This window comes from Flagellimonas marina (genome assembly GCF_042651185.1).
GTDB lineage: Bacteria > Bacteroidota > Bacteroidia > Flavobacteriales > Flavobacteriaceae > Flagellimonas > Flagellimonas marina.
Map to the genome: position 1 here is coordinate 115344 of NZ_JBHSCL010000013.1, position 57305 is coordinate 172648.

At 41.2% G+C, this 57305-nt stretch carries 59 protein-coding genes (2 of these 59 cut by a window edge); 35 read left to right on the plus strand and 24 right to left on the minus strand.

The window, feature by feature from the left end; genetic code table 11:
* The 5 genes from trpC to ACFOWS_RS18650 form a co-directional block, all read left to right on the plus strand.
* Nucleotides 1-217: the 3' portion of an indole-3-glycerol phosphate synthase TrpC gene (trpC, locus tag ACFOWS_RS18630; RefSeq protein WP_379767974.1), read on the plus strand. It extends 569 nt beyond the left edge of the window; only the last 217 of its 786 coding nucleotides appear in the window; its start codon lies beyond the left edge, outside the window; the stop codon is at nucleotides 215-217.
* 118 nt (nucleotides 218-335) lie between these two features.
* Nucleotides 336-1031, plus strand: coding sequence for a phosphoribosylanthranilate isomerase (locus ACFOWS_RS18635; RefSeq protein WP_379767977.1), 696 nt, complete (start codon nucleotides 336-338; stop codon nucleotides 1029-1031).
* Nucleotides 1032-1099: 68 nt separating this feature from the next.
* The gene (trpB, locus tag ACFOWS_RS18640) at nucleotides 1100-2281 is read left to right on the plus strand and encodes a tryptophan synthase subunit beta (protein ID WP_379767980.1); all 1182 of its coding nucleotides are present in this window, start codon (nucleotides 1100-1102) and stop codon (nucleotides 2279-2281) included.
* A 94-nt stretch (nucleotides 2282-2375) separates the two neighbouring features.
* Nucleotides 2376-3137, plus strand: a complete 762-nt coding sequence (gene trpA / locus ACFOWS_RS18645; protein WP_379767982.1) for a tryptophan synthase subunit alpha — start codon at nucleotides 2376-2378, stop codon at nucleotides 3135-3137.
* A gap of 29 nt (nucleotides 3138-3166) precedes the next feature.
* Nucleotides 3167-4663, plus strand: a complete 1497-nt coding sequence (locus tag ACFOWS_RS18650; protein ID WP_379767985.1) for a M20/M25/M40 family metallo-hydrolase — start codon at nucleotides 3167-3169, stop codon at nucleotides 4661-4663.
* On the opposite strand, the gene ACFOWS_RS18655 is transcribed toward ACFOWS_RS18650, so the two are convergent.
* From ACFOWS_RS18655 to ACFOWS_RS18675, 5 genes are all read right to left on the minus strand, one after another.
* Nucleotides 4660-5379, minus strand: a complete 720-nt coding sequence (locus ACFOWS_RS18655; RefSeq protein ID WP_379767988.1) for a uracil-DNA glycosylase family protein — start codon at nucleotides 5377-5379, stop codon at nucleotides 4660-4662. The two genes, ACFOWS_RS18650 and ACFOWS_RS18655, sit on opposite strands and share 4 nt — an antisense overlap.
* 111 nt (nucleotides 5380-5490) lie before the next feature.
* Nucleotides 5491-8037, minus strand: a complete 2547-nt coding sequence (locus tag ACFOWS_RS18660) for a phosphoenolpyruvate carboxylase (RefSeq protein WP_379767991.1) — start codon at nucleotides 8035-8037, stop codon at nucleotides 5491-5493.
* A 174-nt stretch (nucleotides 8038-8211) separates the two neighbouring features.
* Nucleotides 8212-8973 carry a peroxide stress protein YaaA gene (gene yaaA / locus ACFOWS_RS18665; RefSeq protein ID WP_379767994.1) on the minus strand — a complete coding sequence of 254 codons (762 nt, stop codon included), beginning with the start codon at nucleotides 8971-8973 and terminating at the stop codon, nucleotides 8212-8214.
* 269 nt (nucleotides 8974-9242) lie between these two features.
* On the minus strand, nucleotides 9243-10274 hold the full coding sequence (locus ACFOWS_RS18670; RefSeq protein WP_379767997.1) for an RluA family pseudouridine synthase: 1032 nt from the start codon (nucleotides 10272-10274) through the stop codon (nucleotides 9243-9245).
* Nucleotides 10274-10864, minus strand: a complete 591-nt coding sequence (locus ACFOWS_RS18675) for a PASTA domain-containing protein (RefSeq protein WP_366584432.1) — start codon at nucleotides 10862-10864, stop codon at nucleotides 10274-10276. Before ACFOWS_RS18675 ends, ACFOWS_RS18670 begins: the two co-directional genes overlap by 1 nt.
* Nucleotides 10865-10941: 77 nt before the next feature.
* Between ACFOWS_RS18675 and ACFOWS_RS18680 the strand changes: the two genes are divergently transcribed.
* The 5 genes from ACFOWS_RS18680 to ACFOWS_RS18700 all read left to right on the plus strand — a co-directional run bounded on the left by ACFOWS_RS18680 (nucleotide 10942) and on the right by ACFOWS_RS18700 (nucleotide 16692).
* Nucleotides 10942-11916 carry a D-alanine--D-alanine ligase gene (locus ACFOWS_RS18680; RefSeq protein WP_379768000.1) on the plus strand — a complete coding sequence of 325 codons (975 nt, stop codon included), beginning with the start codon at nucleotides 10942-10944 and terminating at the stop codon, nucleotides 11914-11916.
* Nucleotides 11917-11949: 33 nt separating this feature from the next.
* Nucleotides 11950-12408: a pantetheine-phosphate adenylyltransferase gene (gene coaD, locus ACFOWS_RS18685; protein ID WP_379768003.1), complete on the plus strand. Its 459-nt coding sequence runs from the start codon at nucleotides 11950-11952 to the stop codon at nucleotides 12406-12408.
* A 202-nt stretch (nucleotides 12409-12610) separates the two neighbouring features.
* Complete coding sequence (locus ACFOWS_RS18690; protein ID WP_379768006.1) at nucleotides 12611-14455, plus strand: PAS domain-containing sensor histidine kinase; 1845 nt, start codon at nucleotides 12611-12613, stop codon at nucleotides 14453-14455.
* Nucleotides 14439-14852, plus strand: coding sequence for a response regulator (locus tag ACFOWS_RS18695; protein ID WP_379768009.1), 414 nt, complete (start codon nucleotides 14439-14441; stop codon nucleotides 14850-14852). The genes ACFOWS_RS18690 and ACFOWS_RS18695 overlap by 17 nt, the downstream gene beginning before the upstream one ends.
* A gap of 172 nt (nucleotides 14853-15024) precedes the next feature.
* The gene (locus ACFOWS_RS18700) at nucleotides 15025-16692 is read left to right on the plus strand and encodes a M14 family metallopeptidase (RefSeq protein WP_379768128.1); all 1668 of its coding nucleotides are present in this window, start codon (nucleotides 15025-15027) and stop codon (nucleotides 16690-16692) included.
* On the opposite strand, the gene ACFOWS_RS18705 is transcribed toward ACFOWS_RS18700, so the two are convergent.
* A complete protein-coding gene (locus ACFOWS_RS18705; RefSeq protein ID WP_379768012.1) occupies nucleotides 16682-17287 on the minus strand; it encodes an NUDIX hydrolase in 606 nt (201 codons plus the stop codon). The two genes, ACFOWS_RS18700 and ACFOWS_RS18705, sit on opposite strands and share 11 nt — an antisense overlap.
* A 7-nt stretch (nucleotides 17288-17294) precedes the next feature.
* On the opposite strand from ACFOWS_RS18705, the gene pyrE reads away from it, so the two are divergent.
* Together pyrE and ACFOWS_RS18715 are read left to right on the plus strand one after the other, a co-directional pair.
* Entirely contained in the window at nucleotides 17295-17933 is a 639-nt protein-coding gene (gene pyrE / locus ACFOWS_RS18710) for an orotate phosphoribosyltransferase (protein WP_366584444.1), read from the plus strand.
* 10 nt (nucleotides 17934-17943) lie between these two features.
* On the plus strand, nucleotides 17944-18342 hold the full coding sequence (locus tag ACFOWS_RS18715) for an SRPBCC family protein (protein WP_379768015.1): 399 nt from the start codon (nucleotides 17944-17946) through the stop codon (nucleotides 18340-18342).
* Here the strand turns inward: ACFOWS_RS18715 and ACFOWS_RS18720 are convergent.
* A complete protein-coding gene (locus ACFOWS_RS18720; protein WP_379768018.1) occupies nucleotides 18336-19079 on the minus strand; it encodes a biotin--[acetyl-CoA-carboxylase] ligase in 744 nt (247 codons plus the stop codon). The genes ACFOWS_RS18715 and ACFOWS_RS18720 overlap by 7 nt on opposite strands.
* Before the next feature lie 82 nt (nucleotides 19080-19161).
* On the opposite strand from ACFOWS_RS18720, the gene rsfS reads away from it, so the two are divergent.
* Genes rsfS through ACFOWS_RS18750 form a run of 6 tightly spaced genes read left to right on the plus strand, consistent with a single transcriptional unit; the run spans nucleotide 19162 to nucleotide 23896 of the window.
* A complete protein-coding gene (rsfS, locus tag ACFOWS_RS18725) occupies nucleotides 19162-19539 on the plus strand; it encodes a ribosome silencing factor (RefSeq protein ID WP_366584450.1) in 378 nt (125 codons plus the stop codon).
* A 6-nt stretch (nucleotides 19540-19545) separates the two neighbouring features.
* Complete coding sequence (gene ftsH / locus ACFOWS_RS18730) at nucleotides 19546-21504, plus strand: ATP-dependent zinc metalloprotease FtsH (RefSeq protein WP_379768022.1); 1959 nt, start codon at nucleotides 19546-19548, stop codon at nucleotides 21502-21504.
* A 58-nt stretch (nucleotides 21505-21562) separates the two neighbouring features.
* On the plus strand, nucleotides 21563-22171 hold the full coding sequence (locus ACFOWS_RS18735; RefSeq protein WP_379768025.1) for an LUD domain-containing protein: 609 nt from the start codon (nucleotides 21563-21565) through the stop codon (nucleotides 22169-22171).
* A gap of 4 nt (nucleotides 22172-22175) precedes the next feature.
* On the plus strand, nucleotides 22176-22979 hold the full coding sequence (locus ACFOWS_RS18740; protein WP_366584456.1) for a phosphatidate cytidylyltransferase: 804 nt from the start codon (nucleotides 22176-22178) through the stop codon (nucleotides 22977-22979).
* A complete protein-coding gene (locus ACFOWS_RS18745) occupies nucleotides 22969-23640 on the plus strand; it encodes a phosphatidylserine decarboxylase family protein (protein ID WP_379768029.1) in 672 nt (223 codons plus the stop codon). Before ACFOWS_RS18740 ends, ACFOWS_RS18745 begins: the two co-directional genes overlap by 11 nt.
* Complete coding sequence (locus tag ACFOWS_RS18750; RefSeq protein WP_366585226.1) at nucleotides 23630-23896, plus strand: acyl-CoA-binding protein; 267 nt, start codon at nucleotides 23630-23632, stop codon at nucleotides 23894-23896. The genes ACFOWS_RS18745 and ACFOWS_RS18750 overlap by 11 nt, the downstream gene beginning before the upstream one ends.
* Here ACFOWS_RS18750 and ACFOWS_RS18755 read toward each other — a convergent pair.
* Both ACFOWS_RS18755 and ACFOWS_RS18760 read right to left on the minus strand, forming a co-directional pair.
* Nucleotides 23893-25161 (minus strand): sterol desaturase family protein, encoded by a 1269-nt coding sequence (locus ACFOWS_RS18755; RefSeq protein ID WP_379768032.1) that lies wholly within the window; start codon nucleotides 25159-25161, stop codon nucleotides 23893-23895. The genes ACFOWS_RS18750 and ACFOWS_RS18755 overlap by 4 nt on opposite strands.
* A gap of 87 nt (nucleotides 25162-25248) precedes the next feature.
* Nucleotides 25249-27873, minus strand: a complete 2625-nt coding sequence (locus tag ACFOWS_RS18760) for a valine--tRNA ligase (RefSeq protein WP_379768035.1) — start codon at nucleotides 27871-27873, stop codon at nucleotides 25249-25251.
* A 198-nt stretch (nucleotides 27874-28071) separates the two neighbouring features.
* Here ACFOWS_RS18760 and ACFOWS_RS18765 point away from each other — a divergent pair, with 198 nt between their 5' ends.
* Nucleotides 28072-28458: a DUF1573 domain-containing protein gene (locus ACFOWS_RS18765; RefSeq protein WP_379768038.1), complete on the plus strand. Its 387-nt coding sequence runs from the start codon at nucleotides 28072-28074 to the stop codon at nucleotides 28456-28458.
* A gap of 55 nt (nucleotides 28459-28513) precedes the next feature.
* On the opposite strand, the gene ACFOWS_RS18770 is transcribed toward ACFOWS_RS18765, so the two are convergent.
* Nucleotides 28514-29857 carry an aspartyl protease family protein gene (locus ACFOWS_RS18770; RefSeq protein WP_379768041.1) on the minus strand — a complete coding sequence of 448 codons (1344 nt, stop codon included), beginning with the start codon at nucleotides 29855-29857 and terminating at the stop codon, nucleotides 28514-28516.
* Between the two features lie 150 nt (nucleotides 29858-30007).
* Here ACFOWS_RS18770 and ACFOWS_RS18775 point away from each other — a divergent pair, with 150 nt between their 5' ends.
* The 9 genes from ACFOWS_RS18775 (at nucleotide 30008) to ACFOWS_RS18815 (ending at nucleotide 38815) form a co-directional block, all read left to right on the plus strand.
* Nucleotides 30008-31204, plus strand: coding sequence for a pyridoxal phosphate-dependent aminotransferase (locus ACFOWS_RS18775; protein WP_379768044.1), 1197 nt, complete (start codon nucleotides 30008-30010; stop codon nucleotides 31202-31204).
* Nucleotides 31201-32217, plus strand: coding sequence for a UDP-N-acetylmuramate dehydrogenase (murB, locus tag ACFOWS_RS18780; protein WP_379768047.1), 1017 nt, complete (start codon nucleotides 31201-31203; stop codon nucleotides 32215-32217). The genes ACFOWS_RS18775 and murB overlap by 4 nt, the downstream gene beginning before the upstream one ends.
* Before the next feature lie 199 nt (nucleotides 32218-32416).
* Nucleotides 32417-32983, plus strand: coding sequence for an RNA polymerase sigma factor (locus ACFOWS_RS18785; RefSeq protein WP_366584472.1), 567 nt, complete (start codon nucleotides 32417-32419; stop codon nucleotides 32981-32983).
* The gene (locus tag ACFOWS_RS18790; protein WP_366584474.1) at nucleotides 32980-33738 is read left to right on the plus strand and encodes an anti-sigma factor; all 759 of its coding nucleotides are present in this window, start codon (nucleotides 32980-32982) and stop codon (nucleotides 33736-33738) included. Before ACFOWS_RS18785 ends, ACFOWS_RS18790 begins: the two co-directional genes overlap by 4 nt.
* A gap of 75 nt (nucleotides 33739-33813) precedes the next feature.
* Nucleotides 33814-34023, plus strand: coding sequence for a membrane or secreted protein (locus tag ACFOWS_RS18795; RefSeq protein ID WP_366584476.1), 210 nt, complete (start codon nucleotides 33814-33816; stop codon nucleotides 34021-34023).
* Between the two features lie 36 nt (nucleotides 34024-34059).
* Entirely contained in the window at nucleotides 34060-34620 is a 561-nt protein-coding gene (locus tag ACFOWS_RS18800; RefSeq protein WP_379768051.1) for an RNA polymerase sigma factor, read from the plus strand.
* Nucleotides 34621-34682: 62 nt separating this feature from the next.
* Complete coding sequence (gene lipA, locus ACFOWS_RS18805) at nucleotides 34683-35558, plus strand: lipoyl synthase (protein WP_379768054.1); 876 nt, start codon at nucleotides 34683-34685, stop codon at nucleotides 35556-35558.
* 21 nt (nucleotides 35559-35579) lie between these two features.
* Complete coding sequence (gap, locus tag ACFOWS_RS18810) at nucleotides 35580-36590, plus strand: type I glyceraldehyde-3-phosphate dehydrogenase (RefSeq protein ID WP_379768057.1); 1011 nt, start codon at nucleotides 35580-35582, stop codon at nucleotides 36588-36590.
* Nucleotides 36591-36643: 53 nt separating this feature from the next.
* Nucleotides 36644-38815, plus strand: a complete 2172-nt coding sequence (locus tag ACFOWS_RS18815) for a response regulator (protein ID WP_449267396.1) — start codon at nucleotides 36644-36646, stop codon at nucleotides 38813-38815.
* Here ACFOWS_RS18815 and lpxK read toward each other — a convergent pair.
* Nucleotides 38812-39807 carry a tetraacyldisaccharide 4'-kinase gene (gene lpxK, locus ACFOWS_RS18820; RefSeq protein ID WP_379768063.1) on the minus strand — a complete coding sequence of 332 codons (996 nt, stop codon included), beginning with the start codon at nucleotides 39805-39807 and terminating at the stop codon, nucleotides 38812-38814. The two genes, ACFOWS_RS18815 and lpxK, sit on opposite strands and share 4 nt — an antisense overlap.
* Nucleotides 39808-39854: 47 nt before the next feature.
* On the opposite strand from lpxK, the gene ACFOWS_RS18825 reads away from it, so the two are divergent.
* Nucleotides 39855-40949, plus strand: a complete 1095-nt coding sequence (locus tag ACFOWS_RS18825; protein ID WP_379768066.1) for a Nif3-like dinuclear metal center hexameric protein — start codon at nucleotides 39855-39857, stop codon at nucleotides 40947-40949.
* Between the two features lie 5 nt (nucleotides 40950-40954).
* Nucleotides 40955-41734 (plus strand): zinc ribbon domain-containing protein, encoded by a 780-nt coding sequence (locus tag ACFOWS_RS18830; RefSeq protein WP_366584490.1) that lies wholly within the window; start codon nucleotides 40955-40957, stop codon nucleotides 41732-41734.
* Between the two features lie 306 nt (nucleotides 41735-42040).
* Here ACFOWS_RS18830 and ACFOWS_RS18835 read toward each other — a convergent pair whose 3' ends face one another.
* Complete coding sequence (locus ACFOWS_RS18835; protein ID WP_379768070.1) at nucleotides 42041-43390, minus strand: FAD-dependent oxidoreductase; 1350 nt, start codon at nucleotides 43388-43390, stop codon at nucleotides 42041-42043.
* A 140-nt stretch (nucleotides 43391-43530) separates the two neighbouring features.
* On the opposite strand from ACFOWS_RS18835, the gene ACFOWS_RS18840 reads away from it, so the two are divergent.
* Nucleotides 43531-43680, plus strand: a complete 150-nt coding sequence (locus tag ACFOWS_RS18840; protein ID WP_379768073.1) for a DUF2256 domain-containing protein — start codon at nucleotides 43531-43533, stop codon at nucleotides 43678-43680.
* Nucleotides 43670-44968, plus strand: a complete 1299-nt coding sequence (locus tag ACFOWS_RS18845) for a DASH family cryptochrome (protein WP_379768076.1) — start codon at nucleotides 43670-43672, stop codon at nucleotides 44966-44968. Before ACFOWS_RS18840 ends, ACFOWS_RS18845 begins: the two co-directional genes overlap by 11 nt.
* Before the next feature lie 208 nt (nucleotides 44969-45176).
* Here ACFOWS_RS18845 and ACFOWS_RS18850 read toward each other — a convergent pair whose 3' ends face one another.
* From ACFOWS_RS18850 to ACFOWS_RS18865, 4 genes are all read right to left on the minus strand, one after another.
* Nucleotides 45177-45725, minus strand: coding sequence for a ClpP family protease (locus ACFOWS_RS18850; RefSeq protein ID WP_366584494.1), 549 nt, complete (start codon nucleotides 45723-45725; stop codon nucleotides 45177-45179).
* 82 nt (nucleotides 45726-45807) lie between these two features.
* Nucleotides 45808-46635, minus strand: a complete 828-nt coding sequence (locus ACFOWS_RS18855) for a mechanosensitive ion channel family protein (protein WP_379768079.1) — start codon at nucleotides 46633-46635, stop codon at nucleotides 45808-45810.
* 24 nt (nucleotides 46636-46659) lie between these two features.
* Nucleotides 46660-46848: a hypothetical protein gene (locus ACFOWS_RS18860; RefSeq protein ID WP_379768082.1), complete on the minus strand. Its 189-nt coding sequence runs from the start codon at nucleotides 46846-46848 to the stop codon at nucleotides 46660-46662.
* The gene (locus ACFOWS_RS18865) at nucleotides 46849-47421 is read right to left on the minus strand and encodes an RNA polymerase sigma factor (protein WP_379768085.1); all 573 of its coding nucleotides are present in this window, start codon (nucleotides 47419-47421) and stop codon (nucleotides 46849-46851) included.
* Nucleotides 47422-47561: 140 nt separating this feature from the next.
* On the opposite strand from ACFOWS_RS18865, the gene ACFOWS_RS18870 reads away from it, so the two are divergent.
* On the plus strand, nucleotides 47562-48245 hold the full coding sequence (locus ACFOWS_RS18870; RefSeq protein ID WP_379768088.1) for a hypothetical protein: 684 nt from the start codon (nucleotides 47562-47564) through the stop codon (nucleotides 48243-48245).
* Between the two features lie 6 nt (nucleotides 48246-48251).
* Here the strand turns inward: ACFOWS_RS18870 and ACFOWS_RS18875 are convergent, their stop codons facing one another.
* From ACFOWS_RS18875 to ACFOWS_RS18885, 3 genes are read right to left on the minus strand one after another with little or no spacing between them, the layout of a single operon-like run.
* Nucleotides 48252-49400, minus strand: coding sequence for an MFS transporter (locus tag ACFOWS_RS18875; RefSeq protein ID WP_379768091.1), 1149 nt, complete (start codon nucleotides 49398-49400; stop codon nucleotides 48252-48254).
* Between the two features lie 28 nt (nucleotides 49401-49428).
* Nucleotides 49429-50697 carry a kynureninase gene (gene kynU / locus ACFOWS_RS18880; protein WP_379768094.1) on the minus strand — a complete coding sequence of 423 codons (1269 nt, stop codon included), beginning with the start codon at nucleotides 50695-50697 and terminating at the stop codon, nucleotides 49429-49431.
* Nucleotides 50698-50754: 57 nt separating this feature from the next.
* Entirely contained in the window at nucleotides 50755-51219 is a 465-nt protein-coding gene (locus tag ACFOWS_RS18885) for a GNAT family N-acetyltransferase (protein ID WP_379768097.1), read from the minus strand.
* Between the two features lie 196 nt (nucleotides 51220-51415).
* Between ACFOWS_RS18885 and ACFOWS_RS18890 the strand changes: the two genes are divergently transcribed.
* The gene (locus ACFOWS_RS18890; RefSeq protein WP_379768100.1) at nucleotides 51416-51769 is read left to right on the plus strand and encodes a hypothetical protein; all 354 of its coding nucleotides are present in this window, start codon (nucleotides 51416-51418) and stop codon (nucleotides 51767-51769) included.
* 15 nt (nucleotides 51770-51784) lie between these two features.
* Complete coding sequence (locus tag ACFOWS_RS18895; RefSeq protein WP_379768103.1) at nucleotides 51785-52426, plus strand: O-methyltransferase; 642 nt, start codon at nucleotides 51785-51787, stop codon at nucleotides 52424-52426.
* Here ACFOWS_RS18895 and ACFOWS_RS18900 read toward each other — a convergent pair.
* The 5 genes from ACFOWS_RS18900 to ACFOWS_RS18920 all read right to left on the minus strand — a co-directional run.
* Nucleotides 52392-52964: a phosphatase PAP2 family protein gene (locus tag ACFOWS_RS18900; RefSeq protein WP_379768106.1), complete on the minus strand. Its 573-nt coding sequence runs from the start codon at nucleotides 52962-52964 to the stop codon at nucleotides 52392-52394. The genes ACFOWS_RS18895 and ACFOWS_RS18900 overlap by 35 nt on opposite strands.
* 3 nt (nucleotides 52965-52967) lie before the next feature.
* Nucleotides 52968-53246, minus strand: a complete 279-nt coding sequence (locus ACFOWS_RS18905) for a Sec-independent protein translocase subunit TatA/TatB (RefSeq protein ID WP_366584526.1) — start codon at nucleotides 53244-53246, stop codon at nucleotides 52968-52970.
* Between the two features lie 83 nt (nucleotides 53247-53329).
* The gene (locus ACFOWS_RS18910; protein ID WP_379768109.1) at nucleotides 53330-55645 is read right to left on the minus strand and encodes a M1 family metallopeptidase; all 2316 of its coding nucleotides are present in this window, start codon (nucleotides 55643-55645) and stop codon (nucleotides 53330-53332) included.
* 60 nt (nucleotides 55646-55705) lie between these two features.
* Nucleotides 55706-56224 (minus strand): DUF6702 family protein, encoded by a 519-nt coding sequence (locus ACFOWS_RS18915; RefSeq protein WP_379768112.1) that lies wholly within the window; start codon nucleotides 56222-56224, stop codon nucleotides 55706-55708.
* Nucleotides 56225-56506: 282 nt separating this feature from the next.
* Nucleotides 56507-57305, minus strand: the 3' portion of a protein-coding gene (locus ACFOWS_RS18920; protein ID WP_379768115.1) for a hypothetical protein. Its footprint extends 11 nt past the window's final position; only the last 799 of its 810 coding nucleotides appear in the window; the start codon falls outside the window, past its right edge — the gene reads right to left on this strand; the stop codon is at nucleotides 56507-56509.

The window sequence follows — 57305 nt, forward strand, 5'->3', positions numbered from 1 at the left end:
AAAAACCTTTGAGGTGAACTTGGAAACCAGCAAATCCCTTTCAGAGCAGATTCCAGATGATTTTGTAAAGGTTTCTGAGAGTGGCATTAGTTCCATTGAGGCGATACAAGAACTCAAACCCTACGGGTATCAAGGTTTTTTGATTGGCGAGAATTTTATGAAGACGGATGATCCTGGAAAGAATGCGAAAGAATTTATTAATGAATTAAAAAAATAATGTCATTTCGAACTGTCAGATTGAGCGCAGTCGAAATCAAAGTGAGAAATCTAATATGAGATTCCTCAATCGTCCCGAAAAATTTCGGGACTCATTTCGGAATGACAAAAAGAGAAATATGAAACTGAAGATCTGCGGTATGCACCATAATCCCACCGACGTTGCCCAATTGCAACCCGATTATTTGGGCTTTATTTTTTGGGAACCTTCCTCGCGTTATTTTAAGGGAGTCATGCCCCAATTGCCCAAATCCATTAAAAAAGTGGGGGTGTTTGTGGATGCTACCGTGGAAGAGGTGTTGGAAAAAGTGGCGCAGTATCATTTGGATACGGTGCAACTGCATGGAAAGGAAAGTCCTGAATATTGCCTTGAATTAAAGGAAAACTTTCTGTCATTTCGAGCGCAGTCGAGAAAAAAGAAAGTTGTTCCCCTTGATGGGGTCTCGACTACGCTCGACCTGACAAATTTGGAAATCATCAAAGTATTTTCCATAAAGGACGATTTTGATTTTTCCGTTTTAAAGGACTATGAAAATGTTTGCGATTTCTTCCTTTTTGACACCAAAGGAAAACTCCCTGGAGGGAATGGCTACACCTTCGATTGGAGCATTTTGGAAAACTATGCATCCACCAAACCCTTCTTTTTAAGTGGCGGTATTGGCTTGGAATCCCTTGAAAAATTGAAAGAATTTATAAAAAGTCCAGCATCAAAATACTGTTATGCCATTGATGTGAACAGTAGATTTGAGACCGAGCCTGGACTAAAAAACATAAAACAGTTGAAAGTGTTTCAAGAATCACTTTCTGAATTTTAATCAAATAAAAACAACCAATTGCCCAAAAAAGGTAATTGAGAATTGATAACTGATAATTGTAAATTGATATGAGCTATCACGCTGATGAAAAAGGCTATTATGGTGAGTTTGGTGGGGCATTTATTCCAGAAATGCTTTATCCCAACTGTGAGGAGCTTAGGCAGAACTACATCCGAATCATGGCGGAGCCTTCTTTTCAAGAAGAGTTTCATCAATTGTTGAAGGATTATGTAGGCCGACCTACCCCACTCTACTTTGCCCAACGGCTTTCTGAAAAATACAACACCAAAATCTATCTGAAACGAGAAGATTTGTGTCATACCGGGGCCCATAAGGTCAATAACACCATCGGACAGATTTTGATGGCGAAAAAGCTGGGGAAACACCGAATTATAGCTGAGACGGGGGCAGGTCAACATGGAGTGGCCACCGCAACCGTTTGTGCCCTCATGGGCATTGAATGTGTGGTCTACATGGGTGAAATTGACATCGCCCGCCAAGCGCCCAATGTAGCCCGGATGAAAATGTTGGGTGCCGAAGTACGGCCTGCTAAATCTGGAAGTAGAACTTTGAAAGATGCCACCAACGAGGCCATTCGTGATTGGATCAATAATCCTGTGGACACTCATTATATTATTGGTTCCGTGGTTGGACCGCACCCGTATCCCGATATGGTAGCGCGATTTCAATCGGTGATTTCAGAAGAAATCAAGTCCCAACTTCTTGAAAAAGAAGGTCGGGAAAACCCAGATTATGTAGTAGCCTGTGTTGGAGGAGGAAGTAATGCCGCGGGAGCTTACTATCACTTTTTGGATACTCCCGAAGTGGGAATTATTGCTGTTGAAGCGGCAGGAAAAGGAATTCATACGGGAGAAAGTGCTGCCACTTCAGTTTTGGGTAAAGTGGGAATTATCCACGGCAGCAAAACCTTATTGATGCAGACTCAAGATGGACAGATTACGGAGCCGTATTCCATTTCCGCTGGGTTGGATTATCCCGGGGTTGGCCCATTGCACGCACATTTATACAAATCTGGAAGAGGAGAATTCATTTCCATTACCGATGACGATGCTATGACTGCTGGGTTAGGCCTGTGTCAGTTGGAGGGAATTATACCCGCTATTGAATCATCGCATGCCTTAGCCATTTTTGAGGATAGAAAGTTTAATGAAGAGGATGTGGTTGTAGTGAACCTATCCGGTCGGGGCGATAAGGATTTACAGAATTACATTGACTATTTTAAATTATAAATGTCCCCTTGAGGGGACTTTAGGGGTGTTTTTACAATCCCATATCTAACAATAAAAAGATTCCGAAACAAGTTCGGAATGACGATACTGAGATATGAACAGAATCAAACAAAAACTACAAGAGGATGGAAAACTCCTCTCTATATATTTTACTGCCGGGTATCCCCAATTAAACGATACAGTGAAAATTATTCAAGATTTGGAAAAAAGTGGGGTTGACTTCATTGAAGTCGGCCTCCCCTTTAGCGACCCACTTGCGGACGGCCCTACCATTCAGGAAAGTTCTACAGCTGCCCTAAAAAATGGCATGCATACCGAACTGCTTTTTGAACAATTAAAGGACATTCGGAAGACCGTTTCCATTCCCTTAATCTTGATGGGCTATTTTAATCCTGTGCTTCAATATGGCGTTGAGAAATTTTGTCAAAAATGTCAGGAAATCGGTATTGATGGACTTATTCTTCCAGATTTGCCTCTGGATGTGTATCAAGGTGAATACGAATCTATCTTTAAGAAATATGGTCTCATCAATGTATTTTTGATTACTCCACAGACTTCCGAAAATCGTATCAGGACTATTGATGCCGCTTCGGAAGGCTTTATTTACATGGTGAGTTCCGCAAGTACGACGGGAACCAAAGAAGGTTTCGGAGATGAACAAGCGGCCTATTTTGAACGTATTGCAGCCATGAATCTCAATAATCCCCAGATTGTTGGCTTTGGCATTAGCAATGCGCAAACATTTCAGCAGGCCACTGAAAAAGCAAAAGGAGCCATCATTGGTTCAGCATTCATTAAACACCTAACTCAAAATGGTGTTAATGGTATTGGCGATTTTGTGAATCAAATTCGTTAATTTTCAGACTCAAAAACTGAACTCAAACGATGAGAAAAATTGTCTTTTTAATATCCCTGCTGGTGGCCATTTCGGTATCAGCACAAGATGACATGGCCATTAAGTCGCAAGTTGCCGCAGCCATAACAGAATTAAGGGAATTTATTGCCATACCCAATGATGCCCTTAATGCCGATGACATTGATGACAATGTCCTATGGTTGAAACGAAAGTTTGGGGAACGTGGGTTTAACACGGCCATTCTGGAAACGGAAAACATGCCACTCTTTTTTGCGGCACTTCCAGTTGATGATGCCAAACCAACCCTACTGCTCTATATGCATTTTGATGGTCAGTCCGTGGATCCTTCTAAATGGGACCAGCCCAATCCGTATGAAGTGGTATTGAAAGCTCCAGAAGGTGATGGCTTTAAAACTATTTCTTTTGATGAACTCAATGATGACATCAATTATGATTGGCGTTTATTCGGTCGTTCCACTTCAGATGATAAATCACCGATAATTATGCTGCTGAATACCATTGACCTTTTGAAAAAAGAAGGGAAAGAAATTCCATTCAATGTAAAGGTCATTTTGGATGGCGAGGAGGAAAAAAGTAGTAAACCGTTGCCCAAAGCGGTAAAGCAGTACCGTGAGCTGTTGGAGGCCGACTTTTTGGTCATCGCCGATGGCCCTGTACATCCTTCTGGCGACCCAACCGTTGTTTATGGTTGCAGGGGAATCACAACCTTGACCCTTACCACTTACGGACCCGTAAAGCCACAACACAGTGGACATTACGGCAATTATGCACCCAATCCAGGTTTTCAATTGGCCCAATTGCTTGCCAGCATGAAAGATTCCGATGGCAAAGTAACTATTCCAGGGTATTATGATGGCATTTCCATTAATGATACTACCAAAGATGTTTTAAAAAGCGTTCCTGATAGTGATGCCGAGATTTCAGATAAACTTCAGTTTAAATCTGCCGAAAAAGTGGGTGGGTTTTATCAGGAAGCGTTGCAATATCCTTCCCTGAACATTCGTGGTTTGGGTTCTGGCTGGATAGGTGACAAAGCCCGGACCATTGTTCCTGAAAGCGCCACAGCGGAATTGGACCTTCGCTTGGTGGTTGAAACCGATGGCAATCGACTTAAAAAATTGGTGAAAGACCATATTACCAAACAAGGGTATACCCTATTTGACCATGTGCCTTCCAAAGAGGAACGCATGGCTCATGATAAAGTGGTAACCGTCACCGAGGGGAGCGTTACCGATGCCTTCCGAACTGATTTGGATAATCCCTACGGGCAGTTTTTGGTGAATACACTGCAGAGCAGTTTTGGAAAAGATGTGATTCAAATCCGAACTACTGGAGGTACTGTACCCATTGCCCCTTTTATCAATGAATTGAAGATTCCTGCTTTTATTGTTCCCATGGTGAATCCTGATAATAATCAGCATAGCCCAAACGAAAATCTTAGAATTGGACAGTTAGCTTATGGAATCAAAGCGTTTTATGGGATGTTGACTTCTGAACTGAACTAAAAAAACTCCCGATATTGCATTACCCTGAAATCAACCGTATTGAAATCAGGGTTTTTTCTTTTAAGGTCTTTGTACAGTTGTAAGCTTCCTACGGCACGGTTGGCCGCACCCGAGGGAGCTGTTAGAGAAACGGTTTTGATGGTTCTCGACTGCCTTCCCATCCGGCTGGCGGGCGCTTGAACTGACATATCATTTGATTTCAGCGGTAATTCAAACTCATGTATTCTTGGCACCTCATCTGATATCACTTTCAATTTCAAATTGCGCTGTTTCAATTGCCTTCTGAAAAAATACTCGGGTCCATTTTTACTGTTCCCGCCAGTGAACAACAACGTATTTATGTTTGGATAGTCTTGAAGATAACCCACTAAATCCCTGAGCACCACATTCTGCATTCCCAAATCCGAAGCATCAATCTTTTTACGCTCGGCACTGTGCACAATATCACAAACTCCTATTTTTTGCTTTCGCAAAAAGTGCTCTCGTTGAGCTATTGCTTCAGCTGTATTCTCAAATTTCAGTTTTAAATCAAAAATACGGTCTAAAATGGGCCACAGCATACCATTACAACTTCCATAACAGAAATCCACATCTTCAGCTTTCAACTCACCCGTGGTGAACCGAGGTGGAGGTAACGTACCCACAATTAGTTTTGTGGCCTCTGGAAATAAGAAGGGCTCGTAGGGATGTGTATGCTGAAATGGTTTTGAATTCAAAGTCAAAAACTGAAGATTTTAAAATTTGAAGTCATTGCCAAAATTAGATGCTACAATCCTTGTGCGACCCTGAAACAAGTTCAGGGTGACGTGTAACTCACAATAATTTTTCTATGCCGAGTTTCTGCTGGCATTGATATTTCCGTAAAGGGAACGGGTCACTATTTTCTCATACAAATCCTTGAATTCTGAATTCTGCGTAATGTGGTACAACGCATTTTGCTGAATGACCAACAACGGTAACACAATCTTTTCCCTGATTTTTACAGATTCGCGGGAAACTGCTTCATCCTCCATAAGTATCTTTAACCCTGAAATCTGCAAGAGCATCTTTTTGGAGAGTTCAAATTCATCATGCAAAATATTCCAAAATTCCCCAAACTCAGGATCCTCTTTCATGTAGCTGGTGAGATTAAAATTGGTTTTGGCCAAGGACATCATACTATTGAGCATCAATGCTTTTAAAAATGGCACCTCTCTGTACAGTTTTTTCACTTCATTGAGCCTGCCCTCATCCTTCAATTTCTGAAGCGCGGTTCCCAAACCAAAATATCCAGGTACGTTTTGCTTCAACTGGCTCCAAGAACCCACAAAGGATATTGCCCTTAAATCGGACAGGGTCAGTTGTGCTTTATTGCCGCGCTTACCTGGTCGACTTCCTATATTGGCCTTTGTGTAATATTTTAGGGTACTCCTATTTTCCAAGTAAGGAATAAATTTCTCGTGTTGTTTTAGGGCATCGTACTTATCAAAACTGAGTTCTGAAAGTTCTTCCATCAACTTGCGCTGGGCTCCTGAAATAACCAATTCCTTTCCAAAGATATTATTACTCAACCCAGCGGTGAGCAACTGTTCCGAGTTGTGCATGAACTGCTCTTTAGTACCGTAGGTACTGGTAATGGTCTGCCCTTGGATGGTCAACTGAATCTCATGGTTGGCCACATCTTTGGTCTGGGCCGCATAGAACCTATGGGTCTTACCTCCTCCTCTTGCTGGCGGTCCTCCTCTACCGTCAAAGAAAATGGCTTTGATTCCATTTTTCTTGCACACTTTGCTCAAGGTTTCCTTGGTTTTGAGAATGGACCAGTTAGCTTTTAGGTAACCTCCGTCCTTGGTACCATCCGAAAAGCCCAACATGATGGTATGGGTCTCATTTCTTCGTTCCAAATGCTTCCGATACGAAGGAATATCAAACAGCGTTTGCATTACTTCTTCTGAAACGTCCATACCCTTCATGGTCTCAAACAACGGAACAATGTCGAAGGTGATGTCCTTTTCATCCCATCCACACCATCTAAACAATCCAAAAACAAACAAAACGGAAAAAATATCCTCAGAGTTACTGATGATATATCGGTTGCAACCATCCTCACCATTCTTTTCCTGAATCTCGCCCAATTGCTTAATGTTGGTAATGGTATCCTTCACAATATCATCCTCAAAATCATCCGCATTTAATGTTATATTTTCTTTCAACAACCATTTGATGAGTTCTTTTTCCTTAAGCTCGGAGATACTTTCTGTAATAGCCCCTTTTTGCTTCAATATGGTTTCCACAACCAATAAGTGCTTGCTATGGTCTTGGCGTATATCCAAAGTGGCAAAATGGGTCTTAAAAATATGAACCTTGTCAATGAACTTATCCAATTCATCCAAATAGAGCTCGTGATAGTTGGTCACCAGCTTTTCTCTCACATCCCGTAAATGCTCAACAATCTCCTCATAGGAAATTGGTGCTTTGGGGTCAAACATGGCATTGTACAGTTTACCGCTCAACGCATTAAGGCCACCTTGCATACCCTTGAAAGTCAATTTCTTGCGAAGACCCTTCAATTCATTGTAATAGCATTTCATCAAGGTCAACCTCAATTCATCAGCCACTTGTTTGGTAATTTCCGATGTGACGAATGGGTTTCCATCGCGATCCCCTCCAGGCCAAAAGCCTAATTTCATGAGGTTATAGTTCTCAAAATCAGCATCCCTAATATTGCTTTTTACATACTGATATAATTCCCCAACTGCATCGTAGTAGGTATTCCGTAGAATGTAAATAATGTTTTTTGCCTCATCCAACGGCGTTGGCTTCTTTGCATTGATCAATGATGTAAGTCCCAATTGCTGAAGCGTAACATCAATGTCGTAAATCCTGTCTTCGTCAATAAGTGAACGTAACTCGGATATAATGTCCAATACAGCTGGAGTGTAAAATTGTGTTGGGTGGGCCGTTAAAACAATTCTGGCACTAAAGGTTGACAACTTTTTAGAAACCTTGTCCCAGTTTTTGGTTCGGTTTACCAACTCAAAATAATCCTTGATGGTCAATGAGCTGCTATATTTCTGAAGTTTTGGAAAAGCAGAGTCCTCAACACTATCATAAAGCACTACTTGGCGCTCCACGTATTGAATAATCCGAAACATAAAATCCAGACGCTCCCTTTCATCTTGAATGTTCACAAAATTGGAAAAGAAGACCTCCAAGATCTCTTTTGGCTCTTTACCTTCCTTAAGACCTTTTTCACATTGATCAAGCAAGAGTGGGATAAGCATACCCACATTCTCAATGTTCTTGTAGGGCAAACTTAAAAATAAGCTGTTGTATATATTGAACTTATTGGTTACCGATTTTTTAAACTCTTCTAATCGTCTGGACTGCTGCATGGGTTTCGGTGTTATATTTTTTTAGATTGAACATCCAAAGATCGGCAGAAAAGCCTAATCTGAGGATTAAATTTGGTTGTATCACAATTTAAGACAAGTGTTCCACAAACCTAACACCTTGTCTTGTTTTTTAAAAGAAGTTTCCCCTAAATCTCGGAGAGAAAATTGCAGAAATTACCGAATGAACACGGGTTGATTTTCCTTTAGGGTATGTTCAGCACTAAACACATATCCGTCATAATCAAACCCTTTAATGTCGTCTAAGCTCTTGGCATTGCTGTCCAAAATGTACCGTACCATGGAACCCCGAGCCTTTTTGGCAAAAAAACTGATTATTTTGAGCTTGTCGTTCTTCCAATCCTTAAAAATTGGTGTTATGACGGGAACTTTGAGTTTTTTTTCATCTATGGCCCCAAAATATTCGTTGCTTGCCAAGTTGACGAACAATTCGTCGTCTTCCAGTTCATCATTTAAATGATCTGTAATTGGTTTTTGCCAAAACTCGTACAAGTTCTTTTTTCGCCCCACTTTTAATTGGGTACCCATTTCTAAACGGTAGGGTTGAATTAAATCCAAGGGCCTTAAAATACCATATAGACCTGAGAGAATGCGAAGGGTGTCCTGTAAATCGCCCAGCTTCTTTTCTGGAATAGTATAGGCATCCAGTCCTTGGTACACATCTCCGTTAAAGGCATATACCGCTGGTCTGGCATTGTCTGTGGTAAATGGCAATGAAAACTGTTGGTTCCGCTCCCAATTCAGCTCGGCCAAATTATCTGAAATGGACATCAACTTGGACAACGCTTTAGGCTTTTTCTTTTTTAGGATGCCATTCAATTTTTCAGATTGTTCCAAAAATTGAGGCTGGGTATATTGAGATGTAGGCAAAGTGGTTTCAAAATCGAGCGACTTGGCCGGTGATACTACAATTTTCATTAGAAACTAATTTTTAGTAAAAATAGCGAGGTTTTTGGTATTGTGCCATGATATGCCAAAGGTGTTTTCAATCTTAAGATTGAAGGAAACTATGATTCGTTGTGTTTGGCGTAGTTCAGCCAGTTTTCAAAGGAAAAATTATCCGTCTGCCGGCAAAGGCAGGTATTGAGAACCAGACTTCTAGTCCAAAACCGATTCTCGATACAAAATTCCTTTAGAATTTCACTCGAATTGACGGTTTGTGGTTCAAAGCTAGAATTTTGGATAATTTACGATGATTCGTTGTGTTTGGCGTATCCACGCCATTTTTCGATACAATTGACCATATCTTCGGGCAGTTCAGAATCAAAACGCATAAACTCGCCTGTCACTGGGTGCTCAAAGCCCAAGGTCTTGGCATGCAGGGCCTGCCTGGGCAAAATTTTGAAGGCATTTTCCACAAACTGTTTGTATTTGGTAAAGGTGGTGCCCTTTAAAATCTTGTCACCCCCATAACGCTCATCATTGAACAAGGTGTGGCCAATATACTTCATGTGCACTCGAATCTGATGGGTTCGTCCGGTTTCCAATCGGCATGAAACCAAGGTCACATAACCCAACCGTTCCAAAACCTTGAAGTGGGTCACGGCCTCTTTTCCTTCCTCACCATCCGGAAAGACCATCATCTGTAATCGATTTTTGGGATTTCGAGCAATATGGCCTTCCACGGAGCCCTCATCTTCCTCCACATTGCCCCAGACCAGAGCGACATATTCGCGCTCACTGCTTTTTTCAAAAAACTGCTGGGCCAAGTGGGTCATGGCCGTTTCGGTTTTGGCAATCACCAAAAGTCCGGAAGTGTCTTTGTCTATTCGATGCACCAAACCGGGTCGCTCCGAGCTATTGTTGGGTAAGTTGTCAAAGTGATAGACAAGGGCATTAATTAAAGTGCCTGAGTAGTTTCCGTGACCGGGATGCACCACCATGCCTGCAGGTTTGTTCACCACCAAGAGAGCGTCATCCTCATACACAATGTTCAATGGAATATTCTCTGGGGTGAGCAAAAACTCATAGGGCGGATGCTCAAACAACACCTTTACCTCATCTCCTGCCTTTACCTTGTAATTTTGTTTTACGATGGACCCGTTCACCCAAATATGACCTTCCTTGGCTGCTTGCTGAATTTTATTCCGGGTGGCATTTTCAATGAAGTTCATCAAAAATTTATCTACCCGCAAAGGCTCTTGCCCTTTTGAGGCTACAAATTTATAGTGCTCAAAAAGTTCATCTTGGGATAGTTCTTGATTTTCAGAATCGTCCATTACTCTTGGGAATCAGCCTGTACGCGTGCACTGCCGGGAATGGTTCCGTTACCACAGATAAGCTCAACTTTTGAAGTTTTGGGCAATTTATCCCCAGGCTTAATGTATTTACCCTTGTGCTTCATATTGTAGACCATATCCTTTCCAAGTTCATCAATATAGGTCACTCGTTCTACCTCTAAACCAACGGCCCGCAACATGGAGGCTGCATTACGCTGGGTCACTTGGATGATATCTGGCACACTTACTTTTTTATAGCCCGATGGGTTCACCGTAAAATAAATTTTTCGGTTGGACTTCACCTTGCTTCCGGCATGGGGATTTTGTTCTAAAATTGAGAATCTGGGATAATCTGGATTGTAGTTGGATGAATCCAACACCTGATACCGAAGTCCAGCTTCTTCCACTGCTGTTCGCATTTCAGATACGGACATTTTAGAGAAATCCGGGACCTCAACAAATTCGCCATGGTTGGTGGTACTCTTTAACCATTGCAGGGCAATAAGGACCAACACCACAACAGCCACAACAGCCAACCCTAGCTGAATGAAGAATGTCTTGCTCTTTAAAAAATTCAAAAATTGCTTCATGCGAAATCCCTTATGTGGGCAAATATAGGAAAGCCCGTCCTTTTTTCTTTATTTTGACTGAGCGATTCGATAAGTCAATGAAAAAAAACATTGCCATTGTAATGGGCGGTTATTCCAGTGAGCATGGAATTTCCTTAAAGAGCGGTAACGTGGTTTATCGTTATTTGGATAGTGAAAAATACAATCCTTACCGTATTGTCATCACCAAGGACAAATGGGTTTATCTCAACGATTCGGATGAGGAATTTCCTGTGGAAAAGTCAGATTTCAGTCTAGTACTCCAAGGCACAAAAGTCAGTTTTGACTGTATTTTTAATGCCATTCATGGAACCCCGGGAGAAGATGGTCTCCTACAGGCCTATTTTGAATTGCTGGGCATCCCGCAAACCTCATGTAACCATTACGAAGCCGCACTTACCTTCAACAAGAGGGATTTACTGAGCACGCTTAAACCATTTGGGGTTAAATGTGCAGCGTCCTATTATTTGGATAAGGGCGATGCCATAGATGAGGATGCCATAGTGAAAAAGGTGGGGCTTCCTTGTTTTGTTAAGGCCAACAGGGCAGGCAGCAGCTATGGAATCTCCAAAGTCTATGAAAAGGAAGAGCTAAACAATGCTTTGGACAACGCTTTTTCAGAAGATGACGAAGTAATCATTGAATCATTTTTGGATGGTATTGAAGTTTCTGTGGGGGTTATCACTTATAAAAATCAAATTACAGTACTGCCAATCACAGAGATTGTTTCTGAAAATGATTTTTTTGATTTTGAGGCCAAATATCAAGGAAAATCACAGGAAATAACCCCTGCCCGAATCTCCACAAAACAAGAAGACAATGTTAGGTACTGGGCAGAATACATATACAAAACCTTGGGCTTGAAAGGATATTCCAGAAGCGAGTTTATTTTTATTGATGAAACCCCGTATTTATTGGAAGTCAATACCACACCAGGACTTACCGAGGAAAGCATACTTCCCAAACAAGCCAAGGAAGCGGGAATATCTTTGAAAGAATTATTTACCAGTGCCATTGTAGAGGCGTTACGGTAGAAAATCAGTATTTTTAGACAAACTTTGCCATCCATGAGACGTGCCATCTTCCCTGGTTCCTTTGACCCGCTAACCTTAGGACACTATGACATCATAAAAAGGGGCATAACGCTTTTTGATGAATTGGTTATCGCCATCGGAATCAATGCCGACAAGAAATACATGTTTTCTTTGGAAGAGCGCACCAAGTTCATAAAAGAGGCTTTCAAGGATGAACCCAAAATTAAAGTGGTTACCTATGAAGGTCTAACCGTAGATTTTTGTAAAAAAATTGGGGCTGATTTTATTTTACGGGGGCTTCGCAACCCTGCGGATTTTGAATTTGAAAAAGCCATAGCACATACCAACAGAAAGCTCTCAGAAATTGAGACGGTCTTTTTGTTGACCTCCTCGGGCAAATCCTACATCAGTTCTTCCATTGTTAGGGATGTCATTAGAAATGGGGGTGATTACACAGGTTTGGTACCTGATACCGTCATTGTAAAATCCTAATTTCTCCCTCTTTTTCTGCAACACTTCCCATAACGTTGGTAGTTAAATCTGTTGCCCTTATAAAAATCAAACCTTGACATTTATCAATAAAACAACATTTTTGAGCCTTTTCACAACAATTAATAAGTAGGAAAAATCAATACGTTTACATTGGTCAGAAATTTCTTAATTTTAAGAAAGTTTTCCTAATAACCCCCGTGTTTTGAAAGCAGTTGAGAGTATTGCCCAACATTACTTACTGAAACAACTTCCTACGGCAACTGCACTTGTAGGTACCAATGGCATTCTTGTTGATGCTTCGGATTCTTGGCTGCATACCTTTGGTCTTTGTCCAAAAGCTGACATCGGCATTCGTATTCATGATATTTTTAAAGACTTTAATCAAGAGTGTGGAAAAAGTTTAAAAGAGTGTCTTGGCAAAAGCATTACCCAAACATGTAGATTCAGTAAAGGGGAGGGTTCTTCTGAACTGTGGTATGAAAATACCTTTACCCCATGGTACGACGAAAAAGAAAATTTAGTCGGTTCCATTATTCAGACCCAAAACATTACGGAAGAGATTCAAAAGGGGAATGAACTGGACAGGGTAAGTAACCTACTAAAGACAACATCTGAAGTAGCAAAAGTAGGTTTTTGGGAATACGACTTAGCCTCAGAGCAACTCTTTTGGTGCGAAGAGACCAAAAAGATTCATAAAGTACCCTCTTCATACTCGCCCAAGGTAAGCGAAGCCATTACATTTTACAAGCAAGGATATAGCAGGAACAAGATATCCATGCTGTTTCATAAATCACTTGAAGAAGGCGTCTCTTTTAACGAGAAACTGACCATAATTACAGCCACCGGGGAAGAAAGATGGATAAAAGCCGCGGGTAAGCCTATTGAAAAAAACGGGAAGATTGCAAAGCTTTTTGGCACCTTTCAAGATATCCATGACCAGGTTTTAACTGAAATGCAGACCCGGGAGAGTCAACAACTTTTGACCACACTTATTGACAATATTCCAATGAACGTATTCATCAAGGATACAGATTCCAGAAAAATTTTGGTCAATAAAGCTGAATGCGAGTACTTAGAAAAAAGCCAAGAAGAGCTGATTGGAACAACAGATTTTGATCTCTACACCGAGGAGAGTGCCAGAATCTCGCGGGATGAGGATTTGGAAGTGATGCGGTCACAAAAACCCATGCTGGGAAGAGAAACGTTATGTATCCGAAAAAATGGGGAAACCACTCATTTTTTGACTTCAAAAATACCACTACTTGATTTGGAAGGTAAGGTAAATGGAATCATTGGGATCAGCATGGATATTTCCGGACTAAAAAAGAAAGAGGATCAATTAAGAAACCTTATCAATGTTACATCGCTACAAAACAAGAAATTGATCAACTTTGCGCATATTGTTTCCCATAACCTTAGATCCCACTCTGCCAACTTCTCAATGCTATTGGAATTTTTGGTAAAAGAAGAGGATGAAGCCGAAAAAGAGCGCATAACCACCATGCTTTGTGGTGCTTCAAACGATCTTATGGAGACTTTGGAGAACCTCAACCAAATAATTGACATCAACACGAATGTTAATTTGGAGAAAAAACCGATGAACCTGCATGAAAGTGTAACACGGGTTGAAAAAAATCTTTCTGCCCTATTGGGTCAAAGTGAAGCGGAAATCCATAACAACGTGCCAAAAGATATATTGGTTCAGAGTGTTCCAGCTTATTTGGATAGTATTATACTCAATCTGATAACAAACGCGGTTAAATACAAAAATCCCAGCAGAAAACCGGTCATCACCACAAATGCATGCAAACAAGACAAGACGGTCATCTTCAGTTTCACGGACAACGGACTGGGAATTGACCTAGAAAGATATGGGGAGAAAATATTTGGGATGTACAAAACGTTCCACAACAATAAAGAGGCTCGCGGACTTGGTCTTTATATTATTAAGAACCAAATAGAGGCCATGGGCGGAAGTATAACAGTTAATAGTGAAGTAGGTAAAGGTACTACATTCAATGTGTATTTTAATGAAGAAAGTGAATAGCATATTTATTGTGGATGATGATCCCATAACGGTTTTTGGTATACGAAAAATGTTGAAACCCGTTGCCATTTGTGAAGATGTTCAAATTTTCCAAAATGGGAAGGAAGCATTGGACTCCATCATTCAACGAATGCAAGGAGGAGGGGATATTCCAGAGGTAATATTTTTGGACATAAACATGCCCATTATGGATGGATGGGATTTTTTGGATGAGGTAATGAAATTGAATCTATCGGAAAAAATCATTATCAACATGATCACGTCTTCCATAGATCCATTGGATTATCAAAAATGGAATGATGCAAAGGCCAAATGCCTGCATATTCTCAATTTCAAGAACAAACCTATATTTAAAATAGACCCCTCAGATTTGGATTGCATCGACCTTGCTTCCTGATCATAATATTCCGTATTTTTAAGCTTTTAACCGAATTTTTTCAATTCTAAAGAGCTATACTATTTTGGTACGCTACGTCTTTATCCCCCTTGTGTTACTGCTGGTATCCTGTGAGACGAAAACAGAGGACCAAGTAGCATCCTACCAAACGTTCTACGAAACCTCGAACGGTATGGAAACCGCTACGTATGAAGAGACTATTGCATTCTACATAAGGCTGGCCCGCGACTTTCCCGAAATCAACATCCACACCATCGGTAAAACAGACAGTGGTTATCCCCTTCACATGGTCACTTTTAATCCAGATGGCGATTTCAATTTTGAAAATGTCAGAAAGGAAAAATCCATTATCCTTATCAATAATGGCATCCATCCCGGTGAAAGTGACGGCATTGATGCAACCATGCTGCTCTATCGGGATTTGGCTACAGAAAAATTGCAACCCCCAGAGAAAACCATATTGGTCACCATACCCATTTATAATATAGGTGGGGCACTCAATAGAAACTCAAACACCCGGGCCAACCAGAACGGACCATTGGAATATGGGTTTAGGGGTAACGCCCAAAACTATGATCTTAACCGGGATTTCATTAAAATGGATACCAAGAATGCCAAAAGCTTCGCTGAAATATTCCATTTGGTAAAACCCGATGTCTTTATCGATAACCATGTGAGCAACGGTGCCGATTATCAGTATACGTTGACCCATTTGTTCACCCAGCACAATAAATTGGGAGGTAAATTGGGAGAATTTCTACACAAAGAGTTTATGCCCGATCTAGAAAATGCACTTGCTGAAAAAGATTGGGATATTACCCCATACGTCAATGTGTTCAATGTTCCGCCAGAACTTGGGTTCAGTCAATTTATGGACCACCCCAGGTATTCAACCGGGTACACTGCACTTTGGAACACCTTGGGCCTTATGGTTGAGACCCATATGCTAAAACCTTACAAACAGCGAGTTGAAGGCACATACGCCCTTATGGAAAGTCTGATTGATGTAGTGGAAAAAGAGCATGACACCATTAAATCCCTTCGAAGGAAAACAATCGAGGCCAACCCAAACCGTTCGGAATATTACTTTAATTGGACAGTGGACACTACACAAACCACCATTCTCAATTTTAAAGGATTTGAAGCCGACCGCCTGCAAAGTGAGGTCACTGGATTACCTCGATTAAAATATGACCGCGACAGACCTTTCACCAAAGAAACTGTATACCGAAATTATTTTTATCCCGCGGATACGATTACAGTTCCTGCCGCCTATATCCTAAAACAAGGTTGGCAAAAGGTAATTGAACGCTTGGATACCAACAAAATCAATTATTTTAAATTGGAAAAGGATACCACGCTGACCATTGAGGCTTATAAAATTGCTGATTTCGAAACCAGGGATATGCCATACGAGGGACATTATCTTCACTATAACACCCAAGTGAAGAAGTATTCCAAGAAAGTTCGTTTTAGAGCCGGAGATATAGTGTTGCCAACCGCACAGAGAGGTATCCGGTATATTTTGGAAACCTTGGAACCGCAAGGTGTAGATTCGTTCTTCAACTGGAATTTTTTTGATACCGTACTTCAACAAAAGGAAGGATTTTCACCCTATGTTTTTGAAGACGTTGCTTTGGAAATGCTGGAGAAAGATTCCGTGTTGCGGCAAAACTTTCTGTTCAAAAAAGAATTTGAACAAGATTTCGCTGAAAATTGGTATGCCCAATTGGATTGGATTTTTCATCAATCCAAATATTTGGAGGATGCCTATATGAACTATCCAGTATACAGAATTGCCAAAAACAGCGAAGCCGCCAATATTTTGACTAAGCCATAGGTTTAGGGTTGTCCTCAAACAATATCTTTATATTGTGATAGGAGTTTTCCAGGGCCTTTGCTGCTTTTTTGGGGCCTTTCCATTTTACCTTTACGATACCTTCTGATTTATCGCCCACCAGTTTCCCTTTATATGAAGTGGACATGGCAAACCAGTGCACCTCTTTCAGCTGGTATTCCCCAGCCCTTTTAAAAATATGGTAGGTGGTCCGTAGAAACTTATCAATAACGAGGTCCTTCACCCCGGTCTCCTCTTCCACCTCACGTAAAGCGGCATTCTCAATAGTTTCGCCCTTGTCCACCTTGCCTTTGGGCAAATCCCATTTCCCATTTCTAAAGATGAATAGAACCTTCCCTTTTGGATTGGTCACAAAACCACCTCCGGCTGCCACCACGGGAATCTTATGCCTAAACATCTTCATTAACTTTAGAATATCTGGATGGTAGATGTAAGCCTTCTTCAGCTTTCCCTTTGCCAGCGACTCTATGACTTTTATGATGGAATCCTCTTCCAGTGAAAAGAGATTTCCATTGGAATTTTTTGGGCGCTCGTTTGTTAAAATCAGTGGGGACTCATTAACAAAAACTTCATACATTTGCGCAATGGTTTTAGATAAGGGAATTGCTAAAAAAACAGCAGAACTGCTTTTACAAATTAATGCAATTAAGTTGGAACCCGAAAATCCATTTACGTGGGCTTCGGGTTGGAAATCCCCAATTTATTGCGACAACAGGATCATGCTATCGTATCCTGAAATCCGAAATTTTGTTCGTGAAGAGATGGCCAAACAGGTGGAAAACCTATACGGCAAACCTGATGTCATCGCAGGAGTGGCCACTGGGGCCATTGGTATCGGTATTTTGGTGGCTGAAGCCCTTGGGTTACCATTTATTTATGTGAGACCAGAACCCAAATCCCATGGAAGACAGAACCAGATTGAAGGCAATTTGGCATCGGGCCAAACTGTTGTGGTCATTGAAGACCTTATCAGCACTGGAAAAAGCAGCCTCAATGCCGTACGGGCGTTAAAAGAAAGTGGTGCCAACGTAAAAGGTATGCTGGCCATTTTCACCTATGGTTTTCCTGTGGCAACCACAAACTTTGAGAAAGAAGAAGTGGAACTCCATACCCTTTCAGATTATGAGCACCTTATTGAACAGGCTTCTGAAACCCACTATGTCAAAGAATCACAATTAAAAACCCTTTTGCAGTGGAAATCCAATCCACAGCAATGGAAATAATCCTTCAAACATGCACATTGAAGTCCCTAAAAAGAAAGTAGCTAAAAGCGACAAGGAAGTTTTTGAGTTTCTTACCGACATCAAGAACTTTAAGACCCTTATGCCTGCCAATATTGACAAATTTGAAGTTTTGGACGAAAAGACCTTCAAGTTTGCCCTAAAGGGCATGCCCGAAATTACGTTGCGGCTAAAAGAGCAAACTCCACATGAAAAGGTAATCCTTGGAGCTGCAAGTGATAAGCTTCCATTTACCTTAACAGGCGATATTACCGCATTGAGCGATAATGAAAGTGAGGTGGCACTTAGTTTTGAAGGCGAGTTCAATGCCATGATGGCCATGATGATAAAAACTCCTATTACCAATTTCATGGAAACATTGTCATCAAACATGGATAAAATAGGTCAGTAAAGCAGAGTCACCTCTTTTAAATCGAATTCCTTGAAGATATGATCCTCGAGTTCCAAAACTAGCTTGCCAGAACCGGATATTCTTCGGATGAATCCCATGAACATTTCGCCATTGACATCTGTAAAGGTGGATGGCTTGTCTTTTCGGAACAAAAGACGTTCATAGGAAGGCAATAATTGGGTGACGGTTTTTTGTTCAATACCTTGAAAACGATGTTCCATTCGTTCCAAAATTTTGTGAAGAAGGTCATCCAATTCAAAAATACGCCCACTTACCGAGCTCAATGAACCCGCTTTGTCCAAATTTTTAAAGGAAGTTTGGTTTACATTCAATCCAATTCCTATGATGGAATGCTGCACCAACTGTCCCTTCATTATGCTTTCTATTAATATGCCACATATTTTCTGTGAACCTGACATTATGTCGTTGGGCCATTTTACACTGACATTGGGTATGGCAAATTCCGCGAGCACATCACAAACAGCCAAGGAAACACAAATGTTCAAATTGAACTGATGTGCGGCCTGAAGCGCGTCAAATCTTTTTAATATACTGAATGTCAAATTTTTACCCCCTTCGGTTTGCCAAGAAGACCCCATTTGCCCCCTACCCTTCAACTGATTTTTAGCCACAACCACCGTATGGTCCAAAGCATTTTTGGACCGCAAAAGACCCTTTAAATACAGATTTGTGGAGTCCGTGGCATCAAGTTTGATTATTCGTGGTAGCTCTCCCAATGTGGTACGCCTTTATGATATGTTAAATACTAAGGCTAAGAAAGCAAAAAAAACATAACTTTGTAAAAACTAAAATTTTTGAATGCAGAAAACGAAAGCAAGCGCAGATGAACTGATTGCCTTAATTTTGAATGGGATTGAAGACGTTAAAGGAGTTGACATAAATCTACTTGATCTTAGGGAAATCGAAAATACAGTCTGCGACTACTTTATAATCTGCAATGGTACTTCCAATACGCATGTAAACGCAATTGTCTCCTCCATTCAAAAGACCGTGAGCAAGGCCATACATGATAAGCCTTGGCACATTGAAGGTTCTGAGAACGCAGAATGGGTCTTAATGGATTATGTAAATGTTGTAGTACATGTATTTCAAAAACACATCAGGGAATTCTACGACATTGAGGGACTTTGGGGAGATGCCAAAGTAACCCTAGTGGAGAGCAGCTACAATTCTTAAAAAACAATGGCAAAAGAAAACAATCCAAATAACGCTCCTAAGAAACCTCGTTTTAGTTCGTGGTGGATTTACGGTGTGGTCATCGCTTTGATTATTGGCTTCCAATTTTTTGGAGGCAGTACATTCACGAATACTGAAAAAACCACAACTTCCGAACTTCAAGAGTTTTTACGAAATGGTGACATTGATAAAATCGTCATCATTACCAATACACGTCAGGCGAAGGTTTTTTTAACCGAAGAGGGCTTAAAAAAGGATGTGCACAAAGGTGTTGCCGAAAAGCCGCTTTTTCCGAGCACAGGTCTAGTACCACAATATGTTCTGGATTATGGCGACCTTCAGATATTTCAGAATGAAATCACCGAGATAAAGAAAGAGAACAATTTAGATACCATCATTGAATTCGATACAGAATCCAATGTGTTGGGTGAGCTATTGCTCTCCCTGCTGCCATTCGCCTTGATCATCGGTATTTGGATTTACCTGATGCGAAGAATGTCCGGCGGTGCTGGAGGAGGGGCTGGTGGTCAGATTTTCAACATCGGAAAATCCAAAGCAAAGCTTTTCGACGAAAAAACAGATACCAGAACTTCTTTCAAGGATGTAGCCGGATTAGAAGGTGCCAAGGAAGAAGTCCAAGAAATTGTGGAATTTCTTAAGAATCCCGATAAGTACACTTCATTGGGTGGTAAAATTCCAAAAGGCGCCTTATTGGTAGGTCCTCCTGGAACCGGTAAGACCTTATTGGCCAAAGCCGTTGCCGGTGAAGCCAAGGTTCCCTTTTTCTCATTGTCTGGTTCTGATTTTGTGGAAATGTTCGTTGGTGTAGGTGCATCACGGGTACGGGATTTGTTCAAACAGGCCAAGGATAAATCGCCAGCCATTATTTTTATTGATGAAATTGACGCCATTGGACGAGCCAGAGGAAAGAACAACTTTACCGGCTCCAATGATGAACGTGAAAATACACTCAACCAATTGTTGACCGAAATGGACGGTTTCGGAACCAATACCAACGTTATTGTATTGGCCGCTACCAACCGTGCCGATGTATTGGACAAGGCCTTAATGCGTGCCGGACGATTTGACCGTCAAATCTACGTGGACCTCCCTGACCTTAACGAAAGAAAAGAAATTTTTGAAGTACACCTTCGCCCCATCAAAACTGCTGAAACCCTTGATTTGGACTTTTTGGCCAAACAAACCCCTGGTTTTTCTGGTGCCGATATTGCCAACGTTTGCAACGAAGCTGCCTTAATCGCCGCCCGAAAGGAGAAAAAAGCGGTCACCAAGCAAGATTTCTTGGATGCTGTGGATAGAATTGTGGGTGGACTGGAAAAGAAAAACAAAATCATCACTCCAGAGGAGAAAAAGACCATTGCCTACCACGAGGCAGGTCACGCCACCGTAAGTTGGATGCTGGAACATGCCGCACCCTTGGTGAAAGTCACCATTGTGCCACGCGGACAATCTTTAGGGGCCGCATGGTACCTTCCAGAAGAGCGGTTGATTGTTCGACCTGAGCAAATGCTGGACGAAATGTGCGCTACGATGGGTGGCCGTGCCGCTGAGAAGGTCATGTTCGACAAAATCTCCACCGGAGCCTTGAGCGACTTGGAAAAAGTAACCAAACAAGCTCGTGCCATGGTCACTATATATGGCCTTAATGATGAATTGGGGAACATTACCTATTATGATTCCTCCGGGCAGAACGAGTATGGTTTCACCAAGCCTTATAGTGAGGAAACCGCACAAAAAATCGACTTGGAAATTTCCAAGATGATTGAGGAGCAGTACCAACGTGCCATTAAATTATTGGCCGACAATAAAGACAAACTCACTGAGCTCGCTGACAGACTCTTGGAAAAAGAAGTTATCTTTAAGGACGATTTGGAAAAGATTTTTGGCAAGAGGCCCTTCGAGAAAGAAGAATTGAAAGAAGAAGAAGAAGAAACAGCAAAATAAAATTCAAGTTCAGTTAGACGTATAAATTGATATTGAAAAAAAGCACTTGATACCATAAATGGGAGTTTTTAATAAGCTTTTTGGAGGAGGAAAAAAGGTTTCTAAGGAAACTTTGGAAACCCGTGGAGAGCATATGCCTGATTTAAAAATTCCCGTGGATGAAAAATTTACCATCTACTTTAAAAAAAATGGTGGCAAGTTCATTTACTGCGAGGATTTTGCTGAAGTTTCCGATGCGTTGAAAAGCATTATTTCTGAGAACAATTGGCAAAGCCATCTTTTTTACTCCCTGAATCCACAGTTGGAGACTCGTTTTGCTTCAGAAAAAATTGAATTCACGGACAATCGGCAAGAGAGTGATATTTTCTTCACCACTTGCGAGCACTTGGTGGCCCACAATGGTTCCATTTTGGTGTGTTCCAACCAAATCAAGGAAAAAAAACTGGATGAACTCCCCTCAAACCTTATTGTCTTTGCCACTACAAGCCAATTGGTGGATTCCATTAGCGAGGCCTTGAAAATAATCAAGGAGCGCTATCAAAAAAATATTCCCAACAACATTACCACGCTAAAGCACTTCCAACCTACCCCGGAAAACAAAGATGATTTCCTTTCCTACGGCAGTGCATCAAAAAATGTATATCTTTTACTGTTAGAAGACTATTGATAACATGAAAGAAATTCTTAGGCGCTCCATTACAGGGGTCATCTACGTGGTGCTTCTTTTGGGGTCGGTTTTTTTAAGCTCGGACGCTTTCGATTTTCTGTTTATGGTATTTGGGCTAGCCTGTCTTTATGAGTTCAAGAGAATTGTGCGCCTAAAGGGATATTACATTTTCATCGCCTATTTGGCACTATGGTGGGCCTTCATCTATTTGGTTCAGGACAAAACAGCGGTGACCTTATTAATGCTGCTCACCATAACGGTAGATTTGGCCTTGCTCATGTTCCTCTTTTCCAAAAAGCACAAAAAATTTTCAGATTTTCAAAAGTTTGTAATTGCAGTCCTATATATTGGCGGGGGTTGCATATTTCTAACCATGATTCCTTATAAAGATGATGATTTCGCCCAATTTCTTATCATGGGCATCTTTATACTGATTTGGGTAAATGATACATTTGCATATCTGGTGGGAAGGACATTGGGCCGAACAAAATTATATCCTGCAGTTTCTCCAAAAAAAACCATTGAAGGTTCTTTGGGAGGTCTTATTTTTGCATTGATAACCGCGTACATCATGTCTTGGTACGAAACCAGATTATCGCTAATGGAATGGATGGGTTTGGCTACCGTAATCGTAATTTCCGGCAGTTTGGGAGACTTACTGGAATCCAAATTCAAGCGGATGGCGGGTGTAAAAGACAGTGGGGCAATTTTGCCCGGACATGGTGGGGTTTGGGACCGATTGGATAGCTTGGTATTTGCAGCCCCATTTGCCTATTTAGTACTTAATATATTCTCATATGTTTCATAAAGAAGGACAAAAAATAATCATCTTCACTTTTTTTGTGGTAGTAGCTGCCATCTTGGCCGCACAGTTCTATATTGAGGTGGAATGGGTGCGGTTTTCGGTGCAGATAGCTGCTTTTATCCTTCTTGTGGCCATACTACAGTTTTTCAGAAACCCCAAAAGACTGGTCACGCCGAATTTTGATGAAATTCTGGCTCCAGTGGACGGAAAAGTGGTCGTTATTGAAGAAGTGGACGAACCTGAATATTTTCAGGATAGACGCAAGCAGGTTTCCATTTTCATGTCGCCCGTGAATGTCCATGTTACCCGATATCCTGCTAGTGGAACGGTAACCTATTCCAAATACCATCCAGGAAAATACTTGGTGGCTTGGCACCCCAAATCAAGCACGGACAATGAACGTACCACTATTGTTCTGCACACCCCTAAATTTGGTGAAATAGGCTATCGACAAATTGCAGGGGCCATGGCCCGGCGCATTGTAAATTATGCCGAAGAAGGAGAACAAGTGACCCAAGGCCAAGATGCCGGGTTCATTAAATTTGGCTCTAGGGTGGATTTACTATTGCCCCTAAACTGTAATATTACGGTAAAACTGGGACAAAAGGTAACTGGCGCCCGAACCTGTATCGCTTCGTATAGAAAAGATGATGATGACCAATGATGAAGATCTAAATAATCGATTTAATGATGCGGTGGCCTTTGTAAATGGGTATACCGAACCGCTTCCTGCCGATCTTTTGCTAAAATTGTACGCCTACTTTAAGATTGCCAATAAAAATTATGATAATCCAGGCAGTAGAACTCCATTGATCAATGCGTTTAAAGCAAATGCTTTGTTCCAAGCAAAAAATATAAGCATAAAAGAAGCCATGGAAAAATATATTGAGCTTGTCGATTCTGAGGTGCGCAATCTTTAGGACACCAGTTTGGGCGCCACATAGGATTTCTCAAAATATGTAAAGTAGATACCACCAAAAATAGTGATGACAAAGTAGAATGCCACAAAATAGTTGCCTGTTGACCAGTAGGCATGGAGTCCAAACCAGTCGTTTGTCATAAAAATCACGAGTAAACCCGCGAGTCCCCTTAAAACTTCTATCCAAACGGCATACTTGGCCCTATCCATCAATGTGGTGAATCCGTAAACACCACAAAACACAAATGCTCCAAAAAGAAGAAGGCCATCAAAACCAATATCCGAATAATTGTAGAACATGAACAGCATCATTGCTGTGGTAACAATCAATTGAAAAATGGAATACCCTTTTAGTGCATTGGAAGCATCGGGTTTATATTTTCTGAAGTTATAGACATCTTCAATAATCTGTACTGGATATTTTTCTTTCACATCGGATGGTCGCCAACCCGTGGGCATAAACCAAATCCTAAACTTATCCCAATAATTGTTGGTGCGCCAAGCATCCTGTATCAACCGCCATATATGTTGAAAATTGATAACAATCGGATTCCAAGTCTGAGCGGGTTTCAGTACGCCGTATTGCGGAGGCACCTCATCCAATTCTTCTTGAAAGGTGCCAAACATTCGATCCCAAATACAAAGAATCTGACCTAGGTTTTTATCGATATATTCCGCATTGATGGCGTGGTGCACCCGATGTTGTGATGGGGTTACAATAACATATTCCAGCCACCCCATCTTACCAATATGTTGGGTGTGGTACCAAAACTGGGCAAACAAATGAATCGGGGCCAAAACAGCGATCACTTCATGGGGAACACCCAATAGTGCGGCGGGAATCAATAAAAGTGCAAAATACCCCAAGAGGTTGGAAACAGGCTGCCTCAAGGCACAAGCTAGATTAAATTCCTCACTGCTATGGTGAATGACATGTTGGTTCCAAAAAAAGTTGATATGGTGACTCAGGCGGTGGTTCCAGTACCCTGCGAAATCCAAAACCACAAAGGCAATAACCCAGACCAACCAAGTCGCCTTAATCTCTGTAAGGGCCAAATGTTCCAATAAAAATGGATAGGATACCAAAATTATCCCAAGACCCAACGAATCCTTGACCACATTGGTAAGCCCAGAGCTGAGGCTGCTTACAGTGTCCATGACATTATGCTTTTGGTTCTTTACAAAATGGCCGTAGCCTATTTCAAACAGAACCAAACCCAGAAAAAATGGGGTGGCGTACAACAAAGCGGTGGCGTAGGTTTCCATATTCCTAAATATATGAAAAAGAAGAATATACCAACCATCCCCAATTGATAAAACGCATGGATAAAACAATGGAAGGCTCACCAGAGTTTACCGCAAACTTTCCAAGCTCTTTTCCAAGGTCTCTATTTTTGCTTCGGCGTCTGCCGCCTTTTTGCGCTCTATGGCCACTACTTGCTCTGGTGCATTGTTCACAAATCGCTCGTTGCTCAATTTCTTCTGGACTGATTGTAAAAAGCCTTTGGTATAGTTGAGTTCCTCGGTGATCTTTTGAATTTCAGCATCAACATCAATGGCTCCGCCCATGGGGATAAAGTACTCGTTACTTTTCACTCGAAAGGTTAAAGCGCCGTCTAAACTTGAATCTACCGTTTCCAATGTTGAAAGGTTGGCCAATTTTAGGATGATGGCGTTCATCTGTCCGCTCACTTTTTCGGTATTTAACATAAAGAGTTCCAAAGCTTCTTTCTGTGGAATGTTCTTTTCCTTTCGAATGGTACGCACTCCTGAAATCACTTCACTGGCAAATTCAAAATTAGAAATCAAAGATTTGTCCGCATGCCCCACTTCGGGCCATTTGGCCACAATCAATGCATTCTCTGGCGTTCGCTCTGCGATATGCTGCCAAACCTCCTCAGTCAAGAACGGCATAAAAGGATGCAATAATTTCAAGTTTTCCTCAAAAAGATGGATGACCGCATCAAAAGTGGTCTTGTCGATAGGTTGTTGGTAGACAGGTTTTACAATTTCCAGCAACCATGAACAGAAATCGTCCCAAACCAATTTGTAAATGGCCATTAGGGCATCTGAAATTCGGTATTTTGAAAAATGGTCTTCAATCTCGGCCAAAGTCTGGTTCAACTTGGAGGTATACCACTCAATTCCAATTTTCGAAGCTTCGGGTTGTTCTATTTCATCAACCTCCCAACCCTTTATCAATCGAAAGGCATTCCAAATTTTGTTGGCAAAGTTGGCGCCTTGCTGACAAAGGGTTTCATCGAACATGATATCGTTCCCTGCAGATGAACTCAATAAGAGTCCCACACGGACGCCATCGGCTCCAAAATCCTCAATAAGTTTAAGGGCATCTGGGGAATTTCCCAATTGCTTGGACATTTTTCTTCGCTGTTTATCGCGAACAAGTCCTGTGAAATAGACATTCTCAAAAGGTCTTTTGCCTCGGTAGTGGTATCCGGACATAATCATCCGTGCCACCCAAAAGAATATGATATCGGGTGCGGTCACCAAATCGTTCGTAGGGTAATAATAGTTGACCTCCTCATTGTCAGGTTCCAAAATACCACCAAAAACGCTCATGGGCCATAACCAAGAAGAGAACCAGGTATCAAGGACATCCGGGTCTTGACGCAGATCGGATTCTTTTATTTTTGGATTCTTGGATTGGGCCATTTTTAGTGCCTCTTCCTTGGTTTCAGCCACTACAAAATCATCTTGACCATCGCCATAATAATAGGCCGGTATTTGTTGACCCCACCACAATTGTCGGGAAATGTTCCAATCACGGATACCTTCCATCCAATGCCGATAGGTATTGTCGAACTTTTTGGGATAAAACTTGATATCGTTGGTTTTCAATACCCCTTCTAGTGCAGGTTTGGCCAATTCCTCCATTTTCAGGAACCATTGATCGGACAATCTGGGTTCAATCACCGCTTTGGTACGTTCCGAAGTGCCTACTTTGTTCAAATGTTGTTCAATTTTGACCAAGAAACCTTTTTCTTCCAATTCTTTAGAGATTTCCTTTCGCACCACAAAACGATCCTTTCCTTCATAATGAAGTCCAAAGGAATTGAGGGTTGCATCCTCATTAAAGATGTCCACTACATCCAAATTGTGCTTATCACCTAAGTTTTTGTCGTTCTCATCATGGGCCGGGGTCACCTTTAAGCAGCCCGTACCGAATTCAATATCCACATATTCATCTTCAATAATGGGAATAACACGATTACAAATGGGAACAATCGCTTTTTTTCCTCGTAAATGGCGATATCTTTCATCATTAGGGTTGATGCAGATAGCGGTATCCCCCAAAATGGTCTCGGGCCGTGTAGTGGCAATAATCACCTTTTCCTCTGAATCTTCTATGGCATAGGCCAAATAATACAGGTTTCCTTGGCGTTCTTCATAGATTACCTCTTCATCTGAAAGGGTCGTTTTCGCCTCTGGATCCCAATTCACCATTCGATACCCCCTGTAAATCAACCCTTTGTTGTATAAATCCACAAAAACTTTGATCACGGAGGCTGACATATCGTCATCCATGGTGAATTTTGTGCGGTCCCAATCGCAAGAGCATCCCAATTTCTTCAATTGCTGCAGAATGACCCCTCCATAATTGTTGGTCCAATCCCAAGCATGCTTTAAAAAGTCCTCACGGGAAAGATTGGCCTTGTTGATGCCCTCTTCCCTCAATTTTGCCACTACTTTAGCTTCTGTGGCAATGGAAGCGTGGTCCATTCCGGGTACCCAGCATGCATTCTTGCCCAAAAGCCTTGCTCTTCTGATAAGCACATCTTGTAGTGTATTATTGAGCATGTGCCCCATATGCAGCACTCCGGTTACGTTTGGCGGGGGAATGACTATGGTATACGGCTCCCTTTCATCAGGTTTTGAACTGAAAAAATCGTGCTTCATCCAGTAGGCATACCAATGCCCTTCCACCCTATTGGGCTCATATTTTGATGGAATTTCCATTATTTCGGTATAATTTTTGTTTAAAGGCTAAGGATTGGTTTTTGTAAGGAAAGCGTAACGTTAAATTAATGCTATTCTTCAGCTATTGACCAATCCCGAAATACGAAACAAAAATAAGTAACGTTATTACATAACAAAAGAATTTTGGATGCAGGTGATAATTCATCTACATTTGAAGTTCACCCAAAAACCAAAAAAATGAAAAAAACTGTACTTATGCTGTTTGTTGGGTTGCTTTCCCTAGGAATCCATGCCCAAGATACAGCTGCTAAGATTGAGTTTAAGAGTGAGACCATTGACTATGGTGATATTGCCAAAGGCAGTGATGGAGTCCGTGTATTTGAATTTACCAATACAGGAACAGCACCATTAGTAATCAGCAATGTTAGATCTAGCTGTGGATGCACTATTCCAAAAAAGCCTGAAGAGCCTATATTACCTGGCAAAACAGGTCAGATTGAGGTAAAATATGATACCAACAGAGTTGGTCCTATTAGAAAGGCCATCACGGTTACGTCAAATGCTGACACGCCTACGAAGGTCCTTAAGATAAAAGGAACTGTTAAGGCCGAAGGAGCCAAATAAGTGGAAAAGAAATTATATTAAAAAAAGCCCCGAAAAATTTCGGGGCTTTTTCTTTTTAGTCGTCGTCGAACACCTTTTTCAGTACGAAAGTGAATAACAAATCCTTGTTATAGCGCTCAATAAGTACCTTAATGCGCTTTCCTTCTTTTTCATTGAGCATTTTAAGGATTTCTTGAAGTTTATAGCGGTGCACACTTCTACCGTTCACGGCCAAAATCACATCACCTTCACGCAAACCAGCCTCAGCTGCCGGACTCCCCGCTCTAATACCTGACACAATGATTTCAGGCACAAGGCTTAATCGGGTTTTGTTCTCCAAGAGAATCTGTACGTTACCAAAGGTTGAGTTGTCATCTTCCCTGACCACACCATCCAAACCTGCAATACTTTCAGCAATGTAACGCAATCCATTATGCTGAAGGTCTATCCCCGCCAAATTATATTGAAAAGGTGTCTTGAAGTTTCCATTCTTTTTAAATGTGACCAGTCCATTTCGGTAGTCGAAGGTAATATTGAAGCGTTTAAGAATCTCACCTCCAACGCTTCCGTTACGGTCCCCTAAGTTTTCTATGAACCCATATGATTCGCGATATGGAAAAGCCGCTTTGGCATCTTTTAGTTCAAAATCACCAATTTTAACACCACTTACTTTGGTCCTTTTTCCAAAAATGTCGCCACTCAGGCCACGACCCAGATAGTCCTCATAATTCTTTTCTGGAATCTCCAACCCCTTTTCAGGCTGATGAAAAAGCCAAAGTGCATCGCTACTTCCCGTATCGACCAGTAATTTCACTGAAATATTTTCAGAATCCTTGATCAATACGGTTCCCTCAACATAGGCCTTTCTTTTTTCTATGGATAACGGAAGGGTTTGAGATTTTTTGTGCCGTTTGCGATTGTACAACCTAGGGTTATGAAGTTTTATATTTTTGGCATTATAGTTTATCTCCACAATAAAATCCCTGAAAATTTCATATCCAAGAATTCCATGTACAGGTATACCTAGCGATGTGGAAAAATTGATTCCTTTATCCAAAACCACATATAGATCTTGGGAATAGTTCTTGGCATTCCCGAGCTTAAACGTATTGCCTTGCGAACTCAAGGCTTTCATAGGTTCACCTCCCCCCAGTCCCCTCACGGTTACAGCAGAAACATTGTTGATGGGAATGGAATCTTGATCGGAAAGGTTGAAAAGAATGGGCCTGCTCACTCCTGAATCCAGCACAAACTTAAGTTCGGCACCATTAATTTCCAGAGGAATGATGATAATATTGTTGATCAGTTCAAACCTTATTTTTTGAAATTTCTGATTTTTGGGCAAAGTAAAGCCCTGCGCCATCCCAATTAGGGGCACCAACATTAAAAGAAGCACAAAAAAAAGCTTGTTTTTTTTCAATTTACTTACTTCTAAGGGGTTATGCTTATTAAATATACAAATTAATCAAAGACACTCCTTTCTATTTAACATTCTAGAAAGTATATAAATAATGGTGTAATGTGTTGCTTTCAAGGGTTGGTTTTCCCATTTTTGCGTAAAAATTTGTCCATGCCAACTATTTCCAACAAAGGGAGGCATATGCCCGCCTCTCCCATCCGTAAACTGGTTCCTTATGCCGAAGACGCCAAAAAAAGGGGAATCCATGTCATTCATCTCAATATTGGACAGCCTGATATAAAGACTCCAAAAGTTGCCTTGGATGCTGTTAGAAATCACAACATTGAAGTGTTGGCGTATAGCATGACGGAGGGGTCTGAGGAGTATCGGGAAAAAATTGCCGGGTATTATGCCCAAAAAGACATTCATGTTACGGCTAAGGAGATAATTGTGACCACAGGGGGGTCCGAAGCTCTTTCCTTTGCCATGGGTTCCATTATGGACGCAGACGATGAAATCATCATTCCCGAGCCCTTTTATGCCAATTATAACGGGTTTGCAACGGCGGCCGGGGTAAAAGTGGTTCCCATTGCCTCATCCATAGAAGCTAATTTTGCACTCCCTCCCATATCGGATTTTGAGAAGTTGATAGGTCCAAAAACGAAAGCCATCCTTATCTGCAACCCTGGTAATCCAACAGGATACCTATATAGCAAGGAAGAAATTCAGCAATTGGCCGCTTTGGTCAAAAAACACGATTTATTCCTTATTGCAGATGAGGTCTATCGAGAATTCACCTATGACAACAAGCAGCATTATTCCATCTTACAGGAAGAGGGCCTTGAGGCAAATGCCATAGTGGTCGACTCCGTTTCCAAAAGATACAGCATGTGCGGTGCGCGGATCGGGTGTTTATTGTCAAAAAATAAGGATGTGATTCTGACCGCAATGAAATTCGCACAAGCGCGATTATCACCCCCAACATTTGCCCAAATTGCCAGCGAGGCCGCTCTAGAAACCCCGCAATCCTACTTTGATGATGTCATTGAAGAATATGTTGCCCGTAGGGATGTGTTGATCACCGAACTCAAAAAACTGCCCGGTGTAAAAGTGGCTGTACCACAAGGTGCATTCTATTGCGTAGTGGAGTTGCCAATAGAAGATGCTGATGATTTTGCGCAGTGGCTTTTGGAAAAATTTGAAATTGACCACAGCACTGTTATGGTTGCACCAGCTGCAGGCTTCTATGCCACACCCGGCTTGGGAAAAAATCAGATTAGGATTGCCTATGTGCTGGAAAAAAACCAACTTGTAAAGGCTGTACACATTCTGGGCAAAGCCTTAAAGCAGTACAATTCCAATTCGTGAATATTCAGGAAAACATATCCTTAAAGCACCACAATACCTTTGGTATAGATGTAAAAGCACGGTATTTTGTTGAAATTACCGGACTGGCACAGTTGCAGAAAATCCTTGAGCTAAAAGCCTATCCCAAAAAGTTCATTCTCAGTGGTGGAAGTAATATGCTCCTCACCAAGGATATTGACGCTTTGGTAATGCACATCAATCTTAAGGGCATCAGTATTGTTGATGAAAATGAGGACGATGTAGAAATCAAGGTGATGGCCGGTGAAAACTGGCACGAACTGGTTTTATGGAGTTTGGATAAAGGCTATGGGGGACTGGAAAATCTTTCTTTGATTCCCGGAAATACCGGAACGGCGCCTATTCAGAACATTGGGGCTTATGGCGTTGAACTGAAGGACGTTTTTGTGAGCTGCTCCGCCATGGAAATCGAAACCGGGGAATTGGTGGCCTTCGGTCATGATGCCTGCGAGTTTGGGTATAGGGATTCCATTTTTAAAAATGAAGCAAAAGGAAAATACATCATCACCTCGGTAAACCTTAAACTGACCAAAAAGAACCATACTTTGCATACAGGGTATGGCTCCATCGAACTAGAACTAAGGGAAAAAGGCATTGTACACCCTACAATTCGGGATATTTCCAATGCAGTGATTGCCATCCGGAAGAGCAAACTACCAGACCCAAAAGAATTAGGAAATAGTGGAAGTTTTTTCAAAAATCCCATCGTTTCCCACAAAACTTATACAAAACTCATTAAAAAATATCCAAAGTTACCTTCATACGAGGTAGAAGACGGTGAATACAAGATTCCGGCAGGTTGGCTCATTGAGCAATGTGGTTTTAAGGGAAAACGTTTTGGTGATGCGGGTGTACATGAAAAGCAGGCATTGGTACTTGTAAATTATGGAAATGCCACCGGTGCGGAGATATGGAAATTGGCGCAACACATACAGAAAGAGGTGGATGAACAGTTTAAAATAAAAATTCAACCAGAGGTGAATATCATAAAATAACCCCCGCATTGAAACAATAACGGGGGTTATACCAAACCAAACTAACCAAACTTATATATGTCCTATGAGCTCAAACGCTCTTTGTTTTTCAATTTTAAAGCCGGCAAATAATGCTTTTTCTACCTTAGCTTTGTTCTATATACGATTTAAACCCTATTTTAGATTTCGCCCTTTAAAATTTTATCATAGTAGACCCTGAATGAGTACACTGATTGAGAGACATATTGTTTCGCTGCTAGCGGAAAAGGACGATAAAGCCATATCCTTACTGTATGAAAATTACGGGGACACCTTATTTGGTGTAGCGTACAAAGTGGTAAAAGATGAAGATTTGGCTCAAGATGTGCTTCAGGAAAGTTTCATCAAAATTTGGAAAAAAGCAGACACCTATGACGCTTCCAAAGCCAAACTTTTTACATGGTTATTCCGAATTACACGTAACACCGCAATCGATAAATTAAGAAGCGTAAATAATAAATCTGATAAGGAAGTCCAAATAGACGTTTCAGACGTATATAACTTAGGAGTGAGTGGAATAAGTCCCGAGCATCTAGACGTTCAGGAAAACTTGCACAAACTGGAGGAAAAGTACAGAATTGTTCTTGAAGCTCTATTTTTTGAAGGAATGACGCAACAGGAAGCAAGTGACGAATTGGATATTCCCTTGGGGACCATAAAATCTAGATTAAAAATTGGTCTTAGGGAACTTGGAAAGATTTACGGTACAACCATGATGCTACTAGTATTATTAAACGTATTGCCATGAAGGAAAAAGTTAAACAATTTTTAGATTCGGACATTCTCGAAAAATATTTGGTTGGAGATGCTTCAAAAGAGGAAGCATTACAAGCTGAACGTTATATTGCCATGTACCCTGAGGTAAGGGATATCTACAATGAACTTCAAGATAATTTGGAGGCCTTCGCTAAGATGTATGCCAAGAAAACCCCTGAAGGACTCAAAGAAATCATTATTGCAAGTGCAAAACAAGAAAAGGCTGTCTTCAAGAGATTCTATAAATATGCAGTTGCCGCAAGTGTGGCCATCATGATTTTTGCCGGGTCGTCTTATTTCTTCTGGAGCCAGAACCAAACCCTACAGCAAGAAAATACTTTGGTGACCAACAAAATCAAGTATTTGGAAGACAACATGAAGGACCAACTGGAAGACATGCGTAACCAGTTTATCGTCCTCAACAACCCAGATACCCGGAAATATCAGGTAAAAGGCCAACGCGAGGGAAAAGAACTTAAGGCCATCGCCTATATTAACCCTGTAAAAAAGCTGTCGTACATCAATGTTAGCAATGTTCCCCAACTACCGGAGAACAAATGTTTCCAAATGTGGGCCGAAGTCAATGGGGAATTGGTGAATTTGGGTGTCATCAAAGAATTTAACGACAAGGACAAACTTCTTGCCCTGCCCTATGCAGATAAGGCCGTAGGTTACATTACCATTGAACCGGAAGGTGGCAACACCTCTCCCTCTGTAGAAAACATTGTGGCCAACATCAACTATTAAAAGCTTCCCCTAAAGTATTCCTAAACTACTCCTGCTTTCGTTGGGTATTTTGTACCTTTGTGCAAAAGTTGGATTATGAAGTTAGCACTATTGACCATAGGTCTATTGGCATTGGCTTTTGCCGGAATAGCCATTAAAATCTGGGGTAAAAAAGATGGAAAGTTTGCCGGAACGTGTGCAAGCCAAAACCCTTACCTAAACAAAGAAGGGGAAGCTTGTGGTTTCTGCGGAAAACAGCCAGACGAACAAGAGTGCAAAAGAGATTCCATGCCAGAACTTCAGTAACCCTCCTTTTGCAACCCCTATTGCAAAACCACATTTTTGGAGAAAACCGAGCAGTTCATTAAGGAAAATATTGAAAAAGCCAAACAGGGCAATCAGATTGCCTTTAGTACGCTTTTGGATACCTTTTGGAATGATGTCTATGGTTTTCAGTTGATGCGCACCAAAAATGAAAATGATGCCGAGGACATTACCATCCGAACCTTTTCCAGGGCTTTTGACAAACTAGATACCTATGATGACACCTACGAGTTCAAAACTTGGCTCATCACCATCTCCAAAAATTTACATGTAGACCTTATTCGCAAAAGAAAGCGAAGTCTCTTGGATGAAATGGACTCCAAAGGCGACGAGGTAAAAAAAGTCTTGGATGAAACCCCTTCTGTGGAAGACCAATTGATTATTGAACAAAATCTTGCCAACTTGTTGCGGGACATCAAAAAATTGAAACCACACTATCAAAGGGTCATCAATCTGAGGTATTTTAACGAGTTTAGTTATGCCGATATCGCCAAAGAGCTCAATGAACCCGTGAACAATATCAAAGTGAAACTTCTGCGTGCTAAGAAGCTTTTGGCAGAAATCATCAAGAAAAAGTGAGTCGCTTCCAGGCTATTGGTTTCCTTCCCAGTTTCGTATCTTTGTATCTCTAATTTTGTTGTATGAGCACAAGCGTAGCGGAAAATGTACATCCACCAAAAGGAAAACCAAAATGGCTTCGGGTAAAGCTCCCCACAGGGAAAAAATACACCCAGTTACGAGGTTTGGTGGACAAGTATGACCTGCATACCATCTGCACCTCAGGAAGTTGCCCCAATATGGGCGAATGCTGGGGAGAAGGTACGGCCACCTTTATGATATTGGGGAATATTTGCACCCGTTCCTGTGGATTCTGTGGTGTAAAAACCGGTAGACCTGAAAGCGTGGATTGGGCCGAACCCGAAAAGGTGGCACGCTCCATAAAAATCATGAACATTAAGCATGCCGTGCTAACCTCTGTGGACCGGGACGATTTAAAAGATATGGGCTCCATTATCTGGGCCGAAACCGTGAAAGCGGTCAGGAGAATGAACCCAGAAACCACCATGGAAACCCTTATCCCAGATTTTCAGGGCATAGAAACCCATTTGGATAGAATTTTGCAAGTTGCTCCCGAGGTCATTTCACACAATATGGAAACGGTAAGAAGACTCACCCGTGAAGTTCGGATTCAGGCCAAATATGACCGTAGTTTGGAGGTATTGAACTATTTAAAGAGAAATGGGGCCAATAGGACCAAATCTGGTATCATGCTGGGCTTGGGGGAAGAAGAAAATGAGGTGATTGCCACCATGGAAGATCTTAGGAGCGTTGATGTAGACGTGGTAACCATTGGACAATATTTACAACCTTCCAAAAAACACCTTCCTGTAAAACAGTTCATTTTGCCCGAACAGTTTAAAAAATATGAGGAAATTGGATTGGAAATGGGCTTTAGACACGTAGAGAGTGGCGCTTTGGTGAGATCCTCCTATAAGGCCCATAAACATATACACTAGGTCGTTTGACCGTCCCCTATCATGAAAAATATTGTAATCGGTATAAATGGCTTTGGCCGAATTGGCCGAACCCTTTTTAGACTGCTTCAAAACCATCCAAATATTAGCGTGGCAGTCATCAATGATTTGGCAGATGCCAAAACCTTGGCGCATCTCCTTAAATATGACAGCATTCATGGCTCATTGAGTGATGAAGTGCAATCTGATGGTAATAATATAACGGTCAACGGCAAAAAAATCAATGTTCTCAATCATCAACATCCAAAAGACATTGATTGGAAGACCCATGGTGTGGACCTTGTAGTTGAATCCACCGGAAAGTTCAAGAAAAGGCAGGATTTGGAGTTTCACCTAAAAAATGGCGCCAAAAAGGTGATTCTTTCTGTTCCGCCTGAAGACGAATCCATAAAAATGGTGGTCCTAGGGGTGAACCAAGAGATTATTGGCCCAGAGGATGACATCATCTCCAATGCATCTTGTACCACCAACAATGCGGCGCCTATGATTAAGGTGATAAACGAACTTTGTGGCATTGAGCAGGCCTACATTACCACGGTGCATTCCTACACCTCGGACCAAAGGCTTCATGATGGCCCACATCGCGATTTAAGAAGGTCCCGCGCTGCGGCACAATCGATTATACCCACCACAACAGGTGCAGCCAAGGCCTTAACCAAGATTTTTCCCGAACTGTCTGATGTTATTGGAGGTTGCGGTATTCGAGTACCCGTACCCAATGGCTCCCTTACGGACATCACTTTTAATGTGAAAAGAGAAACTTCCATTGACGAAATAAATAGTACCTTTAAGAGACTAGCGGAAAATGAACTAAACAACATTCTCCAGTATACGGAAGACCCAATTGTTTCTATCGATATAAACAATAGTTGTCATTCTTGTACGTTTGATTCTTTGATGACCTCCGTGATTGGAAAAATGGTGAAAATTATCGGATGGTATGACAATGAGACTGGTTATTGTTCCAGAATTGTTGATTTAATAGCTTTGCTTATAAAGAAAGATTACGTTTGACCTCGAACTTACTACACAAATGGATTGGCGTTAGGTCGCTGTTTCTGGTGTGCATGTTAATATGCACCCAAATTTCCTTTGGTCAAAATCAAGATGACATTAGTTCTACGGCCAAAGTACAGGCCATCTTTGATGAATTCACAGAATATAGGCATCAAAACAAGTTGGACCTAGCTTTGGAAACCTTGGATGAGGCTGCTAAAATTGCAGAAAGTAACGAAGATGTAAAACTTTTACTGGATACCTATCATCAATTCGCCCGCTTATATTTGGAAGAAGGTGATAGGGATACCGCTATTTTTTATTGGGACAGGGCCAGCATTCTACTAAAGGATGTCTCATACTCCTTCGGCCAAGCCTTTCATCTGTATTTGGACGCAGCACTCCGTTTTGAGGAAGGCAACAACTTTCAATCCTTAAAATCCCTGGAAGAATCCAGAATGCTGAGCAACAACAGAAATCTCAGTAACAACATTCTGCTTTTAGAAGCCTATATTTTTACAAATATTGAAAAATATGACGATGCCATTAAAAACCTTCATGCGCTTATTGTAAACTCAGACGATAAGGAAAGGGCATATCTGGCCACAAAAGCCAACCTACAATTGTCCACAATCAGCATAAAGCTGAATGACATGGAAGAAGGCATTGTCCATTCCAAAGCCGCTTTGGAATTGGCAGAAAAACATGGATTCTCCAAAGAGATAAGAGCAGCGAATGAAGAGTTGTCCAAAATTTATGAAACTATTGGTCGCTATAATGAAGCCTTAAGTTACAACCGAGCGTTAGAGCAAATAAAAGACTCCATTTTCACCATTGAAAAGGCCAAACTTGATGCTGACAAAGCCGACAAACTGCGGTTTGAGCATCAAATGAACGAAATAAACAAGCTCACAGCCAAAAATGAGGAATTGAGCGAATCCAAAAACCGTTCAGAAATCACAGCGATTTTAACTTCCGCTTTTTTAACAATCATCTCATTGCTAGCCGTATCCCTTTTTAGGAACAACCAAATCAAGTTAAAGACCAACGATTTGTTGTACACCAAAAACAAAGAATTGGAGTTGGCCAGGGATTCAGCGGTTTCGGCCATGGAAGCAAAGACCAATTTCCTTTCAACTGTAACCCACGAGCTTAGAACGCCTTTGTATGCTGTAACCGGCCTCACGCACCTGTTGTTGGAAGAAAATCCGGCCGAACACCAAAAAGAACACCTAAAATCATTAAAGTTTTCTGGAGAATATTTGTTGAACTTCATCAACGACATCCTTCAAATCAACAAAATAGACGCTGACAAACTGGAACCGTTGAGCATTGAGTTTAAACTTGAAAAAGTACTCGCTGATGTTGTTGATTCCTTGCAACAGAACGCCAATGAAAACAAAACCAAACTCATTTTGGACTATGACCCCAATATTCCTAATCAGCTATTGGGTGACCCTATAAAACTGTCTCAAATCTTCATGAATCTCGTAGGCAATGCCCTAAAATTCACCAAGAATGGAAAGGTTGAAGTCATTGCCAAATTATTGAAAAAAGAGGAAGACCAAGTAAAACTATATTTTGAGGTCAGGGACAACGGCATTGGAATTTCGGAGGATCAACAGAAAAACATTTTCGATAGTTTTGAGCAGGGCTCCATTCAAATTAACCGTGAATATGGAGGTACTGGCTTGGGCCTTACCATTGTTAAAAGTTTACTCGGACTCTTTGGCAGTACCATTCAATTGGAAAGTGAGATTGACCACGGTAGTTCTTTCTTTTTTGAAATGGACCTTAAATGTGATGAGAAAGCCATTGATGAGGTTAGCTTTGAATTGAATCCGGAAGAGTTTGATTTTAAAGGACTTCATATATTGATTGTGGAGGACAACAAGATCAATCAGGTGATTACCAAGAAAATGCTTACCAAAAAAGAGATTACCTGCGATATTGCCAATAACGGTAACGAAGCCATTGACTTGGCCAAGGCCAATACGTATGATTGTATTTTAATGGATATTCACATGCCTGGTATCAGCGGTGAGGAGGCTACGCGCCAAATTCGAAAATTTGACCCAGACATACCCATTATTGCTTTGACCGCAATTTCTTTGGATGATAGCCTGGACAGTTTCTACAAAGCTGGATGTAATGATGTGGTCACCAAACCCTTTAAACCAGAGGTATTCTATCAAAAGATAGGTGAGAACATTTCCAAAAGTAAGATGCAGGGGCTCATTTAAATCAAACTTTTAAGGGTTTCCTCTAAAAACAAATGGTCCTCAGTACCAAAACTATGGGCCACTTCCACATAAAATAGATTTTTGACTCTACCCTGTAATCGCACATAATCCTTTTCTGTAGTGAGAATCAAAGCATGGTCCCTGAACTTTTGTATATCACTTTCCGAAAAATGATGATGATCTCCAAACTTGTAGTGCTCAAATAATACCCCCTCAGATTGTAAGTACTGCACCAAAGGTTCTGGTTGTGCTATACCCGTAACCAAGGTCACCTTCTTTTTCTTAATGTCAGGCAAACTTAGGTTTTCCACCTCCCCTTTTAAAATAGTGCTGTATTCCAAAGTGGCGAACAGTACTTTTTGATGTGGTAGCGGTTTAAGTTTATGCTGAATCCTATTTTTCTCCGATTGGGACAAATTCTTGGGGCATTTGGTAACAATAATGCAATCGGCACGTTTAGCTTCTCTCTTGCTATCGCGAAGGTCTCCCGTAGGAAGATACCAATCATCCACATAAAGATTACCATAGCTGGTCAAAAGAATGGAAAAATTAGGTTTCACCCTTCTGTGTTGAAATGCATCGTCCAGTAAAATAAGTTCTGGCTTTACTTTGTTTTCCAGTTGCGTGATACCATTCCTTCGGTCTGCATCCACGGCCACAGTGATTTCAGGAAATTTTTGGTGCAATTGATAGGGTTCATCGCCCAAATCCAAAACAGAACTGTTAGCATCGGCCCATAAAAAACCTTTGGACTGCCTTTTATACCCCCGACTCAATACCGCAATGGTATGCCCTTTGAACATACGAACTAAAAATTCAATCATTGGGGTTTTTCCTGTTCCGCCAACACTTAAATTGCCAACACACAACGTTGGGGTGTTATAAGTATGGGATTTGAATACACCTGTGTCGTATAGAAAATTTCGCAAATGCACCACTAGGCCATAGACCAAAGAAAACGGAAACGCTATTTTACGGAGCAATTGCAACATGGGACGAAAATATAATATTTTATCTTTAGCCTACTTAAGAAAAACAAATGACCGTAAAGGATATCACAAAAATACTGGAAGAGCTGGCTCCCTTAGCCCATGCGGAAGATTTTGATAATGTAGGGTTGTTGGTAGGTGACCCAAATATGACCGTAAATGGCATATTGGTAACCTTGGACACTTTAGAAAATGTTGTGGATGAGGCAATTTCAAAAAAACACAATCTCATCATCAGTTTCCACCCCATTATCTTTTCTGGGCTAAAAAAACTCACGGGAAGTAATTACGTACAACGGGTTGTTATGAAGGCAATTGCCAACAACATTGCCATTTATAGCATGCACACTGCCTTGGATAATAGTAAAAATGGGGTCAACGCCAAAATTTGTGAGGTACTGGGCATAGATAATCCTAAAATACTAATTCCAAAAGCGGGAACCATAAAAAAATTGACTACTTACGCCCCCATAAATGAGGCGGAAACTGTAAAATCTGCCCTTTTTGCAGCAGGAGCGGGTGAAATTGGAAAATACAGCAATTGTAGTTTCAGTCTGGAAGGTTCGGGTACTTTTATGGCTGGGGAAGAAGCGAACCCCACTATTGGGGATATCGGAAAGGTTCATGTGGAGAACGAAGTCCATATCAATGTGATTTTCTCTTTTGAAAGAGAGCAGCAAATCTTGAACGCTCTTTTTGATGCACATTCCTATGAAGAAGTGGCATATGAAATCTCCGTGCTCCAAAATATGAATCAAGATATCGGCATCGGTATGGTAGGCACCTTGAAGACCGAGATGGATGAAATTGAATTTCTGGAATACGTAAAAACCAAAATGAATGCCTCCGTTGTCCGTCACACCAGATTACTGGGCAAAAAGGTAAAACGGGTTGCTGTTTTGGGAGGAAGTGGTGCTTTTGCCATTTCGGCGGCCAAAAAAGCCAAAGCGGATGTTTTCATCACGTCTGACCTAAAATACCACCAGTTTTTTGAAGCCGAAAACCAACTTGTTCTTGCGGATATTGGGCACTTTGAAACTGAGCAGTTTACAAAAGATTTATTGGTTGATTATCTTACAAAAAAAATTCCTAATTTTGCAGTCTCTTTATCGGAGAGTAAAACAAATCCCATCAAGTATTTATAAATAATATGGCGAACAAAAAAGAAAGCACCGTGGAAGAAAAATTAAGAGCATTGTACGATCTACAGCTCATTGATTCCAGGGTTGATGAAATACGCAATGTGCGGGGAGAACTCCCATTGGAAGTACAGGACTTGGAAGATGAGGTACTTGGCCTTAAAACCCGTATGGACAAACTAAAAACAGACGTTGAGACCATCAATTTTGAGATTACGGCCAAAAAGAATCTCATTGAGGAGTCCAAAGCGCTCATTAAAAAATATGCGGAACAGCAAAAGAATGTCCGTAACAGCCGTGAGTTCAACTCCTTGAGCAAAGAGGTAGAATTCCAAGAATTGGAAATTCAATTGGCGGAAAAGAACATTAAGGAGTTCAAGGCCCAAATTGAACAGAAAAAGGAAGTTATCGCTGAAACCAAAGAAAAGCTTTCTGAGCGCGAAGGTCACTTAAAGCACAAAAAAGGGGAACTGGATGCTATTCTTGCTGAAACAGAAAAAGAGGAAAAAGCTCTTTTGAAAAAGTCAGAAGAGTTTGAAGAAAAAATTGAAGACCGTTTGGTTCAAGCCTACAAAAGAATTCGTACCAATGTAAAAAATGGTCTTGCCGTGGTTCCTGTGGAGCGTGGTGCATCTGGCGGTTCGTTCTTCACTATTCCGCCCCAAGTTCAGGTAGAGATTGCTTCCCGTAAAAAAATCATTACAGATGAGCACAGTGGACGGATTTTGGTAGACCCACTTTTGGCAGAAGAAGAACAAGAAAGAATGCAGAATATGTTTGCGAAACTGTAAACATTTGTATTTCCTTTAAAAATAATAGCCACCGTTTGGTGGCTTTTTTGTTTTCTTTCATTTATATCATTTCTAAGGAGTTTACGACTGAGAAATCTATTTTCACTGCTTTGAGATTTCTCCCATCCGGTCGAAATGACAAAAGCATTTTCAAGATTGTCATGCCGAACTTGTTTCGGCATCCCATTTCTGAATACATCTTCGAGAAAACCCGTGAAATTTCTGCCTACGGCAGGCAAGTGTGTCAAACTGTACAAAGATGTCTCGACTGCGCTCGACATGACGACAAGACCCTAAAAATCCTTTCTAACTATCGCCCAATAGTCCCAAAATCTTGTTTTCTACTTCCTTGGTCTCCCATTCAGACTCAATATTCGGCATTTTCAATACCTCTTTCATAATTGATTCTTGCTCATCCCCTATAGCCAGCGCTTCTGCATACGGCCTTTCGGAGAAAGTAACCCTGGAATAAACAGGAATCCATTTGTCTGGATGTTTGGCAGAAAACCATTTTTCAATCTTCTTTTGCAATAGAAATTTAGGGTCAGCCGTTTTACTGCTCATCTCCACAAAGTTTCGGTAACTAAGCTCGGCAATGGCATCCGCATTGGGTTTTCGCTCCTCTTGGTACTTCTCAAAAATAGTACTCCAATCATCCCCATGAGCTTCCATAAGTTCATTCAACACATAAATATCCTCAAACCCAGCGTTCATGCCCTGCCCATAAAACGGAACAATGGCATGGGCCGAATCGCCAACTAAAGCCACTTTATCCCAATAGGTCCACGGGTAACATTTCATGGTGACCATGGCACTGGTTGGGTTTTTGAAAAAATCCTGGGATAGGTTTTCAATATCCTTTCTGACATTGGGAAAATACGCAGCAAAAAACATTCGTGCTGCTTCTTCCGTTTTGATGCTTTCAAAAGAGACCTCCCCTTCAAAAGGCAAAAACAGCGTACAAGTAAAACTTCCATCAATATTGGGCATGGCAATGAGCATAAACTTGCCCCTTGGCCAAATATGGAACGAATTTTTATCCAATTTATGAGTTCCATCCTCATTAGCTGGTATGGTCAATTCCTTATAGCCCACATCGATGAAATCTTGGGAATAATCAAATCGGCTACGTCGCTGCATTTTGTGACGTACCCTTGAAAAGGCTCCATCACACCCGAAAATAATATCATATTGGTATTCCTTCCACTCGCTTTTTTCGGTTTCTCCAGTGTATATTTTGGCTTCGGGAAGGTTTACATCCCATACTTTTTCATTGAACCGGAATTCAGCCCCCGCTTCCTCGGCCAAATCAATCATTTTTTTGTTGAGGATGCCTCGCGAAATGGACCAAATGGCCTCCCCTTCTTTCCCGTATTTCTGAAAATAGACGGGTTTATCGTTTACGTGCATTGCCCTTTTATCCAAGGGAATGGCAATTTCCTTGATGCGTTCTTCCAAACCAACTTTTCGCAAAGAACGCCATCCTCTATTGCTCATGGCCAAGTTAATGGAACGGCCCGAAAATTTGATGGTCCTAATATCCGGTCTACGGTCAAAAACCGTAACCGAATGTCCTTTTTTACGTAGATAAATGGCTAAGAGTGAACCCACCAATCCGGAACCGATGATGGCTATGTTTTTAGGCGTCTGTGTCATAAATGCCCAATGGGCCAAATTCAGATTAAGGGATAAAAATAAGCATTTTGCCTGTTACACTTTACCAACCACTAGGTTTAGCACCTATACAATTTTATTTTGTTCAATTATTTAGTAATTTTATTAAACAATTTAATCTGTTGCGCTACAAGAAACCACATTTGCCCACAAAATTATGTCCTGTCTGTGAACGGTCTTTTACTTGGCGAAAGAAATGGGCCAAGAACTGGGAACATGTAATCTATTGCAGCGAACGCTGCAGAAAAAACAAGAGCAAACATGAAAACTAGCATAATCTGGTTTGGAAACAACCTTAGGGTAAAGGACAACGGGGTAGTACAAGGTGCCATGCAAGCGGATCGTGTACTTGCGGTTTACTTTTTTGATCCTCGACAGTTTCAAATCAATCCATTTGGTTTTAAGAAAACCGAACGATTTAGGGCAAAGTTCTTGTTGGAAACAGTTCAGCAACTGAAAAAGAATCTTGAAGAGCTAAATATCACCTTGCTGGTCTACCATGAAAAGCCAGAGGATAAGCTTCCAGAATTGATTGAAAGCTACAACATTGACCAAGTTCATCTTCAGAATGAATGGACTTCCGAAGAGAGCGATGTAATTTCTGAAGTACAACGTCGTGCAGCCAGCACTACCATGTTTCACAAGTACAATGACCAGTTTCTTTTTCATCCGGATGATATTCCCTTTGATTCTATGGCTCAAATTCCACAAGTGTTTACGGTTTTCAGAAAAAAGTGTGAGAAATACGTCAGTATGAGACCATGCTTTAGTAATCCCATATCTAAACCCATTGACAATAGAGTTCCTTCAAATACAAAAATCCCTACATTGGAAGATTTGGGGTATTCCAACTTTGAAACCGACCATCGGTCCGCTTTCCCATTCAAAGGTGGTGAAGACTCAGCCTTGCAGCGAATACAACACTACTTTTGGGACACTAAAAAGCTGGCGTACTACAAAAAGACCCGAAATGGTCTTTTAGGCACAGATTACAGTTCCAAATTATCGGCATGGTTGGCCAACGGCAGTATTTCAACAAGAACCATCTATTGGGAGGTAAAACGTTTTGAAGCTGAAATCACAAAAAACCAGGATACCTATTGGCTCATATTTGAGTTGATGTGGCGAGATTATTTTAAGTATGTTTCCCAAAAACACGGAAATCAAATTTTTAAAATTGATGGTATCCTTGAAAAAGACTATGATTGGGATTCCGATAAGACTGCCCTGAATGAATGGGTTAATGGCAAAACCCAAGATAATTTTGTGAACGCCAACATGATTGAACTAAAACAAACAGGCTGGATGAGCAATAGGGGCCGACAGAACGTTGCTAGTTATTGGTCTAAACACCTGCAACAAGATTGGAGAATAGGGGCTTCCTATTTTGAATCCATTCTGATTGATTACGATGTGCACAGCAATTGGGGAAATTGGATGTACAATAGTGGTGTGGGCAACGACCCCCGTAACCGGACGTTCAACACTAAAAGTCAAGCAGAACGATACGACCCGGATTATAAATTCAGAAACCGATGGTTGCAACCTACCTTGTTCTAAATTCTAGAAATAGGTCTTTTATTCATCCATTAGTAAGAAAGAGATAAAACCCAAATTCATCAACTTTAACAATGCTTTAGTATCTGGTGGCATCTTTGTTGCCGTATATATGTTAAATAAAATATTCCGCTTCGGCGTCCATATATATGCAAAAAGTCCTTCACAAAAACTTGCGAAGGACTTTTTCCCTTTTTAAGGTATTTTTATCTTATTTCAAGATTTCATCCACAATTCCGTATTCCACAGATTCTTCGGCTCCCATCCAATAATCGCGATCAAAATCCTTCATGACCTTATCAAAAGGTTGACCACAGTTTTCAGCCAAAATCTTTGCGCCCAATTCCTTGGTCTTAATGATTTCCTTGGCCTGAATTTCAATGTTGGATGCTTGGCCACGTGCTCCACCACTGGGTTGATGAATCATAACCCGCGCGTGGGGTTGAATAAATCGTCTCCCCTTTTTTCCAACGGATAAAAGAATGGACCCCATAGATGCTGCCAAACCGGAACAGACTGTTGAAACTGGACTTTTAAGTTGTTTTATGGTGTCGTAAATGGCAAAACCGGAGGTAACATACCCTCCAGGGCTATTAATAATCAGTTGAATTTCCTTGTTATTTTGCAAATCCAAGTACAGCAGACGATCTATGACGTGCTTTGCGGAATCATCATCTACCATTCCCCACAAAAACACCTTGCGTTCTTCTAACAGTTTTTCTTGGATCAATTCTTGAACCTTTCCTTTCTTTTGACTCATTTTTTATGTGTTGAAAGTTTCAAAAATAATCAAATTCCGAGGAAATATTGGTGGATAATCTGCTTTTGTCCAAATACCGGTTCTACGATCTAATTTCCACCTTTTGAGCAACCACATCTTTGATGGGTATCACAAATTTTCCTGCCTTGGTTACTAACGTAAGGCTGTTGTTCTCAATGGCCTCAATAGTCCCGGAATCATCACCAATGGTTATTTTGTCGCCCACAGCATAGGTTTTCCGAGTGTAGTAAGACCGAAGGATATCCGCTATTACATCTTTTGAGCCCAATCCCAACCCTAGACCAAAAGCCAATAAAAAGGAACCTAATATCATTGTTATGTTGTTGGTAATGATGGTGGTATCAACCCCGGCTTGGTTCAAAGCCGTAATCGACATAAAAATCACAATGATGTAAAACAATAGGTTGCTCACCAAATTGGAACCGCCCAATTCCAATGAATCAAACAAACGTTTTACAGTATTTTTTACCAAATTCCCGATATAAAAACCAATCATGAGCAGCACCAAAGCACTAAAGAATCTAGGCAAATAGCGCAATAGAGCTCCAATTTCATTGGATATTACACCCCAATTGAGAATATCAGCGGCCACAATCAGGAATACCAGCACTAGTCCCCATTTTACAAAGCCTAGAATAATTTTAACAATATCAATTTTAAAATCCCCCTTGCCAAATATATCCATGTCATTGATGCGTTCATTTAGCGCGCTAACTTTGGTGAGTTTTAAAATTTTTCCCAAAAGGAAAAGGACAATTTTTATGACCAACCATCCCACAATAAGAATGGTGATGGCTCCTATGATTTTGGGAAAAACGGTGGCAATCTCCTTTCCCATCGATGAAAATGAATTTATAGTAAGATCTTTCCAATTGTTTAGTGTCTCCATAGTTGTTGTTTATTTATGTTGTAGTTAGTTGTCTCCCAAGGTTCTGAAAAGCTTTCGCAGAGCACTGCCCACGTTTAGGGAAAAGAGTGAGGCCAAGTCCATGATCAACTTTGCCGCGGCTATGTCGTTCATCACTTTTTGCTTCATTTCTGGAGGGGCCTCCTTTAGTGATGCCTCCAATTGTTTGAATGGGTTCCTGTGTTGCTTTGCCATCTATTGTAGGGTGTTATAGATTTCCATTAATTTTTCCTTTGCACGCTTTAACCGCATTTTCACCGCACTCTCCCCAATCTCCATTAGACTTACCAATTCTTTGATACTGGCACCGTCTTGATACTTTAACAGTAAAAGAGATTTATCTTCAGCTGATATTTGCTCCAAGGCCTTTTTCAGTTTTTCTGCCTTCATTTCATACAAGCTCTGATCAGGAACCTCGGCCTTCAACTTGTATTCGGTTTCATCAACAGGAATTGATTTATCCCGCATTTTACGTTGCTTGTTCCGGTTTACATAGTTGACGCAAAAATTATAAGTGAAAGAATATAACCACGTTGAGAATTTTGACTTGCCTTTGAATGTCTTCAACTTAATGAACAGCTGCAAAAAGACATCTTGGGTCAAGTCTTCAGCCTCGCTATCAGATTTGGCGAAGGCATAACACTTGTTGTACACCATTTTGGCATAGCGATCATACAACCGCCCAAAAAGTAAGGGGTCATTGTTTGCTACAATACGTTCCACTAATTCCTCATCCGATAGATGGGCACACACGTCTTCCGTTTCCAAAGATGCTCTGTCGGGGTTACTTATAACTATTAGAAACAGCTTTTTAAGAAAAGTCACTCGAATGGGTTGATTTATTTAATCTGTCGAAAAAATGGCGCGCAAGATATCAAAAACATGGTATATTTGATTAAAAATCAGACATGAAGACCATCCATCCATTGTTTATCTTTTCGATCATACTTTTTATCGGTTGCAAAACCGAACCCAAGAAAGCTTCTACCGAAGCTGAACCCATGGTCGAAAAAAACATTCCTGAAAAAATTGCTGCCGCGCACGGATATGAACATTGGAAATCCGTTTCTGAAATCACCTTCACCTTTAACGTGGATAGGGACACCACCCATTTTGAGCGAAGCTGGGTCTGGAAACCCAAAATGAACGAGGTTACGGCCATTTCGGGTGCCGATACGTTGACTTATAATAGAGCTTCCATGGATAGCACCGCCTATAAAAGGAATGCAGGTTTCATCAATGACCGCTATTGGCTTTTAGCTCCTTTTAATTTGATTTGGGACGCTAACAGCTATACGTTTGAACATTCGGAAGCTGAAAAAGCACCCATCAGTGGGGAAGACATGCAAAAATTGACCATTGTCTACAAAAATGAAGGTGGCTATACACCCGGTGATGCCTATGATTTTTACTTTAAGGATGATCACATTCTTAGGGAATGGGTGTACCGAAAATCAAACCAAGAGGAGCCCTCGTTGGCCACCACCTGGGAAAATTACACTGAAATGGAGGGGCTAAAAATAGCGCAAGACCATAAAAAAGAGGATGGTAGCTTTCACCTCTATTTTACAGGTTTGTCAGTAACCGATTAATATGATTTATTTTCTTTTTTTGCCAAGGAAAAACGTAATCCCCAATACAAACAAAATACAGCCTAGTAGTACAGAGAAGCTATAGACAAGGGAGGTGGTTTCGGCAACAAATCCAAGGACAACAGGCCCCAACAAAAAGCCGATATACCCCGAACCTGCAATAAAGGCTATCCCTTGTGAGCTGTCCACGCCTTTTACATTGCCCCCAATACGGAACAATTCGGGCACAATTACCGAAAAACCAAGTCCATTAAATGCAAAACCAATAATGGACCATGTCGTATGCTGGGTCAAAATCAATACATAGCCAAAAGCAGCAATAAGTGCACCCAGGCCTACTATTTTTATGGGACCTATGATGGCGCTAATGCCATCTCCCAAGAATCGGCCTATGGTCATGGTGATGGAAAAGGCCAAAAATCCGGCTCCTATTAGCATTTCAGGGGCTAAAACCACCTCTTTTAGATACAACGCACTCCAATCCACGATAGCCCCTTCACAGGCATAACATATAAACCCAATAATTCCCAAAAGCAATAAGGGCCTAAAAAGTCTCAAGCTGAACGGTTCCTTCTCCACAGGAGCGGCAACAATATTGATGTAGTGTTTTTTGAAATAAAAATTAATGAAGAACACCACCATAACCGAAATTCCCATATGCAAAACAGGATTTCCAATCACGGGAATCAGAAAACTGCCAAGACCGACCAAAATTCCACCTAAGCTAAAAAAGCCATGTGCCGCGGACATAAAATTTTGTTTGTCCTCCTTTTCAATTTCGGTGACCAAGGTGTTAATGGCAATATCCGTAAAACCTGTACCTGCACCAAAAAGGTACAAAGCGCCCATCAACATGTAGTAATTTGGGGCCAAAAGAGGTAACAGGGCCACAAGAGAAACACACACAACCCCTATCCATGATGCCCTTCCCACCCCTATTCTGTTGATAAGTTTGGAGGCCATGGGAAAAATGGTGAAAACACCGAGCGACAAGCAAAAAAGGGCAATACCGAGATCGGCATTGTCTATGCCCAACTTTTCTTTGACGGAGGGGATATAAATGGCCCACGTTCCAAACCAAATATTAACACTGGCAAAAATCCATGAAGGACCAAAATATCTTGGATTGGAGAGAATGAGCAACAATGACCGCATAAGATTGGCTAATTTAAAGCAAGGCTATCTACTTTTGCAGGATGCCCTGCTTTAATATTTGCCCAAAATTGTACATATCCGTATAAGAGCAATAAAAAGGGGCCGGAGCCAATCGGATGACATTGGGTTCCCTCCAATCGGTGATAACACCATTTTTCATAAGGTAATCAAACAAAGACCGACCTTCACCATGCAAAAAGACAGAAAGTTGACAACCGCGCTCTTTGGGGGTGATAATCTCAAATGAACTCTCCACCTGTTTATCTATTTCTTGCAGAACAAACTCCAAATAGGCCGTGAGGGTCTTTTGTTTTTCAATGAGAGCATCCATACCTACTTCATCAAACAGTTCCAGTGAAGCTAAATACGGTGCAAGCGACAGTATGGGTGGGTTGCTCAATTGCCAAGCATCTGCAGATTCAATAGGGTCGAACTCCGGTTCCATTAAAAAACGGGTTTCCTTTTTCGTGCCCCACCATCCTTCAAACCTTGGTATATCTTTTTTGCCCAAATGTTTTTCGTGTACAAAAATTCCTGAAGCATTTCCGGGACCGCTGTTCATGTATTTGTAACTACACCAGGCTGCAAAATCGGTATCCCAATCGTGCAAGTTCAGTTTTACATTGCCCACGGCATGGGCCAAATCCCAACCTACAAAGGCCCCAACAGATTTGCCCGCTTTGGTGATGGCCTCCATATCCAGCACTTGGCCGTTGTAGTAGTTTACACCGCCCATAAGAACCAACGCCAACTCCTCACCTACTTCTTCTATCTTTTGGATGATGTCCTCGGTACGCCAAAAATGTTCCCCTTCCCGTTTTTTTACCTCTACTAAGGCGTCTTTTGGGTCCAACCGATGGAATCGCAACTGACTTTGCAACATATACTGATCGGAAGGAAATGCTTTTTCCTCACACAGAATTTTATAGCGTTTTGTGTTAGGGCGATAAAAGGAAACCATTAAAAGATGCAGGTTCACCGTTAGGGTATTCATCACCGAAACTTCTTTTGCACTTGCCCCGACCACCTTACCTAAACCTGCTGCCAATCGCTCGTGGTAATCCCACCACGGTTTGTCTGCATAAAAATGACCTTCCACAGCGAGTTCCTCCCAATCCTTCATAACCTCATCCACAAAGGCTTGGGTTCGTTTAGGCTGTAATCCCAAGGAATTTCCAGTAAAATAGATGACTTCTTTTCCATTCACTTTAGGAAAATGAAATTCCTTGCGATATTTAAAAAGCTTGTCCTTCGCATCCAACTGTTGTGCGAACTCAAGGGTATTGTGGAACGTCATGCTTTACTTGATTTAACCCAAAAATACGATTTGTGAATCTATTTTAGCACACCGTTATTATTCCAAACGCATTTCAATGATATGCTTTTTAAAACCAACTTTTTCATAGGCCTTTATGGCGGGGAGATTATCGTTGTAAACGGTCAAACGAATCTCTTTTAATCCTTTTCCATGGGACCATTTTTTCAATGCATCCACAATCAGAGCGTTGATGCCCCTTCCCCTATAGGCCGGGTCCGTGTACATAAACCCCAAATAGGCATAAAACTCATGATCCAAATAATGCCGCGCTTGTTTTGAAATGGCATAACCCGAAGACACCACCTTCCCTTCCATTTCGGCCACAATAACACAGCTATCATCATCCAAAATCATCTGTTTAAGGTCGTAATAACTGACGGGATCCTCTTTAATGGTCACATCAAAAGGGCGTTCTGAGGTGATAATGCCTTGTTCAAATTGAAGTAGTATGGGCAGATCGTCCAAAGTGGCATTTCGAATTGTAATTTGGTCTGATGTCATTTCAATTGAGGGTACAAGTTCTCTCCGAATGTACTTCTTTTATCTATTTTTGAAAAAAATAAACCTTGATTGAGCAACTACTTGAATTGATAGCAGATTTTTTTCGGAATGGTTCGAAGGCTAGTTATATTGTGGCATCAATTTTTGTCGCCTTTTTGGCCATAGCAATAAGCATTATAAAGTTTAAAAATAACCAATGAAAGCAAAGTATTTCAAAGCATCAATCATAGTGATTTCGGTTATTGTACTGGGAAATGTTTTATCAGGATTTATTAATATGTTTCAAACGTATCTTTACCAAACCAATAATGCAGAATTTGAATTTTCAACTATGCCAACAAAAGGAAGGGATATTGGAATGATGGAAAGACAATTTTCCGCTTACAAGAATGCTCATCCAGAATATAAAGATTTGGTCCTATACAGGACATTTAAACGAAATCCCTTGAAATTTTGGAATTGGTATTCGTATCTAACTGATGAAATGTATCAATATGACTATAAGGATGAAATTGAATCATTTTCTGGGAAAGGAAAATTTGGAATATAATAGTTCAAATAAACCATGCATTTCCTCTCCAACATACTAGAAGATTATATTGAAGAACACTCCCAGTCAGAACCTGAGTTATTGGCGGATTTGTCAAGGGAAACCCATCTAAAGGTTTTACAGCCCAGAATGATTACGGGTCATTTTCAAGGTCGGGTCTTGAGTTTACTATCCAAAATTATTGCGCCGAAAAATATATTGGAAATTGGAACCTACACCGGATATTCAGCCCTTTGTTTGGCGGAAGGGCTCCAAAAAACCGGGGAATTACATACTATAGAAATCAATGAGGAACTGCATGGTTTTCAACGCAAATATTTTGACCGGAGTGGTTTTGGTCCCCATATCATTCAACATACGGGGGATGCATTGGATATTATCCCCACCTTGGACCTTTCGTTTGATTTGGTCTTCATCGATGCCCAAAAGGTGAACTACGATGCCTATTTTGAGGCTGTGATTCAAAAAACCAGACCGGGCGGTGTTATTTTATCGGACAATGTACTTTGGTCAGGGAAAGTGGTGGAGCCGGTTCCCCAATCGGACAAAGCCACCCTTGCGTTGAAGGCCTATAATAAAAAGTTGCAAAGCGACCCACGGGTTGAAACAGTGATATTGCCCATTAGGGATGGACTGACCTTGAGTCGGGTGAAATAAATCGGTGGTGCAATTTATAGAAAAGAATTCCGGACAGAATCCCAACAACCATTCCTACTAAAATATCTATCGGGAAATGCACGCCAACATAGATTCGGCTCAAGGCAAACAAAATGGGCCAAATAAAGAACAGTGCTGCCCATTTTATGCTCTTCCGAAGGAAAAGAAACATTAGGGTGGTAATGGAAAAGGAACTTGAGGCATGCCCTGAGAAGAAACTGTAATCGGTTGGAGTTTTTAAAATACGGATCAGCGTATTGATTTCTTCCGTGTTATTGGGTCGCAACCGAGCTACCGAAATTTTGGTCCAATGGGTTATGGCGGTAATAAAAATGACCAATCCAATGAGAGTCAAAAGTTTAAACCAAGCCTCGCGTTTTGGGAATTTCAGGAAAAACAGAATGACAAATAGGATAAAAAGTGGAATCCATGTGGCTATATCAGTCACCGTGGACCAAAAGCCGTCGTATCTTTCAATGCCCAAACTATTGAGATAGATAAACGTATCCCTATCCCATTCGAGCAATCTTTGTAACATGGATTATTTGAGATTTCGTTTTACTGAGCCTGTAACTTCGTCCACATTTTTCTTAACGTCATCAATCTCTTTTCGGATGTCCTTGGTAAAGTCGGTATCGATACCTTGTTTATCGGCACTTTTTTGAATTTCGCGCTTAATGTCGTCCGTGGCATCCCTAAGTTGGCGCATTCCCTTGCCAAGTCCCTTAGCAATCCCAGGAATCTTATCGGCACCAAAAACCATCACCACTATGAATAGGATGAAAAAAATCTCTGCGCCGCTTATGAATAGAAAATACATACAACAAATATAATCAGAAGTTGGTAGGAAAATAAAAAAAGCCCCGTGAAATCACGAGGCCTTTTACTGTTATTTTGTTGCCCTTATTTTCCTTTGATGCTATCCTTGAATTTATCAAAGTCTGATTTCTCATCTTTTTGGGGCCAAGCATTATTGCTGGTGTCAATATCAGCAGTTTCCAACTTTGGATCTACCACAATACCCACCAACTCTTTTTGGGATGAAACCACGCGTTTTACCTCGGCGTCGTTCTTTCTCCAAATTTCTGGAGGATAGGTAACGTTCTCCTTGGTACCATCAGCATAGGTATATTCCACAATCAATGGCATTGGGATTCCCCCGGGCTTGTCAAATGTTATTTCGTAGAAATATTTAGGCTCTTTAACCTGCGCCCTTTCGGCTTCGGTCATGTTATCCATCATAAACTCCTTAAGGTTTTGGGAAGACTCGGTTGGAGATTTCCCTTTAAGCTCGGGCATGTAATCTTCACTATCTTCCTCTGCCAAGTACACCAATGGTGGCAAATCAGCCTCTGTGATATTTCTATCGGCCATATACTTTTCCATTTGTTTGGTGGGCTTGCTGCTCACGTAGTATTTTTTAACGCCTTTCACCCCAATATCAACATAATCGGTAGTGTAGAACCAACTTCTCCAGAACCAATCCAAGTCCACGGCAGAAGCATCTTCCATGGTTCGGAAGAAGTCCTCTGGGGTCGGGTGCTTAAACATCCAACGTTGTGCATAGGTTTTAAAGGCATGATCGAACAGTTCCTTCCCCATTACAGTTTCCCTTAGTATGTTCAATGCTGTGGCAGGTTTACCATAAGCGTTGGGCCCCAACTGATAAACATTTTCTGGGTTTGACATGATTGGGGCAATATAACTTTGGTCCCCAGCCATATAAGGTACAATGTCCGCTGGGTTTCCTCTTCGGGATGGATAGTTTTCATTAGGCGCGATGACCTCTGGAAAATTCTTACCAAATTCCTGCTCGGTCAAATATTGCATGAAGGTATCCAGACCTTCATCCATCCAGCCCCATTGACGCTCATCTGAATTCACGATCATCGGGAAGAAATTATGACCAACTTCGTGAATAATCACGCTGATCATTCCATATTTTACTTGATCGGAATACGTACCGTCTTCATTAGGTCTACCATAATTCCAGCAAATCATGGGATATTCCATCCCTTGGTTCTTGGCATGTACCGAAATTGCTTTATGATAGGGATAGGTAAAGGTGTGCTTGGAATACGTCTTCAGCGTTTGAACAACTGCTTTGGTTGACTGTTCTTCCCAAAGTGGGTTTCCTTCTTTGGGATAAAGAGAAACCGCCATGATATCCTTACCATCAATATTAACCGCCTGCATATCCCAAATAAACTTACGGGAAGACGCAAAGGCATAGTCCCTTACATTGGTCGCCTTGAATTTCCAAGTTTTCTTATCGGTTGAGAAGCCCTTTTCAGCAGCTTCCACTTCTTCTTGGGTAACAATGATTACAGGTTTGTCATAAGATTTTTTGGCTTCCTTATAGCGCTTCATCATTTCTTTGGTGAAGACTTCATCCCTGTTCTGAAGCTCTCCCGTAGCATCCAAAATATGGTCTGCCGGTACGGTTATGCTCACATCATAGTTTCCAAAAGGGAGTGCAAATTCTCCACTGCCCCAAAACTGATGGTTCTGCCATCCTTCCACATCGCTGTAAACAGCCATTCTAGGAAAGAACTGGGCAATAACGTAGGCGCGGTTTCCATCCTTAGGGAAATATTCATATCCAGACCGAGCTCTATTAACGGTATGGTCTGGCACATTGTACCACCATTTTATAGAGAAGGAAACTTTTTCACCACTCTTAAGCGGCTCTGGAATATTCACCCGCATCATGGTTTGATTGATGGTGTGGGACAATGGCTTTCCACTGGCATCTTTTACCCATTCAATATTAAAACCACCATCAAAAGGTTCGCTCATGTACGTTTCGGCAAAATTGCCTGCGGTATAGGCAATATTCACCCCATTACCATCACGTAGTGGAGATTTGGAATCCTTGGCACGGACATTTTGGTCCAATTGCACCCAAAGAAACTCCAAATTATCCGGTGAATTGTTATAATAGGTAATGGTTTCTTCACCGTGGATTCTTGCATTCTTATCATCCAACTCCACACTGATGTTATAATCCGCTTGTTGTTGGTAGTAATCAGGACCTGGCGCGCCAGAAGCGGAACGATAGGTGTTCGGTGTTGAAAATTCTTCATACAACTGCTTAAACCTACTTTGGTTGTAGTGACCAGGCTCCCGTTCCGGTTTGGCATCTCCTTCTTCCTGGGCCATCAACACAGCGCCAAAAAGAAACAGTATGGAAGCAAAACAATACTTAACTCTGTTCATTTTTTATTTGATTTTTAAACGTTGAAAATTAACTTTTTTTAACCAACTGTTAATATTACGTTACAAGTTTAACATTCCTTTATTATTTTCCTTGATGAGTACAAAGCTCTTTTTTTGGCCTTTCCATTTAAGGTGAACCAAATTCTTCTGCTCTTCAAACAAATCGGTGAGGATTTCATTTTGGACTGCCATGGATTTCAGGTTTGAAAAACCAACTTTTGGAATTTCCAAATAGCAGATGACCACGTCATTATCATAGCGTTTTCCCAAAAAAGTATATTGGGCAACTTCACCATTGAGTTCCACGGCAAATTTGGCCCTAAAGTACTTTTCGATGTACTCATCCGCCACTTTGGCCTCGTCCTTGGTAGCCAACTTCGCTTTTATGCCGTACCGTTCTTCCAAAACGTCATCAAGGTCATCAATAAAAATGCGACTGGTAATCTGAAAAGCATCATCTTCCTCTGCATAAACCATATTGGTAACGCTGACATAGAATTTATGAGCCGATGTGAAAGACAAAAAAAGTATGACTGCGAGTGACAATAGCAGTTTCCTTGCTGTTTTCAATTTCATCATATAAGTTTTAGACTCCTATATTGGGGCAATGTTACAGGATTTCATGGGATTTTGTGCAAAAGACTTGCCAAAATATACTTTCTTGGACCAGAGACGATATATTGAAAAAAAGAAACCAGATATAAGACGTACCTGTTATTGGTTAATGGTTATTCGGTTAATGGTTATTCGGTTATTGAGTTATTGGGTTGTTAGGTTATTGAAACCTTGAACTTGAACTTGAACTTGAACTTGATTCTTGTTTCTTGACTCCTGACTCCTGTTTCCTGACTCCTTAAAATTTCAATCCAAATTATTGTTCTGGCGGTAAACACGACTTTTTTCCACCATAAAATCCCAAATTTTTAATTTATCTTGTGTGTCCACCGTAGTCTGAAATGCCTCATCCACTTCACAGAAGTACATAAAATCCTCTATTTTTTCCATAGGAATCTTTAAAGTGGTCACAAAAAGCGAATCCACATAAAAATCCTGCACACGTTGCGTCCGGGCGTAGGTATTGTCCACTTTCACTCGGTTCTTCAACATTTTAGTGCGACCGGTAATGGCATTGATGATTGGATTTAGGGACACTGCGCCACCGGCACCACCCAGACCACCACCACCTTTAATGCTCATGGCAGAGGCTTCCTTAAGCAATCGTTCACTTTGGGTATAGTCCTTGGCATTGGCATTGGGAAGTCCCAAGGCTTCAGCATCCACAATTCTTGGAGGGGGGAGTTTTTCCAAATCCTTGTCCAAAACCCCTGAAAGGTTGTAGGGACTTACCACCACTTCTCGCAATTCGTTTACAAATTCCTCCATGGGAACAGTAATAAAACTGGAATTGAACAAGGTTTCGCTAATGGGCAGTACCTTTCTTTTGAAGTGAACAGCAGAAAACACCAACGTATCGTTCAATTGCGCCCGAATGATAAAATTTCCATCAATATCGGTGATCACCGTTTGTTCCGAGGCGATATTCTGAACCACAACACCCACCACATCTTCAGTGGCACTGGTAACCTTACCCCGTAATTCTTTGGTGATGCCATCTTGGGCAGTGGTTGATAAGACGCATAAACACAGTAATGGAAAAAGA

What these genes read in the sequence shown, in the direction of transcription:
- ACFOWS_RS18775 (WP_379768044.1), top strand. Translation starts at nt 30,008, where the DNA reads ATGCCAACTATTTCCAACAAAGGGAGGCATATGCCCGCCTCTCCCATC.
- ACFOWS_RS18845 (WP_379768076.1), top strand. Translation starts at nt 43,670, where the DNA reads ATGAAAACTAGCATAATCTGGTTTGGAAACAACCTTAGGGTAAAGGAC.
- ACFOWS_RS18850 (WP_366584494.1), bottom strand. Translation starts at nt 45,725, where the DNA reads ATGAGTCAAAAGAAAGGAAAGGTTCAAGAATTGATCCAAGAAAAACTG.
- ACFOWS_RS18740 (WP_366584456.1), top strand. Translation starts at nt 22,176, where the DNA reads ATGAAAGAAATTCTTAGGCGCTCCATTACAGGGGTCATCTACGTGGTG.
- trpA (WP_379767982.1), top strand. Translation starts at nt 2,376, where the DNA reads ATGAACAGAATCAAACAAAAACTACAAGAGGATGGAAAACTCCTCTCT.
- ftsH (WP_379768022.1), top strand. Translation starts at nt 19,546, where the DNA reads ATGGCAAAAGAAAACAATCCAAATAACGCTCCTAAGAAACCTCGTTTT.
- ACFOWS_RS18910 (WP_379768109.1), bottom strand. Translation starts at nt 55,645, where the DNA reads ATGAACAGAGTTAAGTATTGTTTTGCTTCCATACTGTTTCTTTTTGGC.
- ACFOWS_RS18785 (WP_366584472.1), top strand. Translation starts at nt 32,417, where the DNA reads ATGAGTACACTGATTGAGAGACATATTGTTTCGCTGCTAGCGGAAAAG.
- ACFOWS_RS18715 (WP_379768015.1), top strand. Translation starts at nt 17,944, where the DNA reads ATGCACATTGAAGTCCCTAAAAAGAAAGTAGCTAAAAGCGACAAGGAA.
- ACFOWS_RS18890 (WP_379768100.1), top strand. Translation starts at nt 51,416, where the DNA reads ATGAAAGCAAAGTATTTCAAAGCATCAATCATAGTGATTTCGGTTATT.
- ACFOWS_RS18705 (WP_379768012.1), bottom strand. Translation starts at nt 17,287, where the DNA reads ATGTATGAAGTTTTTGTTAATGAGTCCCCACTGATTTTAACAAACGAG.
- ACFOWS_RS18635 (WP_379767977.1), top strand. Translation starts at nt 336, where the DNA reads ATGAAACTGAAGATCTGCGGTATGCACCATAATCCCACCGACGTTGCC.
- ACFOWS_RS18870 (WP_379768088.1), top strand. Translation starts at nt 47,562, where the DNA reads ATGAAGACCATCCATCCATTGTTTATCTTTTCGATCATACTTTTTATC.
- coaD (WP_379768003.1), top strand. Translation starts at nt 11,950, where the DNA reads ATGAGACGTGCCATCTTCCCTGGTTCCTTTGACCCGCTAACCTTAGGA.
- ACFOWS_RS18700 (WP_379768128.1), top strand. Translation starts at nt 15,025, where the DNA reads ATGGAAACCGCTACGTATGAAGAGACTATTGCATTCTACATAAGGCTG.
- ACFOWS_RS18735 (WP_379768025.1), top strand. Translation starts at nt 21,563, where the DNA reads ATGGGAGTTTTTAATAAGCTTTTTGGAGGAGGAAAAAAGGTTTCTAAG.
- ACFOWS_RS18885 (WP_379768097.1), bottom strand. Translation starts at nt 51,219, where the DNA reads ATGACATCAGACCAAATTACAATTCGAAATGCCACTTTGGACGATCTG.
- yaaA (WP_379767994.1), bottom strand. Translation starts at nt 8,973, where the DNA reads ATGAAAATTGTAGTATCACCGGCCAAGTCGCTCGATTTTGAAACCACT.
- lipA (WP_379768054.1), top strand. Translation starts at nt 34,683, where the DNA reads ATGAGCACAAGCGTAGCGGAAAATGTACATCCACCAAAAGGAAAACCA.
- ACFOWS_RS18875 (WP_379768091.1), bottom strand. Translation starts at nt 49,400, where the DNA reads ATGCGGTCATTGTTGCTCATTCTCTCCAATCCAAGATATTTTGGTCCT.
- ACFOWS_RS18790 (WP_366584474.1), top strand. Translation starts at nt 32,980, where the DNA reads ATGAAGGAAAAAGTTAAACAATTTTTAGATTCGGACATTCTCGAAAAA.
- ACFOWS_RS18755 (WP_379768032.1), bottom strand. Translation starts at nt 25,161, where the DNA reads ATGGAAACCTACGCCACCGCTTTGTTGTACGCCACCCCATTTTTTCTG.
- ACFOWS_RS18860 (WP_379768082.1), bottom strand. Translation starts at nt 46,848, where the DNA reads ATGGCAAAGCAACACAGGAACCCATTCAAACAATTGGAGGCATCACTA.
- pyrE (WP_366584444.1), top strand. Translation starts at nt 17,295, where the DNA reads ATGGTTTTAGATAAGGGAATTGCTAAAAAAACAGCAGAACTGCTTTTA.
- gap (WP_379768057.1), top strand. Translation starts at nt 35,580, where the DNA reads ATGAAAAATATTGTAATCGGTATAAATGGCTTTGGCCGAATTGGCCGA.
- ACFOWS_RS18650 (WP_379767985.1), top strand. Translation starts at nt 3,167, where the DNA reads ATGAGAAAAATTGTCTTTTTAATATCCCTGCTGGTGGCCATTTCGGTA.
- ACFOWS_RS18765 (WP_379768038.1), top strand. Translation starts at nt 28,072, where the DNA reads ATGAAAAAAACTGTACTTATGCTGTTTGTTGGGTTGCTTTCCCTAGGA.
- ACFOWS_RS18855 (WP_379768079.1), bottom strand. Translation starts at nt 46,635, where the DNA reads ATGGAGACACTAAACAATTGGAAAGATCTTACTATAAATTCATTTTCA.
- lpxK (WP_379768063.1), bottom strand. Translation starts at nt 39,807, where the DNA reads ATGTTGCAATTGCTCCGTAAAATAGCGTTTCCGTTTTCTTTGGTCTAT.
- ACFOWS_RS18695 (WP_379768009.1), top strand. Translation starts at nt 14,439, where the DNA reads ATGAAGAAAGTGAATAGCATATTTATTGTGGATGATGATCCCATAACG.
- ACFOWS_RS18830 (WP_366584490.1), top strand. Translation starts at nt 40,955, where the DNA reads ATGGCGAACAAAAAAGAAAGCACCGTGGAAGAAAAATTAAGAGCATTG.
- ACFOWS_RS18795 (WP_366584476.1), top strand. Translation starts at nt 33,814, where the DNA reads ATGAAGTTAGCACTATTGACCATAGGTCTATTGGCATTGGCTTTTGCC.
- ACFOWS_RS18900 (WP_379768106.1), bottom strand. Translation starts at nt 52,964, where the DNA reads ATGTTACAAAGATTGCTCGAATGGGATAGGGATACGTTTATCTATCTC.
- ACFOWS_RS18815 (WP_449267396.1), top strand. Translation starts at nt 36,644, where the DNA reads ATGTTAATATGCACCCAAATTTCCTTTGGTCAAAATCAAGATGACATT.
- kynU (WP_379768094.1), bottom strand. Translation starts at nt 50,697, where the DNA reads ATGACGTTCCACAATACCCTTGAGTTCGCACAACAGTTGGATGCGAAG.
- ACFOWS_RS18905 (WP_366584526.1), bottom strand. Translation starts at nt 53,246, where the DNA reads ATGTATTTTCTATTCATAAGCGGCGCAGAGATTTTTTTCATCCTATTC.
- ACFOWS_RS18680 (WP_379768000.1), top strand. Translation starts at nt 10,942, where the DNA reads ATGAAAAAAAACATTGCCATTGTAATGGGCGGTTATTCCAGTGAGCAT.
- ACFOWS_RS18825 (WP_379768066.1), top strand. Translation starts at nt 39,855, where the DNA reads ATGACCGTAAAGGATATCACAAAAATACTGGAAGAGCTGGCTCCCTTA.
- rsfS (WP_366584450.1), top strand. Translation starts at nt 19,162, where the DNA reads ATGCAGAAAACGAAAGCAAGCGCAGATGAACTGATTGCCTTAATTTTG.
- trpB (WP_379767980.1), top strand. Translation starts at nt 1,100, where the DNA reads ATGAGCTATCACGCTGATGAAAAAGGCTATTATGGTGAGTTTGGTGGG.
- ACFOWS_RS18835 (WP_379768070.1), bottom strand. Translation starts at nt 43,390, where the DNA reads ATGACACAGACGCCTAAAAACATAGCCATCATCGGTTCCGGATTGGTG.
- ACFOWS_RS18750 (WP_366585226.1), top strand. Translation starts at nt 23,630, where the DNA reads ATGACCAATGATGAAGATCTAAATAATCGATTTAATGATGCGGTGGCC.
- ACFOWS_RS18745 (WP_379768029.1), top strand. Translation starts at nt 22,969, where the DNA reads ATGTTTCATAAAGAAGGACAAAAAATAATCATCTTCACTTTTTTTGTG.
- ACFOWS_RS18895 (WP_379768103.1), top strand. Translation starts at nt 51,785, where the DNA reads ATGCATTTCCTCTCCAACATACTAGAAGATTATATTGAAGAACACTCC.
- ACFOWS_RS18760 (WP_379768035.1), bottom strand. Translation starts at nt 27,873, where the DNA reads ATGGAAATTCCATCAAAATATGAGCCCAATAGGGTGGAAGGGCATTGG.
- ACFOWS_RS18915 (WP_379768112.1), bottom strand. Translation starts at nt 56,224, where the DNA reads ATGATGAAATTGAAAACAGCAAGGAAACTGCTATTGTCACTCGCAGTC.
- ACFOWS_RS18660 (WP_379767991.1), bottom strand. Translation starts at nt 8,037, where the DNA reads ATGCAGCAGTCCAGACGATTAGAAGAGTTTAAAAAATCGGTAACCAAT.
- ACFOWS_RS18675 (WP_366584432.1), bottom strand. Translation starts at nt 10,864, where the DNA reads ATGAAGCAATTTTTGAATTTTTTAAAGAGCAAGACATTCTTCATTCAG.
- ACFOWS_RS18670 (WP_379767997.1), bottom strand. Translation starts at nt 10,274, where the DNA reads ATGGACGATTCTGAAAATCAAGAACTATCCCAAGATGAACTTTTTGAG.